The sequence below is a fragment of the Streptomyces roseus genome, from assembly GCF_001044425.1.
Classification (GTDB): Bacteria; Actinomycetota; Actinomycetes; order Streptomycetales; family Streptomycetaceae; genus Streptomyces; species Streptomyces roseus.
The window spans coordinates 1-55,779 of sequence record NZ_LFML01000013.1 but is presented as its reverse complement, the minus strand read 5'-3'; the positions used below and the strand labels follow the sequence as shown (position 1 = coordinate 55,779).

The 55,779-nt window shown below is 72.4% G+C and carries 51 protein-coding genes, 2 tRNA genes and 1 pseudogene (1 of these 54 only partly in view); 22 read left to right on the top strand and 32 right to left on the bottom strand.

What is annotated here, in order from left to right; translation table 11 throughout:
* The 4 genes from ACS04_RS03435 to ACS04_RS03420 form a co-directional block, all read left to right on the top strand.
* A protein-coding gene (locus ACS04_RS03435; protein ID WP_048474965.1) for an LLM class flavin-dependent oxidoreductase crosses the window boundary here: on the top strand, nt 1-608 show its 3' portion. Its footprint begins 544 nt before the window's first position; the window shows 608 of its 1,152 coding nt (coding positions 545-1,152); the start codon falls outside the window, past its left edge; it ends in the stop codon at nt 606-608.
* A gap of 254 nt (nt 609-862) precedes the next feature.
* Nucleotides 863-2,572 carry a glycosyl hydrolase family 18 protein gene (locus tag ACS04_RS03430; protein WP_048474964.1) on the top strand — a complete coding sequence of 570 codons (1,710 nt, stop codon included), beginning with the start codon at nt 863-865 and terminating at the stop codon, nt 2,570-2,572.
* Nucleotides 2,573-2,738: 166 nt separating this feature from the next.
* A complete protein-coding gene (locus tag ACS04_RS03425) occupies nt 2,739-3,578 on the top strand; it encodes a helix-turn-helix domain-containing protein (RefSeq protein WP_048474963.1) in 840 nt (279 codons plus the stop codon).
* Complete coding sequence (locus tag ACS04_RS03420; RefSeq protein WP_398022728.1) at nt 3,568-3,807, top strand: DUF397 domain-containing protein; 240 nt, start codon at nt 3,568-3,570, stop codon at nt 3,805-3,807. The genes ACS04_RS03425 and ACS04_RS03420 overlap by 11 nt, the downstream gene beginning before the upstream one ends.
* 88 nt (nt 3,808-3,895) lie before the next feature.
* On the opposite strand, the gene ACS04_RS03415 is transcribed toward ACS04_RS03420, so the two are convergent.
* On the bottom strand, nt 3,896-5,725 hold the full coding sequence (locus ACS04_RS03415; RefSeq protein ID WP_398022730.1) for a putative bifunctional diguanylate cyclase/phosphodiesterase: 1,830 nt from the start codon (nt 5,723-5,725) through the stop codon (nt 3,896-3,898).
* A gap of 388 nt (nt 5,726-6,113) precedes the next feature.
* Here ACS04_RS03415 and ACS04_RS03410 point away from each other — a divergent pair, with 388 nt between their 5' ends.
* Complete coding sequence (locus ACS04_RS03410; protein WP_398022732.1) at nt 6,114-7,307, top strand: M6 family metalloprotease domain-containing protein; 1,194 nt, start codon at nt 6,114-6,116, stop codon at nt 7,305-7,307.
* A 64-nt stretch (nt 7,308-7,371) separates the two neighbouring features.
* Here ACS04_RS03410 and ACS04_RS03405 read toward each other — a convergent pair.
* From ACS04_RS03405 to ACS04_RS03380, 6 genes and pseudogenes are all read right to left on the bottom strand, one after another.
* Nucleotides 7,372-7,445 (bottom strand) — tRNA-Lys (locus tag ACS04_RS03405).
* Nucleotides 7,436-8,069, bottom strand: a pseudogene (locus ACS04_RS03400) (bifunctional DNA primase/polymerase). Before ACS04_RS03400 ends, ACS04_RS03405 begins: the two are co-directional and overlap by 10 nt.
* A gap of 133 nt (nt 8,070-8,202) precedes the next feature.
* On the bottom strand, nt 8,203-8,553 hold the full coding sequence (locus tag ACS04_RS03395) for a hypothetical protein (RefSeq protein WP_048474959.1): 351 nt from the start codon (nt 8,551-8,553) through the stop codon (nt 8,203-8,205).
* A gap of 122 nt (nt 8,554-8,675) precedes the next feature.
* Nucleotides 8,676-10,022 (bottom strand): AAA domain-containing protein, encoded by a 1,347-nt coding sequence (locus tag ACS04_RS03390; protein ID WP_048474958.1) that lies wholly within the window; start codon nt 10,020-10,022, stop codon nt 8,676-8,678.
* Complete coding sequence (locus tag ACS04_RS03385) at nt 10,019-11,584, bottom strand: hypothetical protein (RefSeq protein ID WP_048474957.1); 1,566 nt, start codon at nt 11,582-11,584, stop codon at nt 10,019-10,021. Before ACS04_RS03385 ends, ACS04_RS03390 begins: the two co-directional genes overlap by 4 nt.
* Nucleotides 11,572-12,717, bottom strand: coding sequence for a hypothetical protein (locus tag ACS04_RS03380; RefSeq protein WP_245236262.1), 1,146 nt, complete (start codon nt 12,715-12,717; stop codon nt 11,572-11,574). Before ACS04_RS03380 ends, ACS04_RS03385 begins: the two co-directional genes overlap by 13 nt.
* A gap of 212 nt (nt 12,718-12,929) precedes the next feature.
* On the opposite strand from ACS04_RS03380, the gene ACS04_RS03375 reads away from it, so the two are divergent.
* Nucleotides 12,930-13,526: a histidine phosphatase family protein gene (locus ACS04_RS03375; protein WP_048474955.1), complete on the top strand. Its 597-nt coding sequence runs from the start codon at nt 12,930-12,932 to the stop codon at nt 13,524-13,526.
* A gap of 25 nt (nt 13,527-13,551) precedes the next feature.
* Here the strand turns inward: ACS04_RS03375 and ACS04_RS03370 are convergent, their stop codons facing one another.
* The gene (locus ACS04_RS03370; RefSeq protein WP_048474954.1) at nt 13,552-14,847 is read right to left on the bottom strand and encodes an NsdA family TPR-like regulatory protein; all 1,296 of its coding nucleotides are present in this window, start codon (nt 14,845-14,847) and stop codon (nt 13,552-13,554) included.
* 274 nt (nt 14,848-15,121) lie between these two features.
* Here ACS04_RS03370 and ACS04_RS03365 point away from each other — a divergent pair, with 274 nt between their 5' ends.
* Together ACS04_RS03365 and ACS04_RS03360 are read left to right on the top strand one after the other, a co-directional pair.
* The gene (locus tag ACS04_RS03365; protein WP_209441602.1) at nt 15,122-15,574 is read left to right on the top strand and encodes a hypothetical protein; all 453 of its coding nucleotides are present in this window, start codon (nt 15,122-15,124) and stop codon (nt 15,572-15,574) included.
* Between the two features lie 30 nt (nt 15,575-15,604).
* Nucleotides 15,605-16,507 carry a spermidine synthase gene (locus tag ACS04_RS03360; protein WP_107438518.1) on the top strand — a complete coding sequence of 301 codons (903 nt, stop codon included), beginning with the start codon at nt 15,605-15,607 and terminating at the stop codon, nt 16,505-16,507.
* 12 nt (nt 16,508-16,519) lie between these two features.
* On the opposite strand, the gene ACS04_RS03355 is transcribed toward ACS04_RS03360, so the two are convergent.
* Nucleotides 16,520-17,065, bottom strand: a complete 546-nt coding sequence (locus ACS04_RS03355) for a hypothetical protein (RefSeq protein ID WP_048474953.1) — start codon at nt 17,063-17,065, stop codon at nt 16,520-16,522.
* 79 nt (nt 17,066-17,144) lie between these two features.
* Here ACS04_RS03355 and ACS04_RS03350 point away from each other — a divergent pair, with 79 nt between their 5' ends.
* From ACS04_RS03350 to ACS04_RS03340, 3 genes are all read left to right on the top strand, one after another.
* Nucleotides 17,145-17,834 carry a response regulator transcription factor gene (locus tag ACS04_RS03350; RefSeq protein ID WP_078864390.1) on the top strand — a complete coding sequence of 230 codons (690 nt, stop codon included), beginning with the start codon at nt 17,145-17,147 and terminating at the stop codon, nt 17,832-17,834.
* On the top strand, nt 17,831-19,216 hold the full coding sequence (locus ACS04_RS03345; protein WP_048474951.1) for a sensor histidine kinase: 1,386 nt from the start codon (nt 17,831-17,833) through the stop codon (nt 19,214-19,216). The genes ACS04_RS03350 and ACS04_RS03345 overlap by 4 nt, the downstream gene beginning before the upstream one ends.
* An 82-nt stretch (nt 19,217-19,298) precedes the next feature.
* Nucleotides 19,299-19,979, top strand: coding sequence for an NADPH-dependent F420 reductase (locus tag ACS04_RS03340; RefSeq protein ID WP_048474970.1), 681 nt, complete (start codon nt 19,299-19,301; stop codon nt 19,977-19,979).
* 89 nt (nt 19,980-20,068) lie between these two features.
* Here the strand turns inward: ACS04_RS03340 and ACS04_RS03335 are convergent, their stop codons facing one another.
* Nucleotides 20,069-20,575, bottom strand: a complete 507-nt coding sequence (locus ACS04_RS03335) for a MarR family winged helix-turn-helix transcriptional regulator (RefSeq protein ID WP_048474950.1) — start codon at nt 20,573-20,575, stop codon at nt 20,069-20,071.
* Nucleotides 20,576-20,693: 118 nt separating this feature from the next.
* On the opposite strand from ACS04_RS03335, the gene ACS04_RS03330 reads away from it, so the two are divergent.
* A complete protein-coding gene (locus ACS04_RS03330; RefSeq protein ID WP_048474949.1) occupies nt 20,694-21,557 on the top strand; it encodes an NAD(P)H-binding protein in 864 nt (287 codons plus the stop codon).
* Nucleotides 21,558-21,581: 24 nt separating this feature from the next.
* Nucleotides 21,582-22,019, top strand: coding sequence for a cytidine/deoxycytidylate deaminase family protein (locus ACS04_RS03325; RefSeq protein ID WP_048474948.1), 438 nt, complete (start codon nt 21,582-21,584; stop codon nt 22,017-22,019).
* 53 nt (nt 22,020-22,072) lie between these two features.
* On the opposite strand, the gene ACS04_RS03320 is transcribed toward ACS04_RS03325, so the two are convergent.
* From ACS04_RS03320 to ACS04_RS03305, 4 genes are all read right to left on the bottom strand, one after another.
* Nucleotides 22,073-22,145 (bottom strand) — tRNA-His (locus ACS04_RS03320).
* A gap of 106 nt (nt 22,146-22,251) precedes the next feature.
* Complete coding sequence (gene orn / locus ACS04_RS03315) at nt 22,252-22,854, bottom strand: oligoribonuclease (protein WP_048474947.1); 603 nt, start codon at nt 22,852-22,854, stop codon at nt 22,252-22,254.
* A gap of 92 nt (nt 22,855-22,946) precedes the next feature.
* Nucleotides 22,947-24,119, bottom strand: a complete 1,173-nt coding sequence (locus ACS04_RS03310; protein WP_048474946.1) for a helix-turn-helix domain-containing protein — start codon at nt 24,117-24,119, stop codon at nt 22,947-22,949.
* 374 nt (nt 24,120-24,493) lie between these two features.
* Nucleotides 24,494-24,814 carry a hypothetical protein gene (locus ACS04_RS03305; RefSeq protein ID WP_048474945.1) on the bottom strand — a complete coding sequence of 107 codons (321 nt, stop codon included), beginning with the start codon at nt 24,812-24,814 and terminating at the stop codon, nt 24,494-24,496.
* Between the two features lie 517 nt (nt 24,815-25,331).
* On the opposite strand from ACS04_RS03305, the gene ACS04_RS03300 reads away from it, so the two are divergent.
* The gene (locus tag ACS04_RS03300) at nt 25,332-25,862 is read left to right on the top strand and encodes a universal stress protein (RefSeq protein WP_048474944.1); all 531 of its coding nucleotides are present in this window, start codon (nt 25,332-25,334) and stop codon (nt 25,860-25,862) included.
* 99 nt (nt 25,863-25,961) lie between these two features.
* Nucleotides 25,962-26,531 carry a GPR1/FUN34/YaaH family transporter gene (locus ACS04_RS03295; protein ID WP_048474943.1) on the top strand — a complete coding sequence of 190 codons (570 nt, stop codon included), beginning with the start codon at nt 25,962-25,964 and terminating at the stop codon, nt 26,529-26,531.
* Between the two features lie 113 nt (nt 26,532-26,644).
* Here ACS04_RS03295 and glmS read toward each other — a convergent pair whose 3' ends face one another.
* From glmS to ACS04_RS03280, 3 genes are all read right to left on the bottom strand, one after another.
* Complete coding sequence (gene glmS, locus ACS04_RS03290) at nt 26,645-28,462, bottom strand: glutamine--fructose-6-phosphate transaminase (isomerizing) (RefSeq protein WP_048474942.1); 1,818 nt, start codon at nt 28,460-28,462, stop codon at nt 26,645-26,647.
* A gap of 77 nt (nt 28,463-28,539) precedes the next feature.
* Nucleotides 28,540-28,815 carry a hypothetical protein gene (locus ACS04_RS03285; RefSeq protein ID WP_030008735.1) on the bottom strand — a complete coding sequence of 92 codons (276 nt, stop codon included), beginning with the start codon at nt 28,813-28,815 and terminating at the stop codon, nt 28,540-28,542.
* Nucleotides 28,816-28,935: 120 nt separating this feature from the next.
* Complete coding sequence (locus tag ACS04_RS03280; protein WP_048474941.1) at nt 28,936-29,841, bottom strand: DUF4429 domain-containing protein; 906 nt, start codon at nt 29,839-29,841, stop codon at nt 28,936-28,938.
* A gap of 51 nt (nt 29,842-29,892) precedes the next feature.
* On the opposite strand from ACS04_RS03280, the gene ACS04_RS03275 reads away from it, so the two are divergent.
* Nucleotides 29,893-31,476 (top strand): beta-N-acetylhexosaminidase, encoded by a 1,584-nt coding sequence (locus ACS04_RS03275; RefSeq protein ID WP_048474940.1) that lies wholly within the window; start codon nt 29,893-29,895, stop codon nt 31,474-31,476.
* A 60-nt stretch (nt 31,477-31,536) separates the two neighbouring features.
* Here ACS04_RS03275 and ACS04_RS03270 read toward each other — a convergent pair whose 3' ends face one another.
* From ACS04_RS03270 to ACS04_RS03245, 6 genes are all read right to left on the bottom strand, one after another.
* Entirely contained in the window at nt 31,537-33,327 is a 1,791-nt protein-coding gene (locus ACS04_RS03270; protein ID WP_048474939.1) for an IucA/IucC family protein, read from the bottom strand.
* Entirely contained in the window at nt 33,324-33,911 is a 588-nt protein-coding gene (locus tag ACS04_RS03265) for a GNAT family N-acetyltransferase (RefSeq protein ID WP_048474938.1), read from the bottom strand. The genes ACS04_RS03270 and ACS04_RS03265 overlap by 4 nt, the downstream gene beginning before the upstream one ends.
* Nucleotides 33,908-35,209, bottom strand: coding sequence for a lysine N(6)-hydroxylase/L-ornithine N(5)-oxygenase family protein (locus tag ACS04_RS03260; RefSeq protein ID WP_048474937.1), 1,302 nt, complete (start codon nt 35,207-35,209; stop codon nt 33,908-33,910). The genes ACS04_RS03265 and ACS04_RS03260 overlap by 4 nt, the downstream gene beginning before the upstream one ends.
* Nucleotides 35,193-36,674 carry a pyridoxal phosphate-dependent decarboxylase family protein gene (locus ACS04_RS03255; RefSeq protein WP_048474936.1) on the bottom strand — a complete coding sequence of 494 codons (1,482 nt, stop codon included), beginning with the start codon at nt 36,672-36,674 and terminating at the stop codon, nt 35,193-35,195. The genes ACS04_RS03260 and ACS04_RS03255 overlap by 17 nt, the downstream gene beginning before the upstream one ends.
* A gap of 147 nt (nt 36,675-36,821) precedes the next feature.
* Nucleotides 36,822-37,742 (bottom strand): siderophore-interacting protein, encoded by a 921-nt coding sequence (locus ACS04_RS03250; RefSeq protein WP_048474935.1) that lies wholly within the window; start codon nt 37,740-37,742, stop codon nt 36,822-36,824.
* An 83-nt stretch (nt 37,743-37,825) separates the two neighbouring features.
* Nucleotides 37,826-38,866 carry an ABC transporter substrate-binding protein gene (locus ACS04_RS03245; RefSeq protein ID WP_048474934.1) on the bottom strand — a complete coding sequence of 347 codons (1,041 nt, stop codon included), beginning with the start codon at nt 38,864-38,866 and terminating at the stop codon, nt 37,826-37,828.
* A 220-nt stretch (nt 38,867-39,086) separates the two neighbouring features.
* On the opposite strand from ACS04_RS03245, the gene ACS04_RS03240 reads away from it, so the two are divergent.
* Nucleotides 39,087-40,847: a GTPase family protein gene (locus ACS04_RS03240; RefSeq protein ID WP_048474933.1), complete on the top strand. Its 1,761-nt coding sequence runs from the start codon at nt 39,087-39,089 to the stop codon at nt 40,845-40,847.
* Nucleotides 40,847-42,919 (top strand): dynamin family protein, encoded by a 2,073-nt coding sequence (locus ACS04_RS03235; RefSeq protein ID WP_048474932.1) that lies wholly within the window; start codon nt 40,847-40,849, stop codon nt 42,917-42,919. The genes ACS04_RS03240 and ACS04_RS03235 overlap by 1 nt, the downstream gene beginning before the upstream one ends.
* A 61-nt stretch (nt 42,920-42,980) precedes the next feature.
* On the opposite strand, the gene ACS04_RS03230 is transcribed toward ACS04_RS03235, so the two are convergent.
* The 4 genes from ACS04_RS03230 to ACS04_RS03215 are packed head-to-tail and all read right to left on the bottom strand — an operon-like array spanning nt 42,981 to nt 48,756.
* Entirely contained in the window at nt 42,981-44,141 is a 1,161-nt protein-coding gene (locus tag ACS04_RS03230; RefSeq protein ID WP_048474931.1) for an acyl-CoA dehydrogenase family protein, read from the bottom strand.
* An 8-nt stretch (nt 44,142-44,149) separates the two neighbouring features.
* Nucleotides 44,150-45,070: a hydroxymethylglutaryl-CoA lyase gene (locus ACS04_RS03225; RefSeq protein WP_048474969.1), complete on the bottom strand. Its 921-nt coding sequence runs from the start codon at nt 45,068-45,070 to the stop codon at nt 44,150-44,152.
* 11 nt (nt 45,071-45,081) lie between these two features.
* Nucleotides 45,082-47,109, bottom strand: coding sequence for an ATP-binding protein (locus tag ACS04_RS03220; protein ID WP_048474930.1), 2,028 nt, complete (start codon nt 47,107-47,109; stop codon nt 45,082-45,084).
* A gap of 30 nt (nt 47,110-47,139) precedes the next feature.
* Nucleotides 47,140-48,756, bottom strand: a complete 1,617-nt coding sequence (locus tag ACS04_RS03215; RefSeq protein ID WP_048474929.1) for a carboxyl transferase domain-containing protein — start codon at nt 48,754-48,756, stop codon at nt 47,140-47,142.
* 99 nt (nt 48,757-48,855) lie between these two features.
* Here ACS04_RS03215 and ACS04_RS03210 point away from each other — a divergent pair, with 99 nt between their 5' ends.
* Entirely contained in the window at nt 48,856-49,434 is a 579-nt protein-coding gene (locus ACS04_RS03210) for an SACE_7040 family transcriptional regulator (protein ID WP_048474928.1), read from the top strand.
* A 56-nt stretch (nt 49,435-49,490) separates the two neighbouring features.
* Nucleotides 49,491-50,297 (top strand): phosphatase, encoded by an 807-nt coding sequence (locus ACS04_RS03205; protein ID WP_048474927.1) that lies wholly within the window; start codon nt 49,491-49,493, stop codon nt 50,295-50,297.
* Nucleotides 50,298-50,326: 29 nt separating this feature from the next.
* Here the strand turns inward: ACS04_RS03205 and ACS04_RS03200 are convergent, their stop codons facing one another.
* A complete protein-coding gene (locus tag ACS04_RS03200) occupies nt 50,327-51,187 on the bottom strand; it encodes an SDR family NAD(P)-dependent oxidoreductase (RefSeq protein WP_048474926.1) in 861 nt (286 codons plus the stop codon).
* Between the two features lie 77 nt (nt 51,188-51,264).
* On the opposite strand from ACS04_RS03200, the gene ACS04_RS03195 reads away from it, so the two are divergent.
* The gene (locus ACS04_RS03195) at nt 51,265-51,726 is read left to right on the top strand and encodes a MarR family winged helix-turn-helix transcriptional regulator (protein WP_048474925.1); all 462 of its coding nucleotides are present in this window, start codon (nt 51,265-51,267) and stop codon (nt 51,724-51,726) included.
* 76 nt (nt 51,727-51,802) lie between these two features.
* A complete protein-coding gene (locus ACS04_RS03190) occupies nt 51,803-52,669 on the top strand; it encodes a DUF4253 domain-containing protein (protein ID WP_048474924.1) in 867 nt (288 codons plus the stop codon).
* A gap of 94 nt (nt 52,670-52,763) precedes the next feature.
* Here the strand turns inward: ACS04_RS03190 and tesB are convergent, their stop codons facing one another.
* The 4 genes from tesB to ACS04_RS03170 form a co-directional block, all read right to left on the bottom strand.
* Complete coding sequence (gene tesB / locus ACS04_RS03185; protein ID WP_048474923.1) at nt 52,764-53,642, bottom strand: acyl-CoA thioesterase II; 879 nt, start codon at nt 53,640-53,642, stop codon at nt 52,764-52,766.
* Nucleotides 53,643-53,660: 18 nt separating this feature from the next.
* Nucleotides 53,661-54,818, bottom strand: a complete 1,158-nt coding sequence (locus ACS04_RS03180) for an acyl-CoA dehydrogenase family protein (protein ID WP_048474922.1) — start codon at nt 54,816-54,818, stop codon at nt 53,661-53,663.
* 171 nt (nt 54,819-54,989) lie between these two features.
* Complete coding sequence (locus tag ACS04_RS03175) at nt 54,990-55,313, bottom strand: hypothetical protein (protein WP_048474921.1); 324 nt, start codon at nt 55,311-55,313, stop codon at nt 54,990-54,992.
* A gap of 182 nt (nt 55,314-55,495) precedes the next feature.
* On the bottom strand, nt 55,496-55,779 hold a 284-nt coding region (locus ACS04_RS03170; protein WP_048474920.1), incomplete at its 5' end, for a helix-turn-helix domain-containing protein.

Here is a 55,779-nt window from a genome sequence, read left to right as displayed (position 1 = left end):
ACGACGACTTCCCCGACGGGCACCCGTACGCGCGCGTGCACGCGGTGCCGGGGCCGGTACAGGGCCCCGCCGGACGGCCGCCGCTGTGGCTGCTCGGCTCCTCCGGGTTCAGCGCCCGCCTCGCCGCCGAGCTCGGCCTGCCGTTCGCGTACGCCCACCACTTCTCGGCGGCCGGCACCCTGCCCGCGCTGGACCTGTACCGCCAGAACTTCCGCCCCTCGGCCGTACTGGACGCCCCGTACGCCGTGATCGGAGTCTCGGCGCTCGCCGCCGACACCGACGCCCAGGCCCGCGCCCAGGTGCTCACGGGCGCGCTGTCGATGCTGCGGCTGCGCAGCGGCCGGCCCGGTCTGGTCCCGACGCCCGAGGAGGCCGCGGCCTACGGCTTCTCGCCGCTGGAGCGGGAGTTCGTGGACGGCTGGCTCGCGAACGTGGTCCACGGCACCGCCGAGGAGGTCCGCGCCGGCCTCGACGACCTGGCCAAGCGCACGGGCGCCGACGAGTTGATGCTGACCGCCAACGCCCACGGCGGCGCGGCCCGGTTGCGCTCGTACGAACTCGTCGCGGACGCGTACGGGATGCCGGTGCAGGCGCCGTCAGCTGATTGACGGCGCACGAACGGAGTTCGGCTGGTTTGTTGCCGAAACCTTGCGGGAGCATGTCCTAAGGGACCCTTAAACCGCTCGTCACCCGGGGTGGCGGGCGGTTTTTCGCATGCCCGCAAGGCTCTGACGAGCGCATTTGCGCGGCGAGTGGTCTAGTCCTTCTTTGGTCCAAACCATTGACTCGGGCCTCGGGTGATCGCTATCTCTTCTCCCACCCGAACCTCTCGCTTCCCCCTCCCACCCCCCGGAGGCAGTTCATGCACATCCGTAAACCCCTCATCGCGGCCGCCGCCACGGCCGCGCTGGCAGCCGGAGCGCTGGCAGGCTTCGCGGGGCTCGGCACCGCCCAGGCCGCGGACGCGGCCGCCGCCGCGGGCGCAGGCGGCAACGTCAAGATCGCTTACTACGACCAGTGGAGCGTGTACGGGAACGCCTTCTACCCCAAGCACCTGGACACCCGCGGCATCGCGGGCAAGCTGGACGTCATCAACTACTCGTTCGGCAACATTCACCCCACCAACCTCACCTGTTTCGAGGCGAACAAGGCGGCGGGCGACGACAACAACGCCAGCGCAGGTGACGGCGCGGGCGACTCGTACGCCGACTACCAGAAGTCCTTCAGCGCGGCGGACAGCGTCAGCGGCGTGGCCGACAAGTGGGACCAGCCGATCGTCGGCGTCTTCAACCAGTTCAAGCAGCTGAAGGCCAAGTACCCGAAGCTGAAGATCAACATTTCGATCGGCGGCTGGACCTACTCGAAGTACTTCAGCGACGCGGCCAAGACCGACGCCTCCCGCAAGAAGCTGGTCTCCTCCTGCATCGACCAGTACATCAAGGGCAACCTGCCGGTCGAGGGCGGCTACGGCGGCGCGGGCAGCGCGGCGGGCATCTTCGACGGCATCGACATCGACTGGGAGTACCCCGGCTCCTCCGGCGGACACCTGGGCAACCACTACGCCCCCGAGGACAAGCAGAACTTCACGCTCCTGCTCAAGGAGTTCCGCGAGCAGCTCGACGCGTACGGCGCGGCCAACGGCGGCAAGAAGTACCTGCTGACCTCGGCCCTCCCGGCCGGCCAGGACAAGATCAAGTACATCGAGACGGACAAGATCGGCGCGTACCTCGACTACGCGAACATCATGACGTACGACATGCACGGCGCCTGGGACGGCGACGGGCCCACGTACCACCAGTCGCCGCTGTACTCCGGCACCAACGACCCGACGGACCCGATCGCCCCGGGCACCGAGAAGTACAGCATCGACAACGCCATCGACTCCTGGATCGACGGCAAGCCGGCCTACGGCATCGCCGGCGGCTTCCCCGCCAACAAGCTGACGCTGGGCTACGAGTTCTACTACCGCGGCTGGAAGGGTGTTCCCGCCGGGGCCTCGGGCGGCCTCGCGCAGCCCGCTACCGGCGCCTCCGGCGCCCGGCCCACCAGCCAGCAGGCCGGCATCGCCAACTACAAGGAGCTCGGCGGGATCGTCGACAACCCGTCGGCCACCTTCTGGGACGACCAGGCCAAGGCCTCGTACTTCTACAAGGACGGCGAGTTCTTCACCGGCCTGAACCAGAAGTCCATCCAGGCCCGGGTCGACTACGGCAAGCAGCGCGGCCTGGCCGGAGCGATGATGTACTCCCTCCTCGGCCTGGACAACAACACCACCCTGCTGAACCAGATCTCGGACGCCCTCGGCGGCACCACGCAGCCCCCGACGACTCCGCCCACCACGCCCCCGACGACCCCGCCGACCACGCCCCCGACCACCCCGCCCACGACGCCGCCGACCACGCCGCCCGCGGGCTGCGGTTCGACCCCGGCGTACGTCGCGGGCACGGTCTACACCGGTGGCCAGGAGGTCTCCTACAACGGCCGCAAGTACAAGGCCCAGTGGTGGACGCAGAACGAGACCCCGGGCACCACGGGTGAATGGGGTGTCTGGAAGGACCTCGGCGCCTGCTGATCCCCCCACCCCGCGCCGAGCGACACCCCGCCCCGTACCCGGTTCCCCCGGTGCGGGGCGGAGGTGTGTCACATGGTTGCCGGATTCCGGACACCGCTGCGTGGCGGTCTCGCTACGCTCGGCCACAGCCGAATCCGACCCGCGTCTTCATGGGGGTGGCCGTCCCTTGGCCAACATCCGCGACCTCGACCCCAGCGCCTCGCCGCTGGACTACTACGGCTCCGAACTGCGCCGCCTGCGCGAGGCCGCCAACCTGAAACAGGCGGCGCTGGGCGAGATCGTGTTCTGCACGGCCTCGCTGATCGGCCAGATCGAGACGGCGCGCAAGGTCCCGACCCGGGACTTCTCGGAACGGATCGACGCCGCCCTGGGCACGGACGGCCACTTCTCCCGCCTGGTGGGGCTGGTCCTGCGGAGCGTGCTGCCGACGTGGTTCCAGCCGTATGCCGAGATGGAGGCCCGCGCGACATTCATTTCGGCCTATCAGGCCCAGGTCGTGTACGGACTGCTCCAGACGGAGGCGTACGCACGGGCTGTACTGGCGACCGGAATGCCTGACCGGCTCGATGAGTTGGTCGCGGCCCGAATGGAACGTCACCGCATCCTGCACAGGGAGAAGTCGCCGACGGTCTGGGTGGTACTGGACGAGGGCGTACTGCACCGGCCCATAGGCGGTCGCGAGGTGATGCGTGCGCAACTCTCGCATCTGCTGAGCTTCCATGAGAACCGGTGGGTGCAGATCCAGGTGCTCCCTTACGTGACTGGTCAACATGCCGGTCTAATCGGATCGTTCAATGGCCTGCGCTTCGACAACGACCCAGAAATCGTCTACACGGAAGACCTCATCGCGGGGCACATGACTGCCAACCCTGACGTGGTGAGGGAAGCGTCGCTTCGTTACGCTCACTTGCAGGCCGCCGCACTGTCCGTAGAGGACTCGGCGGCGTTGATCACGCGGGTCATGGAGGAGCGTTATGGGGAGCAGCCAGAACCCGATGGGCAATAGGTGGCGTAAGTCGTCGTACAGCGGCAACACCGGTGGAGACTGCGTCGAGTGCGCCCCCCTCGGCGGCGCCGCCTGGCGCAAGGCTTCGTACAGCGGTGGGACCGGCGGCGACTGCGTCGAGATCGCCACCCAGCCCTGCGGTGTCGCCGTCCGGGACTCCAAGGACCCCGAAGGCCCCGCCTTCACCGTCGCCCCCGCGGCCTTCGCCGCCTTCGTGCGCAGCCTCTGACGGGCCCGGGCGGAGCCCGGGGAAACGGAGAAGGGCGGGGCGGGGAGAAGGCACCGCGCAGCGGCGGCCCCCGCAGGGCCCCGGAGGGTCACGCCCCCGGGCGGGTGCCGATCATCTCGGCGATCAGCTCGGGGGCCACCGCGCGCGAGTACAGCCAGCCCTGGCCCGTGTCGCAGCCGACGCGGCGCAGCCGCGCCGCCTGCCCGGCGGTCTCCACGCACTCCGCCGTCACGGTCAGGCCCAGCCGGTGCGCGAGCTGCACCAGGGCCTCGACGATGGTCTCGTCGGCCGGGTTCGGGTGGGCGCCCTCCTCGTAGCGGAAGCCCCGTACGAAGGAGCCGTCCAGCTTCAGCACGGACACCGGCAGCCGGCTCAGGTAGGCCAGGTTCGAGTACCCGGTGCCGAAGTCGTCGATGGCGATCCGCACGCCCATGTCGCTCAGCGCCTGGAGGGCCTGCAACGGCCGTCCGGCCGAGCCCATCACCGCCGACTCCGTCAGCTCCAGCTGGAGCAGCTGGGGGGCCAGCCCGGTCTCGGCCAGGATCTCCGCCACGTCGCCGACCAGGTCGGAGTCCCACACCTGGCGGACCGCCACGTTGACGGAGACGAAGACCGGTGAGTCGCTGGGCTGCTCGATCTGCCAGCGCCGGGCCTGCCGGCACGCGGTCCGCAGCACCCACCGCCCCAACTGGACGATGGACCCGTCCTCTTCCGCGATTCCGATGAACCGATTCGGCGTCAGCGTGCCGAACTGCGGGTGGTTCCAGCGCACCAGCGCCTCCACCCCGCGCACCGCGCCGCTCTCCAGATCGACGAGCGGCTGGTACTCCAGCGCGAACTCGCCCCGGTCCACGGCCGGCCGCAGGGTCGAGGTCAGCGCCTGGCGGGTCATCCGGTGCGCGTTGCGCTCCGGGTCGAAGAGCGTCCAGCGGGCCTTGCCGTCCGCCTTCGCCCAGTACAGGGTCGTGTCCGCGGCCTGCATCAGCCCGGTCGCCGAGGTCCCGGCCGCGGCCCGTTCCACCACGCCGATCGACGCGGAGACCGAGAGCCGCTGCCCGGCCAGGTCGAACGGCTCCTGTACGGCGGCCAGCACGCTGCGCGCCAGGTCGGCGAGCTGATCGGTGCCGGTGGAGTCCTCGACCAGCAGGGCGAACTCGTCGCCGCCGAGCCGCGCCACCAGGTGCCCGCCGGTGCGTCCGTACCCGGACTGGTCGGCGCACTGCGTCAGCCGGGCCGCGACGGCGGTCAGCAGCCGGTCGCCGACCCGGTGGCCCAGGGTGTCGTTGACGGCCTTGAAACCGTCGAGGTCGAGGTAGCACAGCCCGATCCGGCCGGTGCCGCCCTGCTCGTACGAGGAGGCCTCCAAGGCGGCGGAGAGCCGCTCGAAGAACAGCGCCCGGTTGGGCAGCCGGGTCACCGGGTCGTGCATCTGGAGGTGGCGCAGCCGGGCCTGGAGGTCGCGGCGGTCGCTGATGTCGGCGACGGAGAGCAGCACGTCCCGGGTGCCGGGCACGGGCCCGAGGGTGACCTCGGTCCACAGCGAGTGCCCGTCGGGGTGTTTGAGCCGGCGGGTGCAGCGCAGTCTGGCCTGCCGGCCGCGGAGCACCTCCTGGTACGCCTGCCAGGTACGGGCCTCGGCGCCCAGGTCGACCAGGTCGGCCGCGCACTGTTCGACGAGCGCGTGCGGCTCCGCCCCGAGCAGCCCGGCCAGCGCCGCGTTGGCGGCGACGACGTGCCCGGAGCGGCTGACGACGGCCATGGCGAGGTGGGCCGCGTTGAAGGCGGCCCGGTAATCGCGCAGTTCGGACTCGGTGCGGGTCGGCGTCGTCGGCATGGCCGGCACTGCTTGGTGACGCTCCGTAGTGGCCGATCGGATGCTGTCGGCCGCCGAACCGGTTCCCTCTGAGGTTCCGCTCACCGTTGGCTCCCGCAGTGCTCGTGAGTGTCCGTGCAGGAAAGTGTGCCGATCATAGAGGCACCGTACGGCCCTATCCAGCGGCGTCGCCGTGCGGGGCACGGGACTTCGGCGTGCTGACGCCTCTTCGGGAGGATCCCGGGCGATCGTTTCTGCACAGCTCTGAGCAGCGAAAGTTCCCCACTGATCTTCGGTGATCGGTCGTGACGTTCTGTAGGCATGTGGGTGAACCCCCCGGGTCACCGGCTTGCCGTAGTGCTCACTCTTGTGGGGCAGCGGAACAGGGCATTAGTAAGACAATCCCCTCAGTGTGGTGCGAGATGGTACGAATCCACCACCGGAGGTCGATGTGCCGCGACAGCAGACACCCGGGGGAGTGGAACGCTCCCGCATGACGAGTACGGCGGCGGCGCTCACCTCCCTGACGGCGCTCGCCGCCATGTCGCTCGTCGCGGGTCCCGCGGTCGCCGTTCCGGGAGCCGCGCCCTGCGCCCTGACCCGCACCTCGGCGCACCACTCCCTGGGCCTCGACACCTGGAACCGGGCCTACCCCAGGCCGGAGCGCACCCTCCACGCGGTCATGGTCTTCCTCTCCTTCCCCGACCACCGGACCACCTTGACGACCGAGCAGCTGACGGGCGACTACTTCCCCGCGACCAGCGACTTCTTCGAGCGGGCCTCGTACGGGAGGTTCCGTCTGGAGCCGCACCCGCAGCGGCAGTGGATCCGGATGCCCAAGCCGTCGACGGCGTACGGGATACAGCGTGACTGGGCGGCCCGGGACCGGGCGGCGTACCTGCGGGACGCGGTGGCGGCCGCCGACCCGGAGGTGGACTTCTCGCAGTACGACGTCGTGTACTTCGTCGCCGACCCGGACGCCCCCGGGGTGGACTCGGACGCCACGAAGGTCGTCAACTTCGACCGGCCGATCCGGGCGGACGGGACGGACCTGCGCCGGATCGTGACCGTCTTCGAACGGCACCCCCCGGACCGCAACGTGCTCGCGCACGAGACCGGGCACGTCTTCGACCTGCCCGACCTCTACCACCGGCCGAGCGACGGCAAGGGCGACTGGGACACCTACGTCGGCGACTGGGACGTCATGGGCAGCCAGTTCGGGATGGCGCCGGACCTGTTCGCCTGGCACAAGTGGAAGCTGGGCTGGCTGGACTCCTCCCAGGTGGACTGCGTGCAGTCCGGCTCCTCCCTGCACACCCTGCTCCCGCTGGGCCAGGCCCCGGCGCCGGGCGCCGCGGGCGGGACCCGGCTCGCGGTGATCCGTACGGGCCCGGGCAGCGCGATCGCGGTCGAGGCGCGGGGCTCCGCCGGCAACGACGGGGACACCTGTACCGAGGGGGTCCTGGTCTACCGGGTCCGCAACGAGGCGGCGTCGGGCGGCGGACCGATCGAGGTGCTCGACGGGCATCCCGCCTCGGAGGCGTGCTGGGACCGCTCGGTGTACCCGCCGCTGGCGGACGCGCCGCTGGAGGTGGGGGAGACGTTCACGGTGCCCGGGGAGCGGATCAGGATCGAGGTGGCGGACCGGACCCCGTCGGGCGCGTACACCGTCAAGATCACCACATAGCGCGATGGCGCCGTGCCGGAACACGAAGAAGACCCCCACTCGCGTGGGGGCCTTCCTCCGTCTGTGCGCCGCCAGGGACTCGAACCCCGGACCCGCTGATTAAGAGTCAGCTGCTCTAACCAACTGAGCTAGCGGCGCTTGCTGACGAGGAAGACATTAGCAGGGAGACGGCCGGAAGGAAAAATCGATATCCGCAGCTCGGGCGGCGCGCAGGTACGCCCACAGGAGTGCCTCGGGTCCGGGCAGCCAGGGGGAGCGGGTGTCGGGGGCGACGACCCACCGGGAGGGGCCGGGCGTGGCGGCGAGCGGCGGCACGGTGACGGCGTCGCCGTGGCCGTGGCACAGCGGCGCGGGCACGGAGCTGCCGCACTCTCCCCCCGACTTCGTCGGGGGGTCCCCCACCCACGCCAGCAGTGCGGGGAGGCGGTGCGCGGTCCCGGTGGCGGCGAACAGCAGCATCCGCCCGCGGTGCACGGCGACGGGCCCGGAGCCGGGGCCCTCGGCCCAGAGCAGGTCGAGCATGCGGCGGCCGAGGACGTGGGGGACGTTGACGACGTCGAAGGCGGTCCCGCAGGGCAGCACGGCGGGGGAGCCGGCCCGGGCCTGCCAGCGTGCGAGGGTGCCGTGCGGATACGCCGACGCGGAGGCGAGCCAAGCGGCGCCCTGAGGGGTGACGTGGGTGACGTGGGTGGCGGTGCGTGCGTGCGGGGCGGGGGTGGGGGCGTCGGCGGGGTAGGCGGGTGCCGTCGTCAGCGTCGTCATGCGGACCGGTCTACCGGGCGTAGCGGTCCGGTTTCCGGGAGTTACGCAAAACCCGGACAGGACGGGGGATCATGGGCTATGTTGCGCCCCGCATATGCCAGGTGCGCCACCCGCGCGGGTGTCCGACCCCCTCCTAGGACGCGTCCGGGCCCGCTTCGCGCTGGAGGGACTCGCCGAACTCGATCATTTTCAGCGCGTAGTCCTCGGTCCAGTCCGCCCGCTCGGCGATCTCCGCCGGCGGCAGCCGGTCGAACCGGCGCGGATCGGCGAGCTGCGCGGCGGCCATCGCCTGGAACTCCACCGCCCGCTCCTGCGCCGCCCGGAAGGCGAGCGTCAGCTCGGTGGCGCGGGCCAGCAGCTCCCGCGGGTCCTCGATCGACTCCAGGTCGAAGAAGTGCTCCGGGTCCGTGGCGGCCTCCGAGGGCTCGAACAGCAGCGGCGCGGGCCGCGGCTTCCGCTCGGTCGTCCGCTCGGGCTCTGCCATGCGTGTCCTCCTGGTGCGCGTTCTGGAACCTTCCGGGCCACCCTCCATTGTCCAACGCCGCGCAAGAGCGCCGCCCCGGGCCCGCCCGGGCGGGGCCGCCGACCGCCCCCGGCGGTGTGCCGTCATGGCTTCCAGGGGATCCGGTGCTCCGCGAGATGGGCCAGGACGCAGTGGTTGGCCTCCCAGCCGTCCGGGAACTTCACCGTCACGCCCAACTGGACGGGTTCCGTGGACGGGTGGTCGTCCAGCAGCTCCGCTATCCCCGCCCGGGCCACCACCACGCAGGCGTGCCGGTGCCGCGAGGCCAGGACGCACAGACGGCCCGTCTCCAGGTGGAACGCCGTGGCGTCGGGGCGGCCCGAGAGCGGGTGCAGCACCACCGTGAGGTCGTACTCCCGCCCCTGGAGCCGGTTCGCGGTGTCCACCGTCACCCCGTCGACCCCCAGGTCCGCCAGGGCGGCGCGGACCGCCGCCGCCTGGTCCCGGTGCGCCGTGCCGACCGCGATCCGGTCGGCCGTCAGCGCGGTGGGCGCCTCGGACTGCTCGTCCACCGTCACCGCCCCCCGGTCCAGCGCCCGCCGGACCACCAGCGCCACCGCCCGTACGGCCTCGGGGTCGGTCCGCGGCGTGTGCCGCGCGGGCAGCTCCAGCAGCCCCCAGCCCGACTCGGCGGCCTCGTCCAGCACCCGGTCGGGGCCGGAGCCGTCGCCGGCCACCCCGTACGACAGCCGCCGGTCGCCCGGGCCCGTACCGCTGCGGAACTGCGTGTACGGGTAGAACGCCCGCGAGACCAGCGGCGCGGCCGACGCCGGCAGCCGCCAGGACACCGGCAGCCGGTGCTGCGGCAGCTGCGGGTTGTGCGCCAGCAGGGTGCTGACGGCGCTCGCCGAAGGGTCGTACGACAGCCCGGCCCACTGCTCGGCGCCGACCACGCTGAACGGGTCCAGCTGGCCCGGGTCCCCCACGAACAGGGCCCGGTCGAACAGCCCGGCCACGGCCAGCAGCGCGTCCGAGCGCATCTGGTACGCCTCGTCGACGATGGCGTGCTCCCAGGGCTCGGCGTCCTTCACGTACGCCCACTTCGCCGCCGTCGAGATGGTGATCGGCAGCTCCGCGAGGTCCTTCGGTTTGGCCGAGAGGGTGACCGAGGGCAGCTCGCGCAGCGCCGGGTCGTACGCGTCGCCGTCGCTGCTGTGCAGCCGGCCGACCCTCAGCTCCGGGTCCTTGTCGGCGAGCCGCAGCACCAGGTCGTCGACCTGCGCGTTGGTCTGCGCGACCACCATCAGCCGGCGCCCGGCCGCGGCCAGCTCGCGGGCGGCCCGCACCACGAGGGTGGACTTGCCGGCCCCGGGCGGGGAGTCGACGACCACGCCGCGCTCGCTGCCGTGCAGGGTGTCGCGCAGGATGGCTGCGGTCGCCTCGGCGGCCGCGGCCCCCGGGTCGAACCGCTGCCGGGATGCGGTGCTCACAGGATGTCCTCGTCCGTCACGGTGTCGGGCAGGGGAGCGGCGGCCCGGGACCCCGGCGGGCCGCCGTGCGTCCACGGGGTCTTCTCCGGGTCCGGCAGCTTCGGGCCGCCGCGCGCGTCGTGCTCGAACAGCGTCCAGCAGACCCGGTCGCCCTTCTCCGGAACCGAGCCCGGCTCCGGCTCCCTGCCACGCCCCATCTTGTCCAGCAGCCGCAGCACGATCAGCCGCCTGTCCTCCTCGAAGCGGACGAACTGCGCCGCCTGCGGGCGGCCCTCCAGCGAGCGGAACACCTTGCCGCCGCCCTCCGCGAGCTGCGGACGGTCCTCCGTGGCGACGGTCACCAGCGGGCGCGGACTCGGCCGCTTCGACTCCGTCCACCCCATCACGATCTCGGTGACCTCGCCCGCGAAGGCCTCGCCCGACAGTCGCCGGCCCGCCATCACCAGCGGATCGTCCAGCGCCTCCTGGGCGTCGAGCCGCACCTGCTCGGTCTCGCGCGTCGCCAGCTTCTGCGCCGCCGTCACCGCGTCGTCGCGGCGCGGCTGCGGCGGCTCGCCCGCCCGGACCCGGTCGCGGTGACCGGTGTACGACCAGCGGTCGCGGGTCCAGCGCTCCTCGGCCCGCTCCCCGGGCGGCAGCGTGCGCAGCAGCTCCAGCGACTGCCACACCGCCCGCCAGGCGGGCCTCATCTGCTCCGCGACGAGCTCGCGGACGGCGGCCTCCGCGCGGGCCACGGCCCGCGGATCGTCCCCGGAGCGCGCCGCGTCGTAGCGGGACATCGCCGGCGCCAGCAGCTTGTTGTCGAAGGCCGGATCGGTGGCGGGTCCGGCGGGCGGCACCAGCAGCTGCCCGTCCCGGTCGCGGCCCAGCTCGGCCCGCAGGGCCGCCTCCGCGCCCGATTCCCCCTCCGGCGGGACTATCCACGACAGCAGCGCACCCAGGTGCTGGTCCTCCAGATTGCTCTGGCCGGTGGCCCAGTGGCGGCCGAGCAGCTCCGTCGCCGACAGCAGCATCGAGGCCCCGGGGACCCGGGAGCGCTCGCCGAGGTGCGTGAACCAGCGGCCGAGCAGCGGCACCCGGGAGGGCGCCGGATACGGATTCTCCGGATCCTCCTCGGCCGTCCGCCGGAACCGCATCGACCGCCCCAGCAGCCGTACGTACTCGATGCCGGCCCGGCTCGGCACGATCAGCTGCGGCGCGTCCAGGCACAGCTCGGCCTCGACCTTGCTCTTGGCGCCGGTCTCCGGGTCGGTCTCGGTGCGCTCCACCCGCTCGACGTCGTCCGCGTACCCCTCCACGTACGGCAGGACCTCGTCGGCCAGGTCGGCGAGGAACGCCCAGCGCAGGTCCCGGTCGCGCGGCTGCGGGACCACCAGCAGCCGCGGTCGCGCGGGATCCGTGCCGACCAGCGCGCCGAGCGGGGCCCCGGCCTCGCCCGCCGTGGTCAGGGGTACGAGGACCAGCGGGCGCTCGCTCAGGTGCCGGTGCCGTACGGTCGCCAGCGGCCGGGCCCGGCCCGCCCGGACGGCCTCCAGGCGCGCGAGGGTGTTCAGCAGGGACATGCGGCCGCCTCCAGGGCCTCGGCGCGCAGCCGGGCGGCACGGTGCAGCGAGGCCGCCGTCGGGTCTTCGGTCCCGCCGGAGCCGGCGGCGGCCGCGAGGGCCTCCTCGACGGTGGTGAGCGTGCCGAGCTCCCCCCGTACGGAACGGCCCAGTGCGGTCACCGCGTCGGCGGCGCGGGCCCGTTCCCGGCAGTGGAAGGCCAGCTCGCAGGCGGCCAGGCACTCGGGGGCGTAGGCGGCGGAGACCGCCGCGACCGCCTCGGTCAGCTCCTCGGCGGGGCGCGCCGGGTCGAAGCTGAGCCCCTCGGGCAGCGCCGCGGCCAGCTCCTCGACCCGGGTCAGCCGCTCCAGCTGGCGCAGGGTCACGGCCCGCTCGCGGCGGACGTCGACGGGCGAGGCGGCGGGCAGGTTCGAGAAGTCCTTCGGGCAGACGAGCAGCACCGTGTGCCCGACGACCGCGGAGGCCAGCTTCCCGGCGGTCTTCTCCAGGGCCAGGACGTACACGGCGGCTTGGCGCGCGGCGGCGCCCACCTTCGCGGCGTCGGCGGCCCCGTCGATCATCGGGAACGATTTGATCTCCACGACGGTCCAGCGGCCGTCGGGGTGCACCACGACGGCGTCGGGTTCCAGGTAGGCGGGGGAGCCCGCCACCTCCAGGGCCAGCATCGGGTGGTCCAGCAGGGTCCACGTACCGTCCGCGGCCGCGGCGGCCGTCGCCTCGCGCAGGGCGAGCGCGGTGCGCGCGGCGCGGCCCTCGGGGCCGGCGGCCGTCAGATCGGGGACGTGCGCGCCCGGGCCGGGCGGCTCGGATCCGGCGCCGAGGTGCTCGTGCACGAGCCGCAGGAGCTCGGCGCCGCCGTCGCCCTTGACCCTGGCCTCGAAGGCGTTCCCGCGGACGATGGCGAACTGCGACTGGCCGAAGGCGGAGGGCGAGCCGAGGGCCGAGGCCAGCGCGGTCTTGTCCACGCCGGCGCCGTCGAGGAGGGCCCGTCTGCCGCATCCGGGGTTGGCGGCGAGCGCCGCCAACGCGCGGGCGTCGAGCGGGCGGGGCGGCACGGCGGGGCCGCGCAGGTCAGCGAGCCGCTGCCGCAGTGTCGTCGTCGGAGGCGGGCCGCTGGGCGGGTAGGAGCTCACGGGCGGAAGTGTCCCATCCGCCACTGACAATCGGGGCGGTACCCCGGAAAACGGCTCTCGGGGCTCGCCGCCGGACCGCCGGACCGCCTTCCGCCGGACCGTCAGGAAGCTTGTGCGAGGGGGTGGGGTGCCTGGTGTTCATGTGATGGATGATGAATGGACGACGCAATCGCTCAAAGTCGTACGAAACACTACTTACCGGGAGAGTTTCCATGGCCCCCCGCATCCTCCTGGCCCGGCACGGCCAGACGGCGTGGTCCCAGCTCGGCAAGCACACCGGACGCACCGACGTGCCCATGCTGGAGGAGGGCAGGCGCGGCGCGAAGCTGCTCGGCGAGCGCCTCGCCCGCGCCCCCTGGAACGGCCTGCCCGGCGTGGAGGTCCGCACGAGCCCGCTGGTCCGCGCGAGCGAGAGCTGCGACCTGGCGGGCTTCGGCGCCCAGGCGGACCCGTGGAACGCGCTGATGGAGTGGGACTACGGCGACTACGAGGGCATGACCCCGGCCGAGATCCAGGCGGTCCGTCCGGGCTGGCTGATCTGGCGCGACGGGGTGCCGGGCGGCGAGTCCGTGGCCGACGTCGCCGCCCGCGCCGACGAGGTCGTCTCCTGGGCCCGTTCGGCGGAGCGCGACGTGCTCGTCTTCGCGCACGGGCACATCCTGCGCACCCTGGCCGCCCGCTGGCTCGGCCTTGAGGCCTCCTTCGGCGCCCGCATCCGCCTGGAGCCCACCTCCCTGTCGGTCCTGGGCTGGGCGTACGGGGCCCCCGCCCTGGAGCGCTGGAACGACACCGGCCACCTGGACCTCTGAGGCTCAGGGGGGCGAAGCCGGGCCGTCAGACCGCCGCGTGGCGGGCCAGGAACGCGGCCACGCGGGGGCTGCGCTGGTGCGGGACCAGGGCGCGGGCCGTGCCCGCGAGCATCGACTGGATCCGGGTGGACTGGACCTCGGTGAGCAGGTCCAACACCCGGCCCCCCGCCCAGGCCGCCTCGTCGGGGGCGCCCGCTCGGGCCAGGTCGTCGGCCAGCTCGGCCGTGTAAAGGGCGACGTTGCGGGCGAAGTGCGGATCCTGGAGGTCCGCCGCGCGGCGGGCGTGCCGGGCCGCACGGGCGTGCTCGCCGAGGGCCGCCCAGCACCGCGACTCCAGGGACTCCAGTTCGGCCTCGCCGAAGAAGGACATCCACTCCGGGTCGGCGGCCGCCGCGCCCCGCGAGAACTCCGTGTGCGCCCGGGCCAGCGCCTCCTCGCACGCCTTGCGGTCGGCCAGCCCCGCCCAGCCGCCCGCCTCGCGCAGGGCGAGCAGTGACAGCAGCCGCGGGGAACCGAGGGAGCGTGCGGCGCGCCGGCCCGCCTGGGCCGCCCGTACGGACTCCCGCGGCCGCCCGCAGTCCCGCGCCAGGAAGGCCATGTTGCTGAAGGCGTGGGCCTCCAGGCCCGCGTCCCCCGCGACCCGGGCCGTGGCGAGGGCCTCCGCGTAGTGCGAGCGGGCGTCGTCGAAACGGCCGGAGTCGTGCGCCAGCCAGCCCACGGAGATGGCCAGTTCGCCGGCGCCCGCGTGCAGCCGGTCCTCGGTGGACTGCCGGGTGGCCCCCGCGTCCAGCAGCGCGTACGCGGTGCGCAGGGGCTCGGCGGCCTTGCGGTACAGGGCGTCGGCCCCGTGCCGGTCGTCCAGCAGCCGGATCTGGCGTACGGCCTCCTCGACCGCGGCGGCCTCGGACTCCCCGGCCCGTGAGGGCGCCCGGCGGGCGTCGCCGAGGAGGGTGAAGCCGAGCGTCGCGGCCGCCACGGTCGCGGAGCCGCCCGCCATGAACGCGCGACGCAGCACGTCGCTCTCCTTGTGGGTGAAAGGGGCGGAGCGCTGCGCGGACCGGCCGCGGACCGCCTCGCGCGGGGAGAAGCCCAGGTCGGCCAGGGTCCGGCCGGGGAACATGTGCAGGAAGACACGCTCGTACGCGTAGTTGGGGCAGCGGATCTCGCCGGATTCGACCCGCCCGATGTAGCGGGCGTCGCAGGAAACCGTTTCTCCGATCTCCTTCGCGGCGCGACGCACCATGGCGGCGAACTCGGCGGGGGAGTTGCGGCCGCGCAGTCGCCGGAACGTCTGATTGGGTGAGTGGGGGAACGCCGCCATGGACGTGGCCTCTCTGGCAAGGGACGCACCGCCGGTTCCGCGGGATGGGGCAGGTCCCGGCGCGCATGAACGTACCGCCAGGGACGGACGGCTGACGCGGTGTTTGGCTACAAAAGGGATATCTCACCCGCGATCCGCCATGAACTGCCATCCTTTGCAGCGTCTTGCCACCGCACCCGTTGACGTTTTCGCGCGTTGAGCCCGGGCGGGGTGTGAGGTGACTCGCGCCCCGCTCGTACGCGATCGAGGAGGGGTTCCCTTGGTGGAGGGCGGCATGGAGAGCACTGGAACGAACACCGCGCCCGTGTCTTCGGGCGCGACCCCCGTCCCGGCCGCGACTGCCGTGGCGGTTGCGTTGGCGGTCGGGACGGCCGAGGCGCCCGACCTCGTGACCGTCCCCACCCGGCAGGGCCTGGAGGCCGTGGACATCATCCGCCGCGCCGCCAGCCTGGCCGGCGGGGTCGGCCCGGTGCTGCACGACGGCTCCGGCGACACCCTCGGCTTCCTCGTCCCGCCCGGCACCGCCGACGCCTGGGACATGCCGGGCAGCGCGTGCACCCAGACCAACGGGCGGGGCATGCGCTTCGACGACGTCTCGCCCGCCGCCGGCGACACCGGCTGGCTGCTCCCCCCGGAAGCCGTCGGTCCGGTCACCGACCCGGACGTGCTGCGCGCCGCGCTCGGCGAGGCCGCCCGCCTGATCGAAGCGGCGGACAACTGTCGCTGACGCCTGCCGCCGACCGGCGACAATGGGGTGGTGGCAGGCAAGGGCAAAGGCAGCGGCGGCGGCAGGCAGCGCGGGCGCGCGAGCGGGAGCGGCGGCGCGGGCCCCGGGGTGGTCGTCGGGCAGGTGGACGGCGGCACCGCCGAGCTCGCTCCCGACCGGGAGCGCGCGCAGGCCTGGACGCTGCTCATCGACGGAGCCCCGCAGTCGCACGTGGACCTGGGCGACCCCGGGCACCTGGACTTCGCGTACCAGCGGCGGATCGGCCACCTCATCGACCTCGTCGCCCCCGCCCGGCAGCCCCTGAACGTGGTGCACCTGGGCGGTGGCGCCTTCACCCTCGCGCGGTACACGGCCGCCGCCCGGCCCCGCTCGACCCAGCAGGTCGTGGAGATCGACGCCGCGCTGGTGGCCTTCGTACGGAAACACCTGCCGCTGGACCCGCAGGCGCGGGTCCGGGTCCGGGCGGTGGACGCGCGGGCGGGCCTGGCCAAGGTCCCGGGCGGCTGGGCCGACCTGGTGATCGCGGACGTGTTCAGCGGCGCCCGCACCCCGGCGCACCTGACGAGCGCCGAGTTCCTGGACGACGTACGGCGGGCGCTGGCGCCCGGCGGGTGGTACGTGGCCAACCTCGCCGACGGGCCGCCGCTCGCGCACCTGAAGGGCCAGATCGCGACGGCCGCCTCGCGCTTCGAGCACCTGGCTCTGGCCGCCGATCCCGTGGTCTGGCGGGGGAAACGGTTCGGCAACGCGGTGCTGGTGGCCGCCGACCGGGAGCTGCCGGTCGCCGAGTTCACCCGCCGGGTCGCGAGCGATCCCCATCCCGGCCGGGTCGAGCACGGCCGGGCCCTCGCCGACTTCGCGGGCGGCGCGGCCCCGGTCGCGGACGCCTCGGCGGTGGCCTCGCCGGAGCCCCCGCCGTCGGTCTTCCGCTGAGACACGGCCTATTCAGCCCTCGTACGTCTCCACCATCGGCGGGTGGCCGTTCCAGGTGCAGAACACCGACATCTCCCGGCCCGCCTTCGTGAAGGTGACCCGGATCCAGTACGGCTGCTTCCACACCTGCATCTGCCACCCGGCGTCCGGCGTCGCCGAGACCAGCTCGGCCGAGGACGCGCCGAGGTCGAAGACCACCCGGCCACCCGTGACCGGATAGGCCTTCACCCGGCCCGTATCCCCGCCGCCGCCCTGCTGCCCGTCCGGGCTCGGGCTCGGCGGGGCCGCCTTCGGCGGGGGCTTCGCGGCGGAGGCCGAGGGCGAGGGCGAAGCCGAGGGGGAGGCCGCGGACGGGGACGGCGCGTCCGTGGCCGGTCCGGGCGGGGGAGCCGCCGCGCGGTGCGTCGAGGAGGAGAGCGGCTGCGTGGTCAGCGGTACCGCGAGCGGCGGATCGTAGGCCGTTCCGGACATGACCGTGTGCACGCCCCACCAGGACAGCGTCACCGCCGCCCCGGTCGCCAGCGTCCAGGCGAGTGCGTGAACAAGTCCTCGGTGCATCAGGGCACATACTGCACCACCCGCCCCGGAGGTGGTCCGACACCCCGCGGGGTCCCCCGAATGGACTACGGTGCGGGCCATGGCAAGTGTGCTCGTGGTCGAGGACGACCAGTTCGTACGTTCGGCGCTGATCCGGCACCTGACCGAGGCCTCGCACACCGTGCGCAGCGTCGGCACGGCCCTGGAGGCACTGCGCGAGGTCGCCCACCACCGGTTCGACGTGGTCATCCTCGACCTCGGCCTGCCCGACCTCGACGGGTCGGAGGCGCTGAAGATGCTGCGCGGCATCACCGACGTACCGGTGATCATCGCCACCGCGCGCGACGACGAGGCGGAGATCGTCCGGCTCCTCAACGACGGCGCCGACGACTACCTGACCAAGCCCTTCTCCGTCGAGCACCTCTCCGCCCGGATGTCCGCCGTGCTGCGCCGCGCCCGCGCGGCCGCCGGGGCCGAACCGCCCTCGCGCGTGCTGCGGGTGGGCGGCCTGGCCATCGACCCGCTGCGGCGGCAGGCCGAGCTGGACGGGGCCGTACTGGACCTCACGCGGCGCGAGTTCGACCTGCTGGCCTTCCTCGCCGGGCGGCCCGGGGTGGTCGTGGCCCGGCGCGAGCTGCTCGCCGAGGTCTGGCAGCAGTCGTACGGGGACGACCAGACGATCGACGTGCACCTGTCTTGGCTGCGCCGCAAACTGGGCGAAACGGCCGCGCAGCCGCGCTACCTGCACACCCTGCGGGGGGTCGGCGTCAAGCTGGAGCCGCCGCGGTGAGATGGGCCCTGGTCAAGGTGTGCCTGGCGGTCACGGCCATGGTGGTCGTGGCCTTCGCCGTACCGCTCGGGCTCGTCGTCCAGGAGATGGCCAGCGACCGCGCCTTCTCCAACGCCGAGCGGCAGGCCGCGACCATCGGGCCGACCCTCTCCATCACCACCGACCCCGGGCAGCTGAGCAAGGCCGTGGAGTCCACGCAGATGGGCGCGGCCCGGCGGATGGCGGTCCACGTGCCCCCGGTCGGCGGCGGCGCCCCGGTGGAGATCGGCACCACGCGGGCCGGGGCGCACGCCGTGGAGGAGACCCGGCGGATGGGGCGGGCGATGACGGTCCGGCTGGCGGGGGGCGGCTCGGCGCTGCTCCAGCCGACCGCCCTGGGGTCGGGGGACATAGCGGTCGTGGAGGTCTTCGTACCGGAGAGCGAGGTCAGCAACGGCGTCGCGACGGCCTGGGTGGTCCTCGCGGGCGTCGGCCTGGCACTGATCGTGGGCTCGGTGGCGGTCGCCGACCGGCTCGGCGCCCGGCTGGTGCGCCCCGCGGAGCGGCTCGCGGACGCCGCGCACCAGCTGGGGGAGGGCCGGCTGGGCGCGCGGGTGCCGGAGGACGGCCCGAAGGAACTGCGTTCGGCCGCTGTCGCGTTCAACTCGATGGCGGACCAGGTGGTGGAACTCCTCGCCAACGAGCGGGAGCTGGCCGCCGACCTCTCGCACCGGCTGCGGACGCCGCTGACGGTGCTGCGGCTCAACACGGCCTCGCTCGGCGACGGGCCGGCCGCGGAGCAGACCCGGGCGGCGGTGGAGCAGCTGGAGCGGGAGGTCGACACGATCATCCGTACGGCCCGTGAGCAGCGCGCCCCGGCGTCCGGGGCGGCGGGCGCCGGGGCGGGCTGCGACGCCTCGGAGGTGATCCGCGACCGGATGGCCTTCTGGTCGGCGCTGGCGGAGGACGAGGGACGCGAGGTGCGGCTCGCGGGCGTGGACCGGACGGTGCGGCTCCCGGTCGCCCGGCCGGAGCTCGCGGCCGCCCTCGACGCCCTGCTCGGCAACGTGTTCCGGCACACGCCGGAGGGCACGCCGTTCGCGGTGGACGTCCATGACGCGGGGGACGCGGTCATCGTGCTCGTCTCGGACGCGGGTCCCGGGATCGCCGATCCGGACGCGGCGCTGCGGCGCGGCAACGACGGCGGGCGGGACGGCTCGACGGGGCTCGGACTGGACATCGTGCGCCGGGTCGCGGAATCCACGGGCGGTGACGTGCGGATCGGGCGTTCGATGCTCGGAGGCACCGAGGTCAGGGTGTGGATCGCCCTGGACGACCGGGCGCGGGGCGGGGCGGGCGGCGTACGGACGCGCAGGGTGAGCCGGCGCAAGCGGCGCGGCTGACGCGTACCGTACGGGTTGTTGGTCGTTGGTCGTTGGATTCTCCCTTTCGCTCCTCCCTTCCCCCAACGGAATGGAACCGGTCATGCGATACGCAGTCCTCGGCACCGGCATCGTCGGCCGTACGGTGGCCGACCGCCTCGTCTCCCTCGGACACGACGTGGTCATCGGCACCCGGGATCCCGGGGCCACCCTGGCCCGTGCCGAGTACGCCGAATGGCAGGAGGCCCACCCGCAGGTCGCCCTCGCCCCCTTCGCCGACGCCGCCCGGCACGGCGACGTCCTGGTCAACGCCACGGGCGGGCAGGTCAGCGTCGCCGCCCTGACGGAGGCGGACGCCGCGCACCTGGACGGCAAGGTGCTGATCGACATCGCCAACCCGCTGGACTTCTCGCGGGGGTTCCCGCCCACCCTCGATCCGGTGGACGACGACAGCCTGGGCGAACTGCTCCAGCGGACGTTCCCGGGGCTGCGGGTGGTCAAGACGCTGAACACGATGAACTGCCGGGTCATGGTCGATCCGGCGCGGGTGCCGGGCGAGCACACGGTGTTCCTGTCGGGGGAGGACGCCGACGCCAAGAAGTCCGTGCGCGAACTGCTGTACTCCTTCGGCTGGCCGGAGGCGAGCGTGCTCGACCTCGGGGGCATCGAGTCGGCCCGCGGTACGGAGATGCTCCTGCCCATCTGGCTCCGGCTGATGGGGACGCTCGGGCACGCGGACTTCAACTTCCACATCCAGGGCGCCACGGCGGCGGCCGGCGACTGAGGGCCTCGCGGAGGTCTTTGCGGGGGCCCTCGCGGGGCCCCCGCGAGGGCGCCCGAGGGCCCCCTGCGCGGTCTGTCCGGGCAGGGGGCTCAGCCGCCGGAGTTCAGGCGCCGGGCCTGGGCGCGGCCGACCTCGGCGGCGCGGTGCAGGTAGTCCGCGATGACGGCGAGTTCGGAGTCGGAGTAGCTCTCCAGGACCGCGCCGAAGGCCCGGCCGGGGGTGTCCCAGGCCTCGCCGATGCGCCGGCGGGCCTCGGGGGCGAGGGCGACGAGGGAGCGGCGGCGGTCGTGGGGGTCGGCGAGCCGCTCGACGATGCCGGCTTTGACCAGACGGTCGACGAGGCGGGTGGCGGAGCCGGAGGTCAGGCCGGTGAGGCGGGCGATCTCACCGGTGCTGACGGGGCCGGGCTCCATGCCGAGGAGCCCGACGCACTGCATGTCGGTGGGGTGCAGGCCGACGTGGTCGGCCATCGCCTGGTTGAAGAGCGAGTAGTCGGCGTAGTGGCGCTGGCTCTCGGTGACGATGCGCGCGAGCAGCTCGGCGCGGCTCCACTCATCACGGGCGGGGTCACTCGAACGAGGGGAATCGGTTGACATCGGCTTCTCCATGCCTGAAATTTATCTGTGTGGCGCAGAGTATTTGTGATGCAGAATCTGTGCCGCGTACTCATCCTAGCGCGGACACCGTCCGCACGGACAGGGAGCAGGACCCGTCATGTCGATCCTCGTCACCGGTGCCCGCGGCGCCGTCGCCCGCGGCCTCGTCTCCCTGCTCGCCGCCCGCGGCGTGCCCCACCGCCTCGCCTCCCGCGAGCCGGATACACCCGAAACCGTCCGCTGCGATCTCGGGGATCCCGCGACCTTCCCCGGCGCCCTGGCCGGAGTCCGGTCCGTCTTCCTCTACGCCGAGGCCTCCGCCGTCGACGCCTTCGTCAAGGAGGCCGTCACCGCCGGAGTCGAGCATGTCGTGCTCCTGTCCTCCTCCTCGGTGCTCGCCCCCGGCGCCGCCGAGAACCCGCTGGCCGCCTCCCACCTCGCCGTCGAGGAGGCCCTGCTGGCCTCCCCGCTGCACACCACCCTGCTGCGCCCCGGATCCTTCGCGAGCAATGCCCTCGGCTGGGCCTGGTCGCTGAAGTCCGGCCGCCCGGTCCACCTGCCCCATCCGGGAGCCCACTGCGACCCGGTCCATGAGGCCGACCTCGCCGAGGCCGCGTTCGCCGTCCTCACCGACCCGGCCCTCGGAGGCCGCGCGTACCATCTGACGGGTCCGCACTCGCTGACGTTCGCGACCCAACTCGCGATACTCGGGCGGGTTCTGGGGTCCCCCATACCGTTCGAGGCCGTCACCGCCGAGCAGTGGAAGGCCGAGGTCGGCGCGTACATGTCCGGCGCCTACGCCGACGCGCTCCTCGACTACTGGGCCGCGAGCGACGGGCTCCCGGTCGAGACCACCGACGCCGTCGAGCAGCTCACCGGCCATCCGGCCCGCACCTTCGAAACCTGGTGCCGGGACCACGCGGAGGCGTTCCGGTCCCAGGGAGCCCAGGCGGTGTCCGGCGACGTCCGCGCCGCCCCGTAGCCACCTCACGAAAGCGAAAGAAAGATGACCGCGCAGAGCCCACCCGTCGACCACGAGCTCATCGAGGCCGCGGCCCACGTCGCACGCACGCGCAGCCGCGGCGACAACCACACCATGGCGGCCGCCGCCCGTGCCCGGGACGGCCGGATCGTCACCGCGATGAACGCCTACCACTTCACCGGCGGCCCCTGCGCGGAGCTGGTGCTCCTCGGCACGGCAGCCGCCCAGGGCATCCACGAGCTGGACACGATCGTCGCCGTGGGCGACCGCGACCGCGGGGTCGTTCCCCCCTGCGGACGGTGCCGGCAGGTCCTTCTCGACTACTTCCCGGCACTGCACGTCATCGTCGGGGCGGGCGAGCGGCTCCGGACCGTGTCCATCACCGATCTGCTGCCCGAAAGCTACATATGGGCCGACCACCAGCTCGACACCGAGGAAACCGGGCCACCCGGAACGGACTGACAGCACAACGCAGAGGGCCCCGGCCGCTTTCGCGTACCGGGGCCCTCTCGCAGGGTGAGTGACGGGACTTGAACCCGCGGCCACCTGGACCACAACCAGGTGCTCTACCAGCTGAGCTACACCCACCATGTCCGGTCGGAAAACCGACCGGCCGAAGAAAAGGGTACAGGGTCCGGGAGGGTGCTCGCGCCCCCCTTTTCCCCGTCCCGTCTCCGGAGGCTTCCGCCGGGTCCTATTCGGCGGACAGGGTGTGCTTGGCGGCGATCGCCCGGGCGGTGTCCGAGTCGGGCCCGGGCTGCGGGACGAAGACGGCCTCCCGGTAGTACCGGAGCTCGGCGATGGACTCCCTGATGTCCGCGAGCGCCCGGTGGTTGCCGTTCTTCGGCGGGCTGTTGAAGTACGCCCGCGGGTACCAGCGGCGCGCCAGCTCCTTGACCGAGGACACGTCCACGATCCGGTAGTGGAGGTGGCTCTCCAGCGCGGGCATGTCGCGCAGCAGGAATCCGCGGTCGGTGCCGACCGAGTTCCCGCAGAGGGGCGCCTTGCGCGGCTCCTTCACGTGTTCCCGTACGTACGCGAGGACCTGCGCCTCCGCGTCGGCGAGGGTGATCCCGTCGGCCAGCTCGTCGAGCAGTCCGGAGGCGGTGTGCATCTCGCGCACCACGTCGGGCATGGTCTCCAGGGCCGCGTCCGGCGGGCGGATCACGAGGTCCACGCCTTCGCCGAGCACGTTGAGCTCCGAGTCGGTGACCAGTGCGGCCACCTCGATAAGTGCGTCGTCCGTCAACGAGAGCCCGGTCATCTCGCAGTCGATCCACACCATGCGATCGTTCATGCGGCCCAGCTTATGCGGATTACGCGGAAGGTCCCCCGCTTCGGTGGTGACCGATGCGGGGGACCTTCCTCAGGCAGTGCCCGTGGCGGGAGTTACGCGTGCTCGCGCAGCACCCGGTTGGGGGCGTACAGCTCCGTGACCGTCGGGCCGGCCGCGGCCAGGGCCGCCGCCGCCCGCTGGGGCTGCGCGGTGCGCTGGTGCGGCAGCGGACCGCCCGGCATCTCGGTGACCTGCGACACGTCGGCCTGCGGCCGGCGCGCCCGGTAGGCCGAGCGGTAGGCGGCCGGGGAGGACCCCAGCTGGCGCCGGAAGTGCCCGCGCAGGGCGACCGGCGAGCGGAACCCGCAGCGCCCGGCGACCTCGTCGACCGAGTAGTCGGAGGTCTCCAGCAGCCGCTGGGCCTGGAGTACCCGCTGGGTGATCAGCCACTGCAGCGGCGCGCTGCCGGTCAGCGAACGGAACCGCCGGTCGAAGGTGCGCCGGCTCATGTAGGCGCGGGCCGCGAGCGTCTCCACGTCGAACTGCTCGTGGAGGTGCTCCAGGGCCCAGGCGACGACCTCGGCCAGCGGGTCGGCGCCGATCTCCTCCGGCAGCGACCGGTCGAGATAGCGCTCCTGGCCGCCCGTGCGGCGCGGCGGGACGACGAGCCGGCGGGCCAGTGCCCCGGCCGCCTCGCTGCCGTGGTCCGTGCGCACGATGTGCAGGCACAGGTCGATTCCGGCCGCGGTGCCCGCGGACGTCAGCACGTCGCCGTCGTCGACGAACAGCTCGCGCGGATCGACATGGACGGACGGGTACCGCTTGGCCAGCGTCGGCGCGTACATCCAGTGCGTCGTCGCGGGCCGGCCGTCCAGCAGACCGGCGGCGGCGAGCACGAAGGCCCCCGTGCACAGTCCGACGATCCGGGCGCCCTCCTCGTGCGCCAGACGCAGTGCGTCGAGCGCCTCCGGAGGCGGCGGTGAAGTGATCGAGCGCCAGGCGGGAACGACGACCGTGCCTGCCCGGGCGATCGCCTCCAACCCGTACGGCGCGGTGAGCTCGAGTCCGCCGGTGGTCCGCAGCGGACCGTCCTCACCGGCGCAGACGAGCAGTCGATAGCGTGGAACTCCCGCGTCCTGCCGGTCGATGCCGAACACGGAAAGTGGAATGGAGCTCTCGAAGATCGGGCCGCCGCTGAACAGCAGCACAGCGACGATCTCCCTGCGGCGACGCCCCGCGAGCTTCCTGCCGGCGTCCGCGACGACGGCGGTGGAATCCTGGCTCATGGCTAAGCCCCCCTTGGGTGTCGCGACTCCTTGGTCTGGTCGCACCTGCACGTTTCCCCTCGGCCTTGCACGTGGATCCCCCGCCGTAAATACATGATCGAATCTACTGCGTCCCGTGGTGTCGGCGTGACAAGTTCAGCACGCAGCGCTATGTCGACTTGGCAACTTGGCGAAAAGCATTCGATCAGGAAGCCTTCCACTCCGCTACCGGAGTGGGAAGCGCGCCCTCCGGCCATGGCCAGTACCCGTAGGGTCTCGGAGCCCCCTCGGTGCCGTCGTCGCTGGTGGTAGGGGGGTTGAGGGGGCATTCCGGCAAGACCGGCATGGTTCCGGGAAGTTGGCTGAAAACATGCGGGTGTGGGTGTGCGAATCAGTCAGTCCTCTGGGGAGATTCCACCGGACGTGTGGCAGCCGCGGCCCCCGGACCCGCTGCCGGCGCGCGAACGCCGGCGACGCCGGCCCGGCGGCACCCGGTCCTCGGCGAGGACCAGGGCGGCCCGCTGCGCCTTCTCCGAGTAGCGCAGCATCGCCCGGCACGCCGCCGTGACCGCGACCAGCCCGAGGGTGGCGACGGCGGCCCCGCCGAAGGAGGTCCCGTACACGACGAGCACCACGGGCACGAGCAGGCAGCTGAAGGCGGCCCAGCGCACCACGTCACCCGCCGGGTCGTCCTGGGGGCGTCTCGCCGAGCGCACGGACGAGTGAACGGGGGCGGGCGTGAAATGCGTTGTCGCGCCGGCCTGCCGCCCGGACCCGGAGGGCCGGGAGGTCCGGGGGGAGTGGGCGGAGTGGGCGGAGTGGGTCGGCTGAGCGGGCTGGACGGGGTGAACCGGATGGCCGGGCACGGCGTGCTCCCTGCGGGCTCTTCCTGGGCGGTCGGACGTCTGTCCAACGGCGCGCGGCGCGGCTCGGTCACTGCGCGCACGGGTGGCACGCGAGGGGCGGGCGCGGCAACTCGTCACTGGCTGTAGGGGACAGCGGCCATTGCCAAGGAGCCCTGTCTCCGGCATGCTCCCTGGGACGCTCTCCAAGGGCGGCAAGCCCTGTGCAGGACAGGAGTGTCGCCGTACCCTGGTGGGTAAGGGCTTGGGAAGATGCTTCCCGGACAGAGCTCCGTCACCCAGAGTCGTCGTTTTTTCAATCGTCGCTTCCGCCCATTCGCCGCCCCGTCGCCTTGTCCCTTCCCCCGAGGACCTCTCCGCCGAGACACCCATGGCCGGTCACGAATTCCCCGAACCCGCGGACCGCAAGCGCAAGCCCCTCGCCGACCACGCGTCGAGCGACCTGCGCGCGGTGGAACAGACACGTCACCCCTGCGACCCGGCCTTCCGGCACGGGGTGGTGGTGGGCTTCGACGGCTCCACGTCCAGTGAGCGCGCCCTCGCGTACGCGATCGGCATGGCCCGCCGGTCCGGCTCCGGCCTGATCATCGTGCACGTGGCCAACCGGCTGCCCACCACCGTGTGGGCCGGCTGCGAGCCGCCCGTCTTCGTGGACGTACCGGACCACCGCACCGAGGTGCTGGGACTGGAGCTCGCCTGCGCGGACTACCTCTCCGAGGTGCCGTGGATCCTGGTGGAGCGGGGCGGGGACATCTGCCACGAGCTGGAGGAGGTCGGCCGGGAGTACTCGGCGGACGCCATCGTGGTCGGCTCCACGCACGGGATCGTCGGCCGGATCTTCGGATCCGTGGCGGGCCGGCTGGCCAAGCGCGCGCAGCGACCGGTTGTTGTCATTCCGTAACCGGCTGTACGTCGCTCGTGCGGTTGTGAACCCCCATGTAAAGGGTAGATAAGTGCTGCTGGGACGCAGCAAACAACTGCAGATCGAAGGGAGCCCGCCGTGGACAATGGTGTCTCTGCGGGAAGCACGGCCTCGACTTCGACCCTCGGGCACATAGCCCTGGGTCTCACCCTTCTCGCATTCGGTATCGGCCACACCGCGATCGTCAGCGGAGTGTCCGTCGCCAACTCCGTGTCACTCGCGACCTACGTCGGCGGTATCGCCCTGTTCGTCCTCGGAGTCCTCGAATTCCGCGGCGGAAACGGCTTCAACGGGACGGCGTTCGCGGGCCTCGGCGCCTTCTGGTTCACCTGGGCATCGGGGGCGGACGGAAAGGTTTCGGCACACGCGGCCGGACTGTTCCTGGTCCTCTTCGCCCTGCTCGCGCTGACCCTCACCTTGAGCGCCGCGAGCGGACTGTTCGGCCAGGGCGCGTACGCCCTGCTCACCCTCTCCCTGCTGCTCCTCGCGGTCGGCTCCTTCGCCGGCAGCGGCCCCGTCGCCAAGGTCGCCGGCTGGGTGGCCGCGCTCGCCGGGCTGATGTTCTGGTACGGCGCCACCGCGGCGCTGGCCCACTGGCCCGTCGCACTGGGCAAGTCCTCCGGCCGTGGCGCGGTCGCCGCGAGCTGAGGACCGTACGGAGGCGGACGTACGGCAGGCGAGGTGCGCAGGCCGGCGTACGGGATCGGCCCCCGGGGGGAATCCCCCGGGGGCCGATCCGCGTGGCCGGTCGGCAGGTGCGACTACTCGACCGTGACGGACTTCGCCAGGTTGCGCGGCTTGTCGATGTCCCGGCCCAGGGCCAGGGCGGTGTGGTACGCCAGCAGCTGGAGCGGGATGCCCATCAGGATCGGGTCCAGCTCGTCCTCGTTCTTGGGCACGAGGATCGTGTGGTCGGCCTTCTCCTGCTCGCGGTGGGCGACCGCGAGGATCCGGCCGCTGCGGGCCTTGATCTCCTCCAGCGCCGCGCGGTTCTTCTCCAGCAGGTCGTCGTCCGGGACGATCGCGACCGTCGGCATCGCCGGCTCGATGAGCGCGAGCGGGCCGTGCTTGAGCTCGGAGGCCGGGTAGGCCTCGGCGTGGATGTAGGAGATCTCCTTGAGCTTGAGGGAGGCCTCCAGGGCCACCGGGTAGCCGCGGACCCGGCCGATGAACATCATCGACTTGGCCTCGGCGTACTCGGCCGCCAGCTTCTTGATGTCCTCTTCGCCTTCGAGGATCTCCTGGATCTGCGCGGGCAGCTTGCGCAGGCCCTCGATGATCCGCTTGCCGTCGGTGACCGACAGGTCCCGGATCCGGCCCAGGTGCACGGCGAGCAGCGCGAAGGCCACGACCGTGTTGGTGAAGCACTTGGTGGAGACGACGCAGACCTCGGGGCCGGCGTGCACGTACACGCCGCCGTCGGCCTCGCGGGCGATCGCGGAGCCCACCACGTTGACGACGCCGAGGACGCGGGCGCCCTTGCGCTTGAGCTCCTGCACCGCGGCCAGCACGTCGTACGTCTCACCGGACTGGGAGACGGCGATGTAGAGGGTGTCGGGGTCCACGACCGGGTTGCGGTAGCGGAACTCCGAGGCCGGCTCGGCGTCCGCGGGGATGCGGGCCATGCTCTCGATGAGGCCCGCGCCGATCATGCCCGCGTGGTACGAGGTGCCGCAGCCCAGAATCTTGACCCGGCGGATGCCGCGCGCCTCGCGCGGGTCCAGGTTCAGGCCGCCCAGGTGCACGGTGTTGAAGCGGTCGTCGATCCGGCCGCGCAGCACGCGGTCGACCGCGTCGGGCTGCTCGGAGATCTCCTTGTGCATGTACGTGTCGTGGCCGCCCATGTCGTAGGAGGCGGCCTCCCACTCCACGGTCTCCGGGGTGGCGGTGGTCTTCGTACCGCTGGTCGTGTAGGTGCGGAAGTCGTCGGCCTTGAGGGTGGCCATCTCGCCGTCGTTCAGGGTCACGACCTGGCGGGTGTGGGCGATCAGCGCGGCGACGTCGGAGGCGACGAGCATCTCCTTCTCGCCGATGCCGAGGATGACGGGCGAGCCGTTGCGGGCCACGACGATGCGGTCGGCGAAGTCGGCGTGCATGACGGCGATGCCGTACGTGCCCTCGATCGCCTTGACGGCCTCGCGGACCTTCTCCTCCAGGGTGTCGGCCTTGGAGCGGGCGACGAGGTGGACGATGACCTCGGTGTCGGTCTCCGAGACGAAGACGACGCCCTCGGCCTCCAGCTTGGCGCGGAGCTCGCCGGCGTTGTCGACGATGCCGTTGTGGACGACCGCGACCTTGTTCTCGGGGTCCAGGTGCGGGTGCGAGTTGATGTCGCTCGGCGCGCCGTGGGTGGCCCAGCGGGTGTGCGCGATGCCGGTGGTGCCCGCGAAGCGCTTGGGCACGCGGGACTCCAGCTCGCGGACCCGGCCCTTGGCCTTGACGACCTTGAGCGCGGGGGACTTGGGGCTGTTGACGACGATGCCCGCGGAGTCGTATCCGCGGTACTCGAGCCGCTGCAGGCCTTCCAGCAGCAGCGGTGCCACGTCACGCTTGCCGATGTAACCCACGATTCCGCACATAAGGTCTTGCCCCTCCTGAAGTTCGTCTGCCCTTGCCGCAGTTGTCGCCGCGCCTGGCCGTCCGCCGGCCCTGTCGCTCAGCCGTAGACGATGCGGCGCAGCTGCCGGAGCGAGAGCTCCGGCGGCGCCACGGCGCGGTGCGGCAGCTCGGCCGCGATCCGTTCGAAGATCTCCGCGTTGACCGCCCCGCCGGACTGGAGCTCACGGTGGCGGCGGCGCACGAATTCCTCGGTCGTCTCGTCGAAGTACGCGAGTACGTCGAGCACCACCCGGGCGGCCTCACCGCGCTGCAGCGCGGTGCTGCGCACCAGGTGGTCGACGAGATCGTCATGAGACGGGCGGCGGTCGAGCACCCGTAGATACTGACTGGCCCCGGCCGGGAACGCAAAGATCCTGCCCGCAATCGGGCAGGATCCCCTTGGTCCAGACCAGTGGAAGGCGTGAATCCGGTCAGTGAAAGCCGGATGTAGGGGTCAGAAACGGCGCAAAACGGCCTGCTTGGCCGCGGCGAACTCCTCGGCCGTGAGGATGCCGCCCTGGTGCAGGTCCCCGAGCTCGCGCAGCCGGCGCAGCAACGCGTCGTGGTCCTCCGGGGCGACCGGCTCCGCGGCCGAGGCCGCCAGCTCCGGCACCGGCGCCTTGGACAGGGCCGGGGCGGGCTCGGCCGCCGCCGCGGCGGCCCGGGGGTGGGGCATCCGTACCGCCACGGCCGCCGCGACCAGCGCCATCAGCGGGTCCTTCTTGAAGCCGAACAGCTCCACCGTGTGCGGGTCGTACTTGGGCGCGGGAGCCGCCGGGGCACCCGCCAGGGTGAACCGGATCCACCCGTTCTCCAGGCCCTTCGAGGGGGACCACTCCACCGCGCGCAGGTCCCCGACCCGGAACTCGCGCGGCCCGCCGGAGCTCTTGGCCTCCTCCGTCGTCCAGTTCCAGTCCAGCGCCACCCGGTCCCCGTCGAAGGCCACCGTCCCGTCCCCGGCGGCCACCGAGATCGGCACGGCCGGACCCGGCAGCAGGTACGCGTCCGCCGGGCCGGGGTCCACCTGGTCGAGCAGCAGCGCGCTCCGGACCTCGTCCACGAAGTACTCCGCCACCCCGGTGCGGTCCGCGTCCACCGTCAGCCGGTACGGATCGGAAGCCTCCGGCAGCCGCCCGCCCGTCACCTGGAGCAGCGGGTCGGCGCCGTCACGCAGCCTCAGCCTCAACCGGCCCGCCCTGCGGCCCGGTTCGTGGCTGATCCCGGCGAGCGCGCGCAGCGGGACCACCACCTCGCCCAGCGTCTGGCGCAGCAGCCCCACCCCCTTGTCGCGGCCGGGCACGATCCGCACCGCGTCCCCGTCGAAGGTCCATGTGCCGTCCTTCTGGATGATTTCCGCCATCCGCCGATTCTCGCACCGGCCCCGGCGCGCCAGTCGGCCTATACCTGACCTATGAGAGTCCTGCGACGCACGCTCGGCACACTCCTCGCCCTCGGCGCGGCCGTCTCCTGCGCCTCGTCCCCCGCCGCCGACGCCAGACCCGGGGACGGCCGGCCGGCCGCCCTCGCCCCGTACGCACAGCTCCTGCCGGCGCCCGCCTCGGCCCGCGCCGCGGGCCCCGGGTACGCGGTGGGCCCGGGCACCGTCATCCGTACCGGCCCGGGCGGGGGCGAGGAGGTCCGGCGGGTCGGTGAGCTCCTCGCGGAGCAGCTCCGGGCCTCCAGCGGACTCCCGCTGCCGGTCGTCGACGGAGCCGCCGGCGACGGGATTCGGCTGCGGCTCGACGAGGGGGCCGGGGGGACCGGCGCCGAGGGCTACCGGCTGGAGGCCGGTCCGGGCGGGGTCACGCTGAGCGCCCGGACCCCGGCGGGGCTCTTCCACGCGGGCCAGACGCTGAGCCAGCTGCTGCCGGTGACCGGGCCGGGCACGGTGCCCGGCGGCGAGATCACCGACGCGCCGCGGTTCGCGTACCGGGGGGCCATGCTGGACATCGCCCGCCACCACTTCACGGCCGAGCAGGTCAAGCGGTACGTGGACCAGCTCGCCCGGTACAAGGTCAACACGCTGCACCTGCACCTGACCGACGACCAGGGCTGGCGGATCGCCATCGACTCCTGGCCGCGGCTGGCGGAGTACGGCGGCGGCAGCGAGGTCGGCGGCGGTCCCGGCGGGTACTGGACGAAGGACCAGTACCGGGACCTGGTGGCGTACGCGGGCGAGCGGTACGTCGACGTGGTCCCGGAGATCGACATGCCGGGGCACGTGAACGCGGCCCAGGCCTCCTACCCGGAGCTGAACTGCGACGGGAAGGCGCGCGAGCGCTACACCGGGACCAAGGTCGGCTTCAGCTCGCTGTGCGTCGCGTCGGAGCGGACGTACGAGTTCGTCGACGACGTGCTCGGCGAGCTGGCCGAGCTGACCCCGGGCCGCTACCTGCACATCGGCGGCGACGAGGCGCACTCGACGCCCGCCGCGGACTACGCGGCGTTCATGGACCGAGCCCAGCGGGTCGTCGCGCGCCACGGCAAGACGGTGGTGGCCTGGCACCAGCTGGCGACGGCCCGCCCGGCGCCGGGGGCGGTGCTCCAGTACTGGGGCCACGACAAGACCGCGGCGAGCGAGAAGGCGGCGGTGGCCGCGGCGGCGAAGGCGGGCCACCCGCTGGTCCTGTCGCCCGCGGACCGGCTGTACCTGGACATGAAGTACGACGCGGCGACCGGGCCGGGGCTGGCCTGGGCGGGCTTCGTCCCGGTGCGCAGGGCCTACGACTGGGACCCGGGGACCCACCTGGCCGCGGCCGGGGTCCCGGAGTCCGCGGTCCTCGGCGTCGAGGCGCCGCTGTGGACGGAGACGATCGCGAACCGCGCCGACCTGGAGCTCATGGCGTTCCCGCGGGTGCTGGGCCTGGCGGAGCTGGGCTGGAGCCGCGGCCCGCGCGACTGGGCCGAGTACGGCCGGCGGGTCGCGGCGCATGGCCCGCGGCTGGACGCCCAGCACATCGCGTACTACCGGGCGCCGGACGTCCCCTGGACCTGAGCCGAGGGGAGGCGGGTGCGCCGGCGAGGGACCGTATCGGCGGCGCACCCGCCCCCTTGATCACCGTCGCGGTGCGTAAGGCGCGACGGGGTTCTTGAGGGTGCCGATCAGCTGGAGGGCGGCCGCCGGGTCGGCGAGGTCCACCATCTGCTTGTTGTTGCGCAGCTGGAGCCGGTTCAGGCAGGACAGCTGGAACTCCTCGGCGAACAGGTCGTAGCGCTCGAAGCGCTCCGCGAGCTGCGGCATCGACTCCTGGTAGTCGATGCCGCACTCCGCGACCGCCCGCCAGAAGGTCTCCTCCTCGCAGATGCCCTCCGCCGCCAGGATCGAGCCGAGGAAGCGGAAGAAGCAGTCGAAGACGTCCGTGAAGATCGACAGGAGCTTCATGTCCTCCGGGATGTCGGCCCGGACGCGCTCGACGGCCGGCGGGAGCACCGCGTCGGGGTCCATGACCACGATCTCCTCGGCGATGTCCTTGAAGATCGCCCGCTTCACCACACCGTTCTCGATGACGAGGATGGTGTTCTCGCCGTGCGGCATGTACGCGAGGTCGTACTGGTAGAAGCAGTGCAGCAGCGGCAGGAGGTAGGCCCGCAGGTACGGCTTCAGCCACTGCGAGGGGGTCAGGCCCGACTCCTCGATCAGGGCGCCCACGAAGGACCTGCCCTCGGAGTCGACGTGCAGCAGCGAGGCCATGGTCGCCAGGCGCTCGCCCTCCTTCAGCGATCCCACCGGGGACTCGCGCCACAGGGCGGCCAGCATCTTGCGGTACGGCGAGTAGCGGTCGGTGGCGCGCTCGTACTGGCGGTGGTGGTAGCCGATCGCCGCGCGCTCGCGGATGATCGAGAAGTCCACCGACCGCAGCACCTCGTCGCCCTCGATCAGCTGGTGCAGCCAGTCGTTGATCGCCGGGGTGGCCTCCATGTAGGCCGCCGAGAGGCCGCGCATGAAGCCCATGTTGAGGACCGAGATGGCGGTCTTCACGTAGTGCTTTTCCGGCGTCGTGGTGTTGAAGAAGGTGCGGATCGACTGCTGGGCCAGGTAGGCGTCCTCGCCCTCGCCGAGCAGCACCAGCCGGCGGTTCGCGATCTCGGCCGCGAAGGTGACGGTGGTCTTGTTCCACCACTGCCAGGGGTGGACCGGCAGGAAGTGGTACTGCGCCGGGTCCAGGTCGAGGGCGGACAGCTTGGCCTCGAACCCCGCGACGGCGGCTTCGCCCAGCTCGGAGCGCATGAACGCGTCGTGGTCCAGGCCCGCGCCCGCCGTGAAGGTGGAGACGTCCTTGCGGGCGGCCACCCACACCAGGTGGACGGGGCTCGCCGTCTCCGGCGCGTACGAGAGGTACTCGTGCACACCGAAGCCGAGCCGGCCGTTGTTGGCGACGAAGCAGGGGTGGCCCTCGGTCATCCCGGTCTCGATGTCCTGGAAGGAGGACTTCGCGAGCACGGCGGCCGGAACCTGCGGCTTCGTGTACTTGAAGCCCGAGCCCGCCAGGGTGGAGGAGATCTCCTCCAGGTAGACCGGCAGGACCTCCGGGCTCAGGCCCAGCGACTCGCGCATCTCGATGTGGAAGTCGAGGGCGTCCAGCGGGAGGTCGGCGCCGTCCCGCAGCCGGGTGACCGAGGCCTCGTCCACCGCCCAGTGGTCCAGGGCGTGGCGGGCCGCGGTGAAGCGGTACTCGACCGAGCCGTCGTCGCTCAGGACCGAGTACGCCGACTCGGAGCCGTCGACCGGCTCCGGGGTCAGCAGGCGCTCGTGCGAGAACTCCGCCAGGGCCTTGCGGACCAGCGCGCGGTTCGCGCGGGCCCACAGTTCGGGGGAGAGGTGCGAGATCGCGTCGGCGAGGCTCATATGGAGCCACCCTTCAGGCCGGTGGCCGCCTCGAACTGCGCGCGGGTGCAGAAGCTCAGCAGGGCCGTCTTCTCCGGCTTGCGGACCGGGCCGTCGGGGACGAAGCCGACCGCCTCGTTCAGGGCGTGCACGGCCGTGTTCTCCACGTCCGGCTCCACCACCACGCGCTCGGTCCCCGGGTCGGCGAACAGCGCGGCCATCACCGTCGTGATCACGGCGCGGGTGAACCCGTGCAGCGGCCGGTCGCTCGGCGCGACGAGGAAGTGCATGCCGACGTCGCCGGGCCGCGCCTCGTACAGGCCCACCAGCTCCAGCTCGCTCGGGTCGTACTTCTCCATCAGGAAGGCCGGGCGGCCCTCGTGGAGGCCGATGAAGGCGTCGTGGTGCTCGTGCGCGGCGATGCGCATGTACTCGCGCTCGACCTCCGGCAGCGAGGCGTCCTGCATCATCCAGAACGAGGCCTTGGGGTGGGTGACCCAGCCGTGGAGCAGCTCCGCGTCGGCGAAGGGGTCCAGCGGGCGGATCCCGAAGGTGCCGAGGACGGCGTCGGTGCGGGTGTAGAGGGTCTCTGCGGTGGTGCTCATGCGTGGCTGCCTTCCGGGGCGGCGAACTGCTGGAACGCGATGGACTTCTCGACCTTGTAGTACTCGCGGCCGAGGAGCTCTCCGACGATGTACGCGTTGCGGTACGCGGCCATGCCCAGGTCGGGCGAGGTGATGGAGTGGTTGTGCACCGTGCCGTTCTGCAGGAAAATCCCGCGGCCGGTCACGTCGATGCTGTAGTTGCGGGCCGCGTCCGGCCGGCCGTGGCCGTCGAAGGCGAGGCGTTCGCGCACCGGGTTCAGGAACTCGGGCAGCGCGTACTTGTACCCCGTCGCGAGGATCAGGCCCTCGGTGGCGAGGGAGAAGTCGCGCTCCTGCTCCTCCTGGCGCAGCCCCAGGGTGTACGTGCCCGTGGTGGTGTCGTACGCCGCCGAGTTCAGCGAGGTGTTGGTCAGCAGGGTGGTCGGGACGGGGCCCGGCGAGGTGACCTTCTTCTGGTAGAGCAGGTCGAAGATGGCGTTGATGAGCTCGCCGTCGATGCCCTTGAAGAGGTTCTTCTGCTGGATTTCGAGCCGGTAGCGGGTCTCCTCGGGGAGCGCGTGGAAGTAGTCCACGTACTCCGGGGACGTCATCTCCAGGGTGAGCTTCGTGTACTCCAGCGGGAAGAACCGCGGGGAGCGGGTGACCCAGTCGAGCCGGTAGCCGTACACGTCGATCTCGGAGAGCAGGTCGTGGTAGATCTCCGCCGCGCTCTGGCCGGAGCCGATGAGGGTGATCGACTTCTTCCGCTGGAGCTCCGCCTTGTTCTGCACGTAGGCGGAGTTGTGCGTGAAGTCGCCGCCCAGGCCGGCGCAGGCCTGCGGGAGGTGCGGCGGGGTGCCGGTGCCCAGGACCAGGCGGCGGGCGCGGTGGGTCTCGCCGCGGTCGGTGTGGACCTCGTACACCTCGGCCCGTTCGTCGTAGGTGACCTCCGTGACGGAGGTGGAGTACCGGACGTTGGTGAGGCGGTCGGCGGCCCAGCGGCAGTAGTCGTTGTACTCGGTCCGCAGCGGGTAGAAGTTCTCCCGGATGTAGAAGGAGTACAGCCGGTCCTTGTCCTTCAGGTAGTTCAGGAAGGAGAAGGGGGAGGTCGGGTCGGCGAGCGTGACCAGGTCCGACATGAACGGCGTCTGCAGGTGCGCGCCGTCCAGGAACATCCCGGCGTGCCACTCGAAGTGCGGCTTCGACTCGATGAAGAGGCCGTCGAGTTCGTCGATCGGCGCGGTCAGGCAGGCGAGTCCCAGGTTGAAGGGGCCGAGGCCGATGCCGATGAAGTCGTGGGGCTCAGTGGTGGACGGCAAGGGATTCTCCCAGGAACTGCTCGGCGTGTGCGGCGAGGAGGTCGAGGACGGCCGCGATGTCGGACGTCGTGGTCTGCGGGTTGAGGAGGGTGAACTTCAGGTACTGGTCGCCGTCCACCTTGGTGCCGGCGACGACGGCCTCACCGGAGGCGAACAGCGCCTTGCGGGCGTGCAGGTTGGCTTCGTCGACGAGGTCCTCGCGGACCTCGCCCGGGGGGACGTAGCGGAAGACCAGGGTGGAGATCTGCGGGCGGACGACGACCTCGAAGCGCGGGTCGGCGTCGATGAGGGCCCAGCCCGCGGCGGCCAGGTCGATGACCTCGTCGAAGAGCGAGCCGAGGCCGTCGGCGCCCATGGTGCGCAGGGTCATCCAGAGCTTGAGCGCGTCGAAGCGGCGCGTGGTCTGGATGGACTTGTCGACCTGGTTGGGGATCCGCTCCTCCGCCATGCGACGGGGGTTGAGGTAGTCGGCGTAGTACGTGGCGTGCTTGAGGGTGTCGCGGTCGCGCACCAGCATCGCGCTGGAACTGACCGGCTGGAAGAACGACTTGTGGTAGTCGACGGTGACGGAGTTCGCGTGCTCGATGCCGTCGAGCAGGTGCCGGCGGGTCGGGGAGACCAGCAGTCCGCAGCCGTAGGCGGCGTCCACGTGCATCCAGGTGGAGTGCTCGGCGGCCAGGCGGGCGATCTCGGGGAGCGGGTCGATGGACCCGAAGTCGGTGGTGCCGGCGGTGGCGACGACGGCCATCGGGTAGAGGCCCTCGCGGACGCAGCTCTCCAGCTCCAACGCGAGCACGGAGGTGTCCATGCGGCGGTTGCGGTCGACGGGGACGGAGATGACGGCCTCGTAGCCGAGTCCGAGCATGGCGGCCGACTTCTTGACGCTGAAGTGGCTGGCCTCGGAGGTGAAGATGCGCAGCTTCGGCAGGACCTCGGACTTGGCCGGCGGGCGCTCGCCGCGCTGCATGACGGTGCGGCAGGCCTCGTCGCGGGCCAGCAGCAGGGAGTGGAAGTTGGACTGGCTGCCGCCGGAGGTGAAGATGCCGTCCGCGTCCGGGCCGAGGCCGATGCGCCGGGCGGTCCAGTCGATCAGGCGGCGCTCGATGAGCGTGCCGCCGATGGACTGGTCCCAGGTGTCCAGGGAGGAGTTGACGGCCGACAGGACGGCCTCGCCGAGGACGGCGGGGATGACGACCGGGCAGTTGAGGTGGCCCAGGTAGCGCGGGTGGTGGAAGTACACCGCGTCGCGCAGGTAGACCTCCTCCAGCTCGTCGAGGACGGCGGCAGGGTCCTCCAGCGGCCGGTCCAGGTCGATCCCGTTGATGACCGGGGCGAGTTCGTCCACGGAGATGCCGGTGTGGGGCCGCTCGGTGGTCGCGATTTTCGCGGCGACGCGCTCGACGCCTTCCGTGACGGAACGCCGGTACAGGTCCGCGGTCGTCTCATTCAGCAGATGCGAGCGCATCAACGTTCCTCCGGGCAAGGGGGAGAGGGGGGTGGGGAAGATGATCCTTAGGTTAGCCTAACCTAAGTTCCTCGCCAAATAGAGAGGGGCCCCGGCCAAAAGCCGGGGCCCCTCTCTCAACTCACGTGCCTGCAAAGGCAGTTGTGGCTACAGCGCGGAAGCCGGGTCCTCGCTGGGTGCCCGTCCCGAGTACGCCTCGGCGAGGAGTTCCTCCTCGCTCGCACCGAGGCGCCAGTAACCGGTGAAACGCACCGCGCGCCGGTCGATGGAACGTTCCTGCACCAGATGCCTGCGCACCGCCCGAATGGTGCCGGCCTCGCCCGCGAGCCAGGCGTACGGAGCCTCTGCGGCCGGGAGCCCCGCAGCTCGGAGCAGCTCCACCACGCGCTCGGTGCGCTCCTTGCCCGCGCCGCTCCCGCGCACGATCCAGGTGATGTCGGCGTCGGCGCGGGTCGGCAGGTCGAGCCGGTCGTCGGCGTGCGGGACCTCGAACCAGGCCGAGACCCGCGTCCCGGCGGGGAGCCGGTCCAAGATCGCGGCGGCGGCCGGGAGCGCCGTCTCGTCCGCGTACATCAGCAGCGCGTCGGTGGCGGCCGGTGGCTGGAACCGTACGGACTTGTTCCGCGCCACGGCCGGGCCGATCGCCATGATGCGGCGGCCGGTGACGGCCCGTCCGGCCCAGTACGAGGCGGGGGAGGAGTCGCCGTGCAGGACGAAGTCGATGTCGACCTCGTCCGCGCCCCCGTCCGTACGGCGCTGCTCGCGCACGGTGTACGAGCGCATCACCGGGCGGTCGGCGTCGGGCATCGCGCGCCAGGCGCCGAACCAGGTGTCCTCATCGGTGGACGGGAGCACGGTGTGTTCCTCGTGCGCGGGCGGCAGGAAGAGCGAGAGGCTCTGGTCGTAGCCGCCCGAGCGGAAGCCCGCGAGGGACTCCCCGCCGAACGTGACCCGCAGGAACGAGTGCCCGAGCCGGCGGGTGCGCAGCACTTCGAGTTCGAAGAACCGGAAGTGGGCGGCTGCCGGTACGGCTTCGGAGGCCGTCGCGTCGGATGCGGTGGCGGTCATGCGGGAAGTCCCCCCTGGGAGTGGAAGCGGCGCCGGGTCGGGGCGCCGGGGCCGGCGGGGCCGGCCGCGGGGCCGGCCGCGGGTCAGCTGACCTTCTTGGCGCCCTGGACGGCCTTGGCGAGGTCCTCGAGGATCTTGGCGCACTTGTCGTACGAGTAGATCGGCTCGGTCACGCGCGGGGCGACCTGGCCGGCCTTGACGGCGGGCATCTCGGCCCAGGTCGGCTTGGCCTTCAGCTCCTCCGGCTGCAAGGTGCCGGTGCGGTTGTCGAGCAGGATCAGGTCGGCCTTGTACTTGCCGGCGTTCTCCCAGCTCAGGCTCTCGAAGAAGTTGCCCTCGCCCAGCTTGTCCGGGGTGACGAACTCGACGCCCAGGGACTTGAAGTACTTCAGGTCGGCCGAGGTGTCGGGGGAGGAGGCGTAGAACAGGTCGGCGGAGCCGGAGCCGACGAGGACCTTGATGCCCGGGTTGGCCTTGGTGGCCTCGCGGACCTTGGCGGCGGCGGCATCGAAGCGGGCCTTGCCGTCGGCGGCGGAGTTGGCGTTCATGTCGGCGCCGAGGGACTTGGCGAGGTCCGCGGTGCGCTCCAGGGCCTTGTCCATGGAGACGTCGCCGCCGACGCCGACGGCGGCGGCCGGGGCCAGCTTCAGGATCTTGTCCTTGGAGGCCTCGGGCACGTACCAGTAGGTGCCGTCCCAGGTGTTGGTGACGAGCAGCTCGGGCTGGAGGGAGGCGTACTTCTCCACGTTGAACTCGTCGTAGACGTTGCCGAGGATCTCGACCTTGGAGATGTCCATCGAGCCGGCCTGGACGTCGGGCTTGCCGTCGGCGGTCTTGGTCGGGCCGAAGACGCCCTTGACCTGGATGCCGTAGTCGTACAGCGCGGCGGCGGTGCCGGTGAACGCGACGATGTTCTTCGGCTTGGCCTTGAGGCTGATGTCCTTGCCGAGGTCGTCCTTGAAGGTCCAGGGGCCGGAGGCGGCGGCGCCCTTGTCCTTGTCGCCCGCCCCGCCCTTCGCCGAGTCGGAGCCACCGCATGCGGTGAGGGCCGCGACGAGGCCGAGAGCGCCGCCGGCGGCGATGAGACCGCGGCGGGAGAGGCGGGAGGTACGGGACTTGGGCATGTCTATGTCCGCTTTCGTGCGTGCCGGGCGGCCACGGGGCCGTTCAAAAGGAAGGTTAGCCTAACCTTGTCCGGAACTGGTAAGGGGGGCCTAAGTTCCCCCGGCAGGCCTCCTCCCCGGATACCCGCGGGAGCCTTCCCGCCGAACCGGCGGCGCCCGGCCCCGTCCGTTGGCATCATGGCCCTGCCGGGAAGACCTGACGGGGTGGGGTGGCGTCGCTGTGGCCGGTACGGGCGGGCACGACCAGGAGCTGCGGCAGGCCGAACTCGCCGAACGGGTGGCCCTGCTGGCCGACCGGGCCGGAGCGGACTCGGCGGCCTCGCTGATCCGGCGCACGGCCCGCCGCGCGGAATCCCCCCGGGCCCGGATCTGCGTCATCGGCGGCAGCAACGTCGGAAAGTCCCGGCTCGTCAACGAGCTGGTCGGCGCGGCGTGCGTACCGGTGTCCGTGCACGCCACGGACGGTCCGCCCGTGCTGATACGCCCCTTCGCCGCCGGACCGGCGCGATCCGGCCACTCGGCCGGGCCGGAGCCGGCCGCCGCTCCCGGGGACCCCGGGCCGGCGGGCCTGCGTACCGTACCGGTCGAAGTGCCGTCCGGGTCCTGGGCGGCCCGTACCGGGGTGGAGCTCGTCGACACCCCCGGCTGGGAGGGCTGGTCCGGAGTGCGGCAGCCCGACACCGCCGCCCTCGCCCGGATCGTCGGCGACTGCGACGTGGTGGTCGTCGTCACCGAGGCCCGCCGCGCGATGCTCGCCACCGAGCAGGCCCGGATCAAGGCGCTCGCCGCCGCCCCGCACAGCCCCCCGCTCGCCGTCGTCGTCACCAAACCGGCCGAGGTGGAGGACGAGGCGGCCGACATCATGCGCCGTGTCAACCACCTGGTCTCCACCCTGGCCCCCGAGGCGCTGGTCCTGACCGGACCGGTCCCCGCCCCCGGCACCGCGGAACCTGACGGCGTCGAGCCGCTCCGCGCCGTCCTCGGCCACTTGGCCGGGATCCGGCTGCGTCGCGCACTGCGGACCATCCGCAGGCTGCACCTCCTCGCCGCCACCTGTGCCCTCGTGGAGCAGGCCGCCGGGCGGGCGCTCGCGGACCTGGACCGGCCCGACCCGGTCCGGACGCGGGCCGCCCAGATCTGGCACACCGCCCACGAGAGCGCCCGCTTCCATTGGATCGTGCTCAGCGCCGATGCCGGGGAGTGGCGCGCCGCCCTCGTCCAGACGATCGCCGCCGAGGCGCGCAGGCGCCGCGCCGCCACCGCCCGCGAACTCGCCGCGCGCTTCTCGGGGATGCTGGAGACGCCGGAGGAAGCGCACTTCATCCGCCTCCACGCGATCCCGTACACCGCCGAGGCCCTCCAGCAGTTCGAGGCGTGGATCACCGAGGCCGTCGACCGGGCCGTCGAAGAGGACGTCCACCGGCTGCGCGGCATCCTGCTCCGCAACCGGCCCGGCGAGGAGCTGTTCCAGACACTGGCCGCCCCCGGCGCCGGGCGCGTCGTACCGGCCGCCGCCCTGCCCGCAGTCGCCGAGGAGGCCGCCGCCGCCGAGTCCCGCAACGCCACCGGCTGGGACGCCTCCTGGCTGCCGGAGTTCGTCGGCACGGCCATCGAGAGCGTGCTCACGCCCATGTCGGCCGAGGTCGTGGGCCAGATCGCGGGAGCGGCCGGCACGGCGCTGGTCACCGAAGCCCTCGAACACGGCCAGGCCGAGCGCCGGGAACGCGCCATCGACGACCTGGAACGGATCGTCGAGGCGGCGTTCACGGAACAGGTGGCACGGACCGAGTCGCGCGTCGGCCAGGTCTACGACCACTTGCTGAGCCGGGCGCGGGACCGCGACGAGCAGTGGTGGCGGCTGCACACGACGGCCGTCGCCGCCCAGCCGGAGTCCCTCGGCCACTGGCGTTCACTGCAGAGCACGGCGCGGACGCTGAGCCGCTCCGTGCACGCCCACCTCTCTCCCCTGGAAGGGGCCTGATGGCGCACGAGAAACGGCGGTCGGCGGCCGGGCAGGAATCACCGGCCGCGCAGTTCCGCGGCTGGAGCGAGAACATCGGAACGCTGCGTTCCTACTACCAGCGCCTGCAACAGGTGGCCGGCGAGGCCGCCGCCCTCATCGTCCCGCCAGGAACCCCGGGCGGCGCGCTGGACCTCGGGATCAACGGGGCGGTCTTCGAGCGCGAGACCTTCCGCATCATGGTGCTCGGCGAGTTCAGCAGCGGCAAGAGCACCCTGATCAACGCCCTGCTGGGCAAGCGGCTGCTGCCCACCAAGGCCAATCCGGCCACCGCCTTCACCACCGTCCTGCGCTGGGGCGAGACCGAGCGGGCCTGGCTGTACCGCGACGGAGACAGGCGCGGCTCCGAAACGGCCGTCACCACGGAGGAGTTCAAGCGCGAGGTCGCCCTCCAGATCGACGCCCACGGTGCGCCCCGGACCCCGTCCTTCGCGCTGGCCGTCGTCGAGCAGCCGCTGGAGCTGCTGCGCCGGTCCGTCGAGATCGTGGACTCGGCCGGCATCAACGAGAGTTCCGACCGCGAGCTCGTGACGCTGCGGTACCTGGAGGAGGTGGACGCCGTCGTGTTCGTCACCGACGCGGGACGGCCGTTCACCCTCCACGAGACCGAGAACTACCTCACCCGGGTCAGGAAACTCGGCCACCGCGACATCTTCTTCGTGGTCAACCAGTTCGACCGCATCGAGGAGGAGGAGCAGGCGGAGGTGATGAGCCGCTGCCGAAACGCCGTCGCCGAACTCGCCGGGGAATCCGGCCCCGCCCCCGCCAACGTCTTCTTCGTCAGCGCCCTGCAGGCCCTGCGCTCGCGCATCGACGGCAACGAGGAGGGGCTGAAGGCGTCGGGCATCGGTCAGCTGGAATCCGCCCTGGAAGTCTTCTGCATGCGCGACGCGGCCCGGGTGAAGTTCGTCCGGCTCGCCGAGTTCCTGCGGCACAACGCGGTCAACCTGCGCGTGCGCCTGCACGACGAGGGCGCGATCCTGATGAAGTCGACGGCGGAGCTGCGCGAGCTCCTCGACCGCAGCCAGTCGACCCAGGACCAGCTGCGCACCAGCGCCGACGCGATCCGCGACATCGTCGCCGGCAAGATCCTCGGCATGGAGAACGAACTGCAGCTGAGGTTCGGCGCGTTCCTCACCGAGATCAGCCGTGAGATCGGCGAATGGCACGTCACGACCGGCCCGGGCCGCCTGAGCCGCGCCATCCGCTCCTTCACCAAGGGCGGCCGCATCGCCGCCCAGCACGGGCTGATGGACGCGTACACGGTCCAGCTCCAGGAGCGCATGCAGGTCTTCTGCGCCCAGGAGCTCGACCACGTCATCGAGCAGCGGCAGGCCGATCTGGTGCGCCAGCTCGAACCGCTGATCCGGGCGCACGCCGACCTCCTCGACAAGCTCCGCGCGGAACTGACCGGATCGCAGTCGGAACGGGACCAGAACTACCTGATCTACACGCTGGCCATCGCGGCGGGCAAGGGCAACGGCCGCGACGGGCCGCGCCACCGCGACGACGTGCCGCTGATGTTCCGCCCCAGCTCGCTCATGGCGCTCGGCGCGGGCGGCGGCGCGATGGTCGTCGGCGGGACGACCGCGGCCGCCGCGGCCGGACTGATCAGCCTGGGCCTGACCGTCCCGCCGGTCGGCGTGGCCATCGCCATAGGCGCGGCGGTCGGACCGCTGCTGGCCTCGGGGGCGGTCTTCTTCGCCGACGGCAAGCTGCAGACGCGCGCGGCGGAGGAGTTCGCCGCGCACGTGAAGGACTCGGCGGCCCAGACCGCCCGGCAGTACGCGGCCAGCCGCGCCGCCGACCTGCGCGAGATGTGGGGCGGGATCAGCGGGACACTGCACCTCCAGCTCCAGGACCTCATCGGCATCGTCCAGCGCAACATCGAGGAGTCCCGGCAGGACGAGCAGGCCAAGGCGGGCATGCGGGACCAGCTCTACGCCTTCGAGCAGCGCATCACCGACGTCGAGCAGCACATCGCGAACTTCCTCCAGCCCTTCGTCTCCGAGGCGGAGCGCGAACAGGAGTAGTACGTGAACGCGAACGACCGCCGGCCCGATCCCGGTCCGGCGGTCGCTCCTGTCCGGTCGATCAGCCGGCGAAGCCCAGCTCACGGGCGATGAGCATGCGCTGCACCTCGCTGGTGCCCTCGCCGATCTCCAGGATCTTGGAGTCGCGCCACATGCGCGCCACCGGGTACTCGTTCATGAACCCGTAGCCGCCGTGGATCTGCGTGGCGTCGCGCGCGTTGTCGACGGCGACCGTGGAGGAGTACAGCTTCGCGATCGCCGCCTCCTTCTTGAACGGCTCCCCGGCGACCAGCCGGGAGGCCGCGTCGCGCCAGCCGATCCGCGCCATGTGGGCGCGCATCTCCATGTCGGCCAGCTTGAACTGGATGGCCTGGTTGTCGCCGATGGGCCGGCCGAAGGCCTTGCGCTCCTTCGCGTACTTCACCGACTCGTCGACGCAGCCCTGCGCGAGGCCCGTGGCGAGGGCCGAGATCGCGATGCGGCCCTCGTCGAGGATGCGCAGGAACTGGGCGTAGCCGCGGCCCTCCTGGCCGACCAGGTTGGCCAGCGGCACGCGTACGTTGTCGAAGGCCAGCTCACGGGTGTCCGAGGAGTTCCAGCCCACCTTGGAGTACGGCGCGGCCACCGTGAAGCCCGGGGTGCCGGACGGGACGATGATCGAGGAGATCTCCGGGCGGCCGTCCGCCTTGCGGCCCGTGACGGCGGTGACGGTGACCAGGCCGGTGATGTCCGTACCGGAGTTGGTGATGAAGCACTTCGAGCCGTTGATCACCCACTCGTCGCCGTCCTTGACGGCGGTGGTGCGGGTGCCGCCGGCGTCGGAGCCGCCGTCCGGCTCGGTCAGGCCGAAGGCGCCGAGGATCTCCCCGGAGCACATCCGCGGCAGCCACTCCCGCTTCTGCTCCTCGGTGCCGAAGAGGTGCAGCGGCATGGCGCCCAGCGAGACGCCCGCCTCCAGGGTGATCGCCACCGAGGAGTCGACGCGGGCCAGCTCCTCCAGGGCGATGCCGAGGGCGAGGTAGTCGCCGCCCATGCCGCCGTACTCCTCCGGGAAGGGCAGGCCGAACAGGCCCATGCGGCCCATCTCGCGGACGATCTCGTAGGGGAATTCGTGCCGCTCGTACAGGTCGCCGATCTTGGGGGCGACGACGTCGTGGGCGAACGCCTCGACGGTACGGCGGAGTTCCTCGTGCTCGGGGGTGAGCCGGTGGTCGAGGGCCATGGTTCTCGTTACTCCTTGTGGGAGAGGGCGCGGACGGTACGGGAAGGGCTCGGTCGGCCCAGTTGCTCCGCCATCCACGCGCTCGTGGCGGTGAGGGCGGTCAGATCGACGCCGGTCTCGATGCCGAGGCCGTCGAGCATCCACACCAGGTCCTCGGTGGCGAGGTTGCCGGTGGCGCTCTTCGCGTACGGGCATCCGCCGAGGCCGCCCGCCGAGGCGTCGACGGTGGTGACCCCGTGCCCGAGCGCGGCGAGGGTGTTGGACAGGGCCTGGCCGTAGGTGTCGTGGAAGTGCACGCCGATCCGGTCGGTGGGCACGCCCGCCTCGCCCAGCTCGCCGAGGAGGGCCAGGACGTGGCCCGGGGTGGCGACGCCGATGGTGTCGCCCAGGCTCAGCTCGTCGCAGCCGAGGTCCAGCAGGGCCTTGGCCACGCGGACCACCTGGTGGACCGGGACCGGCCCCTCCCACGGGTCGCCGAAGCACATGGAGAGGTAGCCGCGGACATGGGCCCCGCCCTCCTTGGCGCGGGCCACCACCGGCTCGAACATGGCGAGGGACTCGGCGACGGTCCGGTTGAGGTTGCGCGAGGCGAACGTCTCGGTGGCCGAACCGAAGACGGCGATGCGGGTGGCCCCGAGGGCGAGCGCGCGGTCCAGGCCGCGTTCGTTGGGGACGAGGACGGGCAGGTGCACCCCGGCGAGGTCGCCCAGCTCCGGGAACAGCTGCTCGGCGTCGGCCAGCTGGGGCACCCACTTGGGGTGCACGAAGCTGGTGGCCTCGATGGTGGTGAGGCCGGCGGCGGCGAGCCGGTGGATGAACTCGGCCTTGACGGCGGTGGGTACGGCCGTCTTCTCGTTCTGCAGCCCGTCGCGGGCGCCGACCTCGTGGATGCGGACGCGCGCCGGCAGCCCGGGGGCCGGGACGTTCATGGGCAGCCCGTTCACGACGTCTCCTCCTTCTCGTCCTCGTCCGGGGTGACGACGGCCAGGACCTGGTCCATGGCGACGGTGGTGCCGGGGGAGACGTCCAGCTCGGTGACGGTGCCGGAGTGCGGGGCGGAGATGACGTGCTCCATCTTCATCGCCTCGACGACGAGCAGGCTCTGCCCCGCGGCCACCTTGTCGCCGACGGCCACCTTGACGACGGTGACGGTGCCGGGCATGGGGGCGGCGAGGGTGTCCGCGCCGGCGTGCCCCGCGCCGGTGAGGGCGGCGACGACGGGGTCGTGGTCCTGCACGTGCCAGGAGTCGCCGTCGCGGCCCAGCCAGACCCCCTCGGGGGAGGCGGCGTACGAGAAACGGTGGGTGATCCCGTCGAGCTCCACCGTGAGGTGGTCCGGGGTGCGGCTGACGATCCGGCCGCGAGCCGGTGCCGGATCCCGGCCGGCGTCGGAGAGCAGGAGCTCGGTGTCGGCGCCCTGCGGGCGGGTGCGGACCAGGGCGGGCTCCTGGCCGGGGAGGCGGAAGTGGTGGACCGTCCAGGCGGGGGTGCCTCCGAGGCGCCAGCCGTCGGCGGCCCCGAACGGATCGACCCAGCCGTCCGCACCCGCCCGCGGCCGGGGCGCCCCGGCCAGCAGCGCGGCCGCGGCGTACACCTGCGGCGGGACGCCGTCCGGCAGCATGCCGGCCAGGTCCCGCTCGACCAGACCGGTGTCGAGGTTCCCGGACACCACGTCGGGGTGGGCCAGGAGGCGGCGCAGGAAACCGGCGTTGGTCTGGACGCCCAGGATCACGGTGTCGGCGAGGGCGCCGCGCAGCACCCGCAGGGCGGTGGCCCGGTCCGGGCCGTACGCGATCACCTTCGACAGCATCGGGTCGTACGTGGAGCCCGTGTCGACGCCCGCCACCAGCCCGGAGTCCGTCCGTACGGAACCGCCCGAGGGTTCGGAGAGCGCCAGCACCGTGCCGCCCGAGGGCAGGAAGCCGCGCGCCGGGTCCTCGGCGCAGACCCGCGCCTCGATGGCGTGCCCGGTCAGGGTGACGTCGGACTGGGAGAAGCCCAGCTCGGCGCCGGAGGCGACCCGCAGCTGCTGCTCCACCAGGTCCAGCCCCGTGACCAGTTCCGTCACCGGGTGCTCCACCTGGAGCCGGGTGTTCATCTCCATGAAGTAGTACGAGGAAGGGTCCCCGCCCGGGACGATGAACTCCACCGTGCCCGCGCCGACGTACCCGCAGGAGCGCGCCGCCTCCACCGCCGCCGCGCCCATCGAGGCCCGCAGCTGCGGGGTGAGCAGGACCGACGGGGCCTCCTCGATGACCTTCTGGTGACGCCGCTGGAGCGAGCACTCGCGCTCGCCCAGGTGGACCACGTTCCCGTGGGCGTCCGCCAGCACCTGGATCTCGATGTGGCGCGGCCGGTCCACCCACCGCTCCACGAGGAGCGTGTCGTCGCCGAACGAGGACCGCGCCTCGCGGCGGGCCGCCGCGATCTCCTCGCCGAGCACCGCCTCGTCGCGCACCAGGCGCATGCCCTTTCCGCCGCCGCCCGCCGAGGGCTTGAGCAGCACCGGCATGCCGATCTCCAGCGAGGCGGAGACCAGTTCGGCGTCGGTCAGGCCGCTGCCCGAGGAGCCCGGCACGACGGGCACGCCCGCCGCCTTCACGGTCTCCTTGGCGCGGATCTTGTCGCCCATCAGGTTGATGGCGGCGGCCGGCGGCCCGATGAAGGTGAGGCCGGCGTCGGCGCAGGCCTGCGCGAAGGCCGCGTTCTCGGCGAGGAACCCGTACCCGGGGTGGACCGCCTCGGCGCCCGTGCGCCGGGCGGCGTCGAGCAGCCGCTCCACCGACAGGTAGCTCTCGGCGGCAGCCGCCGGGCCGATCCGGACGGCCGTGTCGGCCTCCCGTACGTGCCGCGCGTCGGCGTCCGCGTCGCTGAAGACGGCCACGGACCGCACGCCGAGCTCCCGCAGCGTGCGGATGACCCGTACCGCGATCTCGCCCCGGTTCGCGACCAGAACAGTGCTGAACATCGAAGAAGTCCTCACGTCACAGACCACACGTCACATACGGAAGATGCCGAAGCCCGAGTCGCCCAGAGGGGCGTTCGCGCACGCGGTCAGGGCCAGCCCCAGCACCTGCCGGGTCTCCATCGGGTCGATGACCCCGTCGTCCCACAGCCGCGCCGTGGCGTAGTAGGCGCTGCCCTGTTCCTCGTACTGCGCCCGGACCGGGGCCTTGAAGGCCTCCTCGTCCTCGGTCGGCCACTCCTGGCCCGCACCCTCGATCTGGTCCCGCTTGACGGTCGCCAGTACGGAGGCGGCCTGTTCGCCGCCCATCACGGAGATCTTGGCGTTGGGCCACATCCACAGGAAGCGCGGCGAGTAGGCCCGGCCGCACATCGAGTAGTTGCCGGCTCCGTACGAGCCGCCGACGACCACCGTGAGCTTCGGGACCCGGGCGCAGGCCACGGCCGTCACCATCTTAGCGCCGTGCTTGGCGATGCCGCCGGCCTCGTAGTCGCGGCCGACCATGAAGCCCGAGATGTTCTGCAGGAAGAGCAGCGGGATGCCGCGCTGGTCGCACAGCTCGATGAAGTGCGCGCCCTTCTGGGCGGATTCGGAGAACAGGATGCCGTTGTTGGCGATGATCCCTACCGGGTGGCCGTGGATCCGGGCGAAGCCGGTGACCAGGGTCTGCCCGAACTCGGACTTGAACTCCTGGAAGCGGGACCCGTCCACGATCCGGGCGATGATCTCGCGGGCGTCGTACGGGGTGCGCGAGTCGACCGGGACCGCGCCGTACAGCCCGTACGGGTCCACCTTGGGCTCTTCCGGGGCCTCGACCGACCAGGGCAGGGCCGCGCGCTCGGGCAGGGTCGCCACGATGTTCCGTACGATCCGCAGCGCGTGCGCGTCGTCCTCCGCGAGGTGGTCGGTGACGCCGGAGGTCCGGGAGTGGACCTCGCCGCCGCCGAGCTCCTCGGCCGTGACCACCTCGCCGGTGGCGGCCTTCACCAGCGGCGGGCCGCCGAGGAAGATCGTGCCCTGGCCACGGACGATGACGGCCTCGTCGCTCATCGCCGGGACGTACGCGCCGCCCGCCGTGCAGGAGCCGAGGACGGCGGCGATCTGCGGGATGCCGGCGCCGGACATGCGCGCCTGGTTGTAGAAGATGCGGCCGAAGTGCTCCCGGTCGGGGAAGACCTCGTCCTGCATGGGGAGGAAGGCGCCGCCCGAGTCGACCAGGTAGAGGCAGGGGAGACGGTTCTCCAGGGCCACTTCCTGCGCGCGCAGGTGCTTCTTGACGGTCATCGGGTAGTACGTGCCGCCCTTGACCGTGGCGTCGTTCGCGACGATCACGCACTCGCGGCCGCTGACCCGGCCGATGCCGGCGATGACCCCGGCGGCCGGGGCCGCGCCCCCGTACATCCCCTCGGCGGCCAGCGGGGCCAGCTCCAGGAAGGGGGATCCGGGGTCGAGGAGGGCGTCCACCCGGTCGCGGGGGAGCAGCTTCCCGCGGGCCGTGTGGCGGGCGCGGGCCTTCTCGCCGCCGCCGAGCCGGGCCGCGTCGAGCCGGGCGCGCAGCCCTTCGGTGAGCTCGCGGTGGGCGGCCTCGTTGGTCCGCCAGGCCTCGGACGCCGGGTCCGCGGCGCTCGTCAGCACTGGTGCCTGCTGCATCGGTCGAGCTCCCTTGCTCGGTGCACGCTGTTAATGAGCGTTAACGCATGTACAGCTTAGGTTAACGAGCGCTAACGGCCCTGTCTAGAATGGATTCCCATGAGCACCAGAGCCGCCGCCCCGACCCGTCGCGAGCAGATCCTCAGCGAGGCCGCCCGCCTCTTCGCCGCGCGCGGATTCCACGGCGTCGGCGTGGACGAGATAGGGGCCGCCGTGGGCATCAGCGGCCCCGGCCTCTACCGCCATTTCGCGGGCAAGGACGCCATGCTGGCCGAACTGCTCGTGGGGATCAGCGAGCGGCTGCTGACGGGCGGCCGCCACCGCGTGGCCGCGGCCGCGGGCGACCCGGACGGCGTACTGGCCTCCCTCATCGACGGGCACATCGACTTCGCCCTCGACGACCGGGCGCTGATCACCCTCCACGACCGGGAGCTGGACCGGCTGCGCGAGGCCGACCGCAAGCTGGTGCGCCAGCTCCAGCGGCAGTACGTCGAGCTGTGGGTGGAGGTCGTACGGGAGCTGCACCCGGAGGTCGGCGAGGCCGAGGTGCGGGTGGCCGTGCACGCCGTCTTCGGCCTGCTCAACTCCACCCCGCACCTGGCGGCGCTCGGCCGGGAGGCGACGGAATCGCTCCTGCGGCGGCTCGCGCACGGGGCGTTCGGGGCGCTGTCGGGGTGAGTCGACGCGTCCGCTGGTCGAAATGGCGCCGCCGCGGTGGGCCGGGCGGCGGCAGAATGGGCCGCATGCCGAAGCCGATAGAGACGCACGTACCGAGCCGCGCCGAGCTCGTCGACCACCTGGTCCGCACCCGGATCGCGGGTCAGGTCGCGACGCCCCGGGAGAACAACCTGTCGCACTACCGCAAGCTGGCCAACGGCGACCGGCACTACTGGCTGGGCCTGGAGCTGGGCGACCGCTGGACGGACGAGCAGGACGTGCTCGCCGTCATGGCGGAGCGGGTCGGGGTCGTCGACGACGCGGCCCACCGCTTCGGCCAGGACACCATCGACCCGGAGCTGACCGTCTCGGGCCTGGACCGGATGGCGGCGCGCCTGCGCAAGGCGGCCCTGGACCGGCAGAGCGTGCTGTTCGCCACGGGGCACCCGGGCGGCCTGCTGGACGTCCACCGGGTGACGGCGGCGGCGCTGCGCGCGGCGGGCTGCGAGATCGTGGTGATCCCCGCGGGGCTGGTGGCGGACGAGGGCTCGGTGTGGCAGCTCGCGGACGTCGCCGTGCTGGAGCGGGGTGCCACCTTGTGGCACACCCACTCGCCGGAGCCGATGGCCGCGATCCTGGACGGGCTGGCGGCGGAGAACCGTCCCCAGCCGGACCTGGTCGTGGGCGACCACGGCTGGGCGGGGTGCGCGGCGCAGCGCGGGCTGGACGCGGTGGGGTACGCGGACTGCAACGACCCCGCGCTGTTCCTCGGCGAGGCGGAGGGCACCCTCCAGGTGGCGGTTCCCCTCGACGACCACGTCCGCGACCCGCGCTTCTACGACCCGATGGTCGCGTACCTGCTGTCGGCAGCGGACCTGCTGTAGGGCGGGATGCGCCGCCCGGGCCCCGCCGGCTAGCCGAGCCAGTTCGTCATCTCGGTCTGGACGGCGGAGCCGTCGAGGTCGGCGAGCTTCATGCCGACGAAGTCGCGCGCCCAGTCCGAGGTCTGGATCCGGAACGGCATCTTCTCGGCGGTCAGCGCGTCGACGACCGGCGCCGCCGCCTGCTCGGGGGTCTGGGCGGTGTCGCTGCCGAAGGACTTGAGGGCGTGGTCGATGTAGCCCTGGAGGGGCGGGGCGTACGGGCCCGCCTGGGCGAGCAGCGCCGGGATGTCCAGCCCGACGTTGTTCACGAACTCGCTGGCGACGGCGCCCGGCTCCACGACGGCCACCTGGACGCCCGCGGTCGCGGCGACCGGGGCCAGGGACTCCATGAAGCCCTCGACGGCGAACTTGGCGGCGCAGTAGGACTCGTTGAACGGCTGGCCGACGACGCCCCCGACGCTCGTCACGGTGATGACCCGGCCGCCCGAGGCGCGCAGGTGGGGGAGGGCGGCGCGGGTGAGCTCGACGACGCCGAAGAAGTTGACCTCCATCACGGACCGCACCCGCTCCATCCCGTGCTGCTCGATCGTGCCCACGAAGCCGGCGCCCGCGTTGTTCACGACCGCGTCGAGGTGTCCGTGCTCGGCGACGACCTCGGCCACGCAGGCGGCCACGGAGTCCGCGTCCGTCACGTCGAGCCGCTTGACCTGGATCAGGTCGGAGACGCCGGCCTCGGCGGCCGCCTGGTTCAGGGCGTCGGCGCGCGTGGTGTCCCGCATGGTGGCGACGGTGTGCCAGCCCGCCCGGGCGGTGGCGACCGCGGCGGCCAGGCCGATGCCGGAGGAGGTGCCGGTGATGAGGACGGTCTTGGCGGCGGTCTGGGTGCTCATGAAGGCTCCTTAGGTTTGTGCGTGCACACACACATTAACGATGTGTGCGTGTGCACGCAACCCGGTATCCTTCACGTATGGCGCACACGAAACCCAACCTGGACGGCCTCACCCCGCGTGACCACGCCTTCTACGGTCTGGTCTGGGCCGGAACCACTCTCACTGCCCGGGTGGACCAGGCGCTCACGCGCCGGCACGACCTGCCGTTGTCGTGGTTCGAGGTGATGCTGTGGCTGAGCGTGCAGCACGAGCCGGTCGCCCCCTCGGAGCTGGCCGCCAGGACCCTGCTCAGCCGCAGCCAGGTCTCCCGCGTCGCCGATTCGCTCCGCGCCCGCGGCCTGGTCGAACGGGTCCCGTCGCCGACGGACGCCCGGTCCGTGGGCATCGCCCTCACCGAGGCGGGCCGCCGCGCCTTCGCGGAGGCCGACGCCACGCGCCGCGAGGCCCTGGCCGAGGTCTTCGACGACCGCCTCGACGACGCGGACATAGCCGCGCTGGAAGCGATCTGGGCCAAGCTGAAGGCCCAGCCCAAGCCGTAGGCCCAGCCCAAGCCGTAGGCGCGGCCCGGGCCGTGGACCGGTGGCGTTGTCAGTGCCGGGGGCTAGCGTCGAAGGCGTGACGAAACCGCCGAAGAAGCAGAACGCGCTGTCCCTGCTGGCCGAGGACCCGCAAGGCCGCGCCCTGCGGCTGGACTTGCCGCCCGGCATGATCGTCACCGGGTCCGCCTGGCGGGCACGGCCGTGGTCCGCGGCCCGGCGCGAGCCGCTGCTCTGGGTCTCGGACGAGCCGGTCGGGGTCGGCGCGCTGGCCGCCTGCCGGGCCCGACTCGCCGCGGCCGGTGCGGGACTTCAGGCGGTGCTGCTCCACGAGCGGCGAGGTCTGGAGGGCTGGTGGACCCGTGACGAGCTGAGCCCCGCCGCGATGTCCGACCCCGACGATCACCATGTCGAGCCGGTGCTGCGGGAGTTCTGGGCCGGGGTCGTCCCCGATCCGCAGGAGGGGGAGGGTCCCGACGGCGCGGGGCTGACAGCCCCGTTCGGCCGCGACTGGCCGGGCCTGGCGGAGCACCGGACACCGCGCGAGGACCCCGAGGAGGTCGCCCTCGCCCTCGCGGACGAGCTGATACGGGACGGGGTCCTGCCGGGGGCGCGGCTCGCGCTGGTCCCCGCCGGCCGCGGAGCCGACGTACCCACCGCGATGGGCTGGCGGGGGGCGGCGAACCACGAGGACGACACGGCGCTGCTCACCACCGTCGTGCGCTCGTGGGAGGAGCGGTTCGGCGCCCGCGTCGTCGCCCTCGGCTTCGACGAGCTCCACCTGTCGGTGGCCGCCCCGCCCCCGACGAGGGTCGCGGCCCTGCCGGTGGCCGCCGAGCACTTCGCCTTCTGCCCCGACAACGTCTGGCAGGGCTCCGGCAGCGTCCGCGCCTACGCGGACGAGGCGGTGACCGGCGTGGGCCACTGGGGGTTCTGGTGGGACTGACGGGCAGAAGGTTCTGGTGGGACTGACGGGCAGAAGGTTCTGGTGGGACTGACGGGCAGAAGGGGGACCGCCGAAGGGGGGCAGGGTAAGGGCGTCAGGCGCGCGGGACGCGTACGACGCCCTCCTGGATGACGGTCACGGCCAGGCGCCCGTCCTGGGTCCAGATCCGGGCCTGCCCGAGCCCGCGTCCGGCCGCGGCCGAGGGGGACTCCTGGTCGTACAGCAGCCACTCGTCGGCCCGGAACGGCCGGTGGAACCACATCGCGTGGTCCAGGGAGGCGCCCACCACGTCGCCGACCGCCCAGCCGCCCCGGCCGTGCGCGAGCAGCACCGAGTCGAGCAGGGTCATGTCCGAGACGTACGTGGCCAGGCAGGTGTGCAGGAGCGCGTCGTCGCTCTCCAGCTTCCCCGCCGTACGGAACCACACCTGCGAGCGCGGCTCGACCGGCTTGCCGACGCTGCCCCAGGGCGGGACGGTCGCGTACCGCAGGTCCACGGCGCCCCGCGCCTCGATCAGCCGCTCCACCGTGCCCGGATCGCGGAAGACCTCCCGGTACGCGGGCAGCGCCTCGGCGGCTGTCGGCAGAGTCTCCGGATCGGGCGCGTCCGGCATCGCGCTCTGGTGGTCGAGGCCCTCCTCGTACGTCTGGAAGGACGCGGAGAGGTGGAAGATCGGCTGGCCGTGCTGGACGGCGACGACCCGGCGGGTGGTGAAGGAGCGCCCGTCCCGGATCCGGTCGACGGCGTAGACGATCGGCGCGCCGGGATCACCGGCGCGCAGGAAGTACGAGTGCAGCGAGTGCGCCGTGCGGTCCTCGGGCACGGTCCGCCCGGCCGCGACCAGGGCCTGCGCCGCGACCTGGCCGCCGAAGACGCGCGGTACCAGCGCCGAACGGCTGGTACCGCGGAAGATGTTCTCCTCGATCTGCTCCAGGTCGAGCAGATCGAGGAGCGTCGTCAGTGCCTCGTTCATGGAGTGAAGGCCAGGGCCTTACAGCCCCATCGCCTTGGCGATGATGGACTTCATGATCTCGCTGGTGCCGCCGTAGATGCGGTTGACGCGGTTGTCGGCGTACAGGCGGGCGATCGGGTACTCGTTCATGTAGCCGTAGCCGCCGTGCAGCTGGAGGCAGCGGTCGATCACCCGGTGGGCGACCTCCGTGCAGAACAGCTTCGCGGAGGCGGCCTCGGCGGGGGTCAGCTCGCCGGCGTCCAGGGCCTCCAGGGCGCGGTCCGCGACGGCCTGGGCGGCGTCCACCTCGGCCTGGCAGGCGGCCAGTTCGAACTTGGTGTTCTGGAAGTGCGCGACCGGCTTGCCGAAGACGGTGCGGTCGGTGACGTACTGCTGGGCGAAGCGCACGGCCGCGGCGGCCTGGGCGTACGCGCCGAAGGCGATGCCCCAGCGCTCGGAGGCCAGGTTGTGGCCGAGGTAGTAGAAGCCCTTGCCCTCCTCGCCGAGCAGGTCCTCGACGGGGACCTTGACGTCGACGAACGCCAGCTCGGCGGTGTCGGAGGTGCGCAGGCCCAGCTTGTCCAGCTTGCGGCCGATCGAGTAGCCCTCGGACTTGGTGTCCACGGCGAAGAGGGAGATGCCGAAGCGGCGGTCGTCCTCGCTCGGGGCGGCGGTGCGGGCGCAGACGATCACGCGGTCGGCGTGCACGCCGCCGGTGATGAAGGTCTTGGAGCCGTTGAGGACGTAGTGCGTGCCGTCCTCGGAGAGCTTGGCGCTCGTCTTCATGCCCGCGACGTCGGAGCCGGTGCCCGGCTCGGTCATGGCGAGGGCCCACATCTCCTCACCGGAGACGAACTTCGGCAGGTACCGCTTCTTCTGCTCGTCGTCGGCCAGCATCTTGATGTAGGGGAGCGCGAGCAGCACGTGCACGCCGGAGCCGCCGAAGTTCACACCCGCGCGGGAGGTCTCCTCGTACAGGACCGCCTCGAACTTGTGGGTGTCCAGGCCCGCGCCGCCGAACTCCTCGGGGACGTTGATGCCGAAGACGCCCAGCTCGCCGAGCTTGTAGTAGAAGTCGCGCGGCGCCTGGCCGGCGGCGAACCACTCGTCGTAGACGGGGACGACCTCGGCCTCTATGAAGGCGCGGATGGTCTCGCGGAACGCTTCGTGGTCCTCGTTGAAAACGGTACGGCGCACAGCCGCCTCCTCGATCCTGTCGCCCGTCGCGCTGTCGCGCCGTGTCTAAGCGCTTGCTCAGACCACTAAGTTACCGGTGGGTCGGGTGGACTGTCCAGACTCGTGGAGCGGTGCCGGGTGTGATGTCCGGCGCCCCGCCGGCGGGGCGAACCGCCGGCCGGGCGCCCGGGCTCACTTGCCGAGCATCTTGCCGGTCCACTGGCCGGCGGCGCCGTGCATCAGGGCCCCGTTGCCCAAGACCTGGGTGCCGGGCAGCGCGGCCATGCCGATGTCGCCGGCCGGGGCCGCGCCGTTGTGGGAGCCGACCGTGTTGTCGCGACCGGCGTTGAACACGTCGTCGCCGGCCACCTGGGACACGTCGCCGAAGACGATGGAGTACGTGTTGTCGATCGGCGCGTACACGGTGAAGGCGTCGTCGGCGGACGCGGCGGAGGCGCCGGCCAAGAGGAAGCCGCCGGCGGCGAGAGCGGTCAGGGCGAGGCGGATCGATCGCACGGTGGTGCCTTTCGGGAGGGGTGGGGGAGCAGTGCGAACGTAGGGCGCCGCGCGCCGCGCGGCGGCGAGCCCGCCGCCGGAAGCCCCGAGTCCATCCGTACGGCGCAGCAGCCCCCGGCGCCGTCCGGGCCCGGTCCGGTCAGGCCCGGTCAGGCCCGGTCAGGCCCGGTGGTCAGGCCCGGTCAGGCCTGCGGGGTCCGGGTCAGTGCGAACCACAGTTCCATCCGGACGTCCGGATCGTCGAGGTCGCGGTCGAGGAGGGCCGCCGCGCGGGCGATGCGCTGGCGGACGGTGTTGCGGTGCACGCCGAGCGCTGCGGCGCTGCGGTCCCAGCTGCCGTGGTGGGCCAGCCAGGCGCGCAGGGTCTCCCGCAGCGCGGGGGAGAGCGGGCCGAGCAGGGCCGCGGCGTACGCGCGGGCCTCGGCCTCGCCGACGAGCCCCGCGAGGCCGGGCTCGGTGTGCCGGA

Excerpts from the sequence above, each read along its gene's own strand:
- ACS04_RS03430 (WP_048474964.1), top strand. The coding sequence starts at position 863 with ATGCACATCCGTAAACCCCTCATCGCGGCCGCCGCCACGGCCGCGCTG.
- ACS04_RS03420 (WP_398022728.1), top strand. The coding sequence starts at position 3,568 with ATGGGCAATAGGTGGCGTAAGTCGTCGTACAGCGGCAACACCGGTGGA.
- ACS04_RS03410 (WP_398022732.1), top strand. The coding sequence starts at position 6,114 with ATGACGAGTACGGCGGCGGCGCTCACCTCCCTGACGGCGCTCGCCGCC.
- ACS04_RS03395 (WP_048474959.1), bottom strand. The coding sequence starts at position 8,553 with ATGGCAGAGCCCGAGCGGACGACCGAGCGGAAGCCGCGGCCCGCGCCG.
- ACS04_RS03385 (WP_048474957.1), bottom strand. The coding sequence starts at position 11,584 with ATGTCCCTGCTGAACACCCTCGCGCGCCTGGAGGCCGTCCGGGCGGGC.
- ACS04_RS03375 (WP_048474955.1), top strand. The coding sequence starts at position 12,930 with ATGGCCCCCCGCATCCTCCTGGCCCGGCACGGCCAGACGGCGTGGTCC.
- ACS04_RS03370 (WP_048474954.1), bottom strand. The coding sequence starts at position 14,847 with ATGGCGGCGTTCCCCCACTCACCCAATCAGACGTTCCGGCGACTGCGC.
- ACS04_RS03365 (WP_209441602.1), top strand. The coding sequence starts at position 15,122 with ATGGAGAGCACTGGAACGAACACCGCGCCCGTGTCTTCGGGCGCGACC.
- ACS04_RS03355 (WP_048474953.1), bottom strand. The coding sequence starts at position 17,065 with ATGCACCGAGGACTTGTTCACGCACTCGCCTGGACGCTGGCGACCGGG.
- ACS04_RS03350 (WP_078864390.1), top strand. The coding sequence starts at position 17,145 with ATGGCAAGTGTGCTCGTGGTCGAGGACGACCAGTTCGTACGTTCGGCG.
- ACS04_RS03340 (WP_048474970.1), top strand. The coding sequence starts at position 19,299 with ATGCGATACGCAGTCCTCGGCACCGGCATCGTCGGCCGTACGGTGGCC.
- ACS04_RS03335 (WP_048474950.1), bottom strand. The coding sequence starts at position 20,575 with ATGTCAACCGATTCCCCTCGTTCGAGTGACCCCGCCCGTGATGAGTGG.
- ACS04_RS03330 (WP_048474949.1), top strand. The coding sequence starts at position 20,694 with ATGTCGATCCTCGTCACCGGTGCCCGCGGCGCCGTCGCCCGCGGCCTC.
- ACS04_RS03325 (WP_048474948.1), top strand. The coding sequence starts at position 21,582 with ATGACCGCGCAGAGCCCACCCGTCGACCACGAGCTCATCGAGGCCGCG.
- orn (WP_048474947.1), bottom strand. The coding sequence starts at position 22,854 with ATGAACGATCGCATGGTGTGGATCGACTGCGAGATGACCGGGCTCTCG.
- ACS04_RS03310 (WP_048474946.1), bottom strand. The coding sequence starts at position 24,119 with ATGAGCCAGGATTCCACCGCCGTCGTCGCGGACGCCGGCAGGAAGCTC.
- ACS04_RS03300 (WP_048474944.1), top strand. The coding sequence starts at position 25,332 with ATGGCCGGTCACGAATTCCCCGAACCCGCGGACCGCAAGCGCAAGCCC.
- glmS (WP_048474942.1), bottom strand. The coding sequence starts at position 28,462 with ATGTGCGGAATCGTGGGTTACATCGGCAAGCGTGACGTGGCACCGCTG.
- ACS04_RS03280 (WP_048474941.1), bottom strand. The coding sequence starts at position 29,841 with ATGGCGGAAATCATCCAGAAGGACGGCACATGGACCTTCGACGGGGAC.
- ACS04_RS03275 (WP_048474940.1), top strand. The coding sequence starts at position 29,893 with ATGAGAGTCCTGCGACGCACGCTCGGCACACTCCTCGCCCTCGGCGCG.
- ACS04_RS03270 (WP_048474939.1), bottom strand. The coding sequence starts at position 33,327 with ATGAGCCTCGCCGACGCGATCTCGCACCTCTCCCCCGAACTGTGGGCC.
- ACS04_RS03265 (WP_048474938.1), bottom strand. The coding sequence starts at position 33,911 with ATGAGCACCACCGCAGAGACCCTCTACACCCGCACCGACGCCGTCCTC.
- ACS04_RS03255 (WP_048474936.1), bottom strand. The coding sequence starts at position 36,674 with ATGCGCTCGCATCTGCTGAATGAGACGACCGCGGACCTGTACCGGCGT.
- ACS04_RS03250 (WP_048474935.1), bottom strand. The coding sequence starts at position 37,742 with ATGACCGCCACCGCATCCGACGCGACGGCCTCCGAAGCCGTACCGGCA.
- ACS04_RS03245 (WP_048474934.1), bottom strand. The coding sequence starts at position 38,866 with ATGCCCAAGTCCCGTACCTCCCGCCTCTCCCGCCGCGGTCTCATCGCC.
- ACS04_RS03235 (WP_048474932.1), top strand. The coding sequence starts at position 40,847 with ATGGCGCACGAGAAACGGCGGTCGGCGGCCGGGCAGGAATCACCGGCC.
- ACS04_RS03230 (WP_048474931.1), bottom strand. The coding sequence starts at position 44,141 with ATGGCCCTCGACCACCGGCTCACCCCCGAGCACGAGGAACTCCGCCGT.
- ACS04_RS03225 (WP_048474969.1), bottom strand. The coding sequence starts at position 45,070 with ATGAACGTCCCGGCCCCCGGGCTGCCGGCGCGCGTCCGCATCCACGAG.
- ACS04_RS03220 (WP_048474930.1), bottom strand. The coding sequence starts at position 47,109 with ATGTTCAGCACTGTTCTGGTCGCGAACCGGGGCGAGATCGCGGTACGG.
- ACS04_RS03215 (WP_048474929.1), bottom strand. The coding sequence starts at position 48,756 with ATGCAGCAGGCACCAGTGCTGACGAGCGCCGCGGACCCGGCGTCCGAG.
- ACS04_RS03210 (WP_048474928.1), top strand. The coding sequence starts at position 48,856 with ATGAGCACCAGAGCCGCCGCCCCGACCCGTCGCGAGCAGATCCTCAGC.
- ACS04_RS03205 (WP_048474927.1), top strand. The coding sequence starts at position 49,491 with ATGGGCCGCATGCCGAAGCCGATAGAGACGCACGTACCGAGCCGCGCC.
- ACS04_RS03200 (WP_048474926.1), bottom strand. The coding sequence starts at position 51,187 with ATGAGCACCCAGACCGCCGCCAAGACCGTCCTCATCACCGGCACCTCC.
- ACS04_RS03195 (WP_048474925.1), top strand. The coding sequence starts at position 51,265 with ATGGCGCACACGAAACCCAACCTGGACGGCCTCACCCCGCGTGACCAC.
- tesB (WP_048474923.1), bottom strand. The coding sequence starts at position 53,642 with ATGAACGAGGCACTGACGACGCTCCTCGATCTGCTCGACCTGGAGCAG.